Raw genomic sequence first — 55,950 nt, forward strand, 5'->3', positions numbered from 1 at the left:
ACGCGACGATGTACAGGATGGAGACGAGGTAGCCCATCAGGCGTCAGCCCCCTTCTTCTCGGCCGACGCATTCGCTGCGGCGTCTTTCGGTGACACAGCCTTCTTGGGCTTGAACATCGCGAGCATGCGGTCGGTGACGACGAAGCCACCGACGACGTTCAGGGTGCCGAACACCAGCGCGACGAACAGGATGATCTTGATGCTCCACGGCGCATCGCCCGGCAGGTGACCGAGCACGACCAGTGCGCCGAGCACGACGATGCCGTGGATGGCGTTGGTGCCCGACATCAGCGGCGTGTGCAGGGTGTTGGGCACCTTGGAGATGACGGCGAAGCCCACGAACCCGGCCAGGACCAGGATCGCGATGTTCGCGAGAAGTTCGTTGTACATCAGACAACCTCGGCAATAGTTAGATCGGATGCGTTGAGCTCCAACAACTCCGGAATCTCGGTTCCGAGAAACCTGTCGACGAGCAGCATTGCGAAGGTCAGCGCGTACGCGATGGGCGCGAGAACGAGACGCGACGTCACACCACCACCGCCTGCCGGGTGACGCAGGCCGCGGAGAGAATCTCATCGTCGAAATCCGGTGCGAGCACGCCGTTCTCGTCGAACATCAACTCGATCAGGGCCCCCACGTTCTTCGAGTACAGCTCCGATGCGTGCTCGGGCATCGTCGCCGGCAGATTGAGCGGCGAGCAGATCGTCACCCCGTGCCTGACCACGGTCCGGCCGGGTTCGGTCAGCTCACAGTTGCCGCCGGTCTCGCCGGCCAGGTCCACGATCACCGAGCCGGGCTTCATGCCCTCGACCGCGGCGGCGGTGACCAGACGCGGGGCCGGGCGACCCGGGACGAGTGCGGTCGTGATGACCACGTCGAAGCCCTTGATCGCGTCCTCGAGCGCCTGCTGCTGCTGGGCGCGCTCGTCCTCGGTCAGCTGACGGGCGTAGCCGCCCTCACCGGCGGCGTCGATACCCAGGTCCAGCCACTGCGCGCCGACCGACCGGACCTGGTCGGCGACCTCCGGCCGCACGTCGTAGCCGGTGACACGGCCGCCCAGACGCTTCGCCGTGGCCAAGGCCTGCAGGCCGGCGACACCGACACCGAGTACCAGCACGGTGGCCGGCTTGACGGTGCCCGCCGCGGTGGTGAGCATCGGGAAGTACCGGGTGGACTCCGACGCCGCCACGATGACGGCCTTATAGCCGGCGACGTTGGCCTGCGACGACAACGCGTCCATCACCTGCGCGCGGGAGATCCGCGGGATCGCCTCGACGGCGTACGCCTCCACTCCGGCGGCGGCGAGGGCGGCGATGCCGGTCTCGTTGGTGCGCGGGGCGAGGAACCCGATCAGCTTCTGCCCGGACCGCAACCGCGCGGTCTCCTCCGGGCTGGGGGCCGCGACTTTGAGGACCACGTCGGCGGACCACGCGTCACCGATCGCCGCGCCGGCCTCCTTGTACAGCTCGTCCGAGATCAGCGCGCCTTGACCGGCTCCGGGTTCGACGATCACGTCGAGACGCTTCCCGATCAGGGTCGTCACGACCTTCGGAACCAGCGCCACCCGCCGTTCGCCGTCGTTCGTCTCTCGAACGATGCCGACCGACGGATGTCTACTCACTGTCGGTGATCGCTCTTCTTCTATCGACTCTTTCAGTTCGCCAGTAGTCATCCAAGGTTCGCTTCTCGTCGGAATGATTCAGTCAGCAGGGGCAAGAGTTCGCTGTTCATTGTCAGTTTGAATCCATGTGGCAAGGGCCCGCGGTCCAGCCGCCGTCGACCGCGAGTTCCGCGCCGGTGATGTACGAGGCGGCATCGGAGAGCAAAAATACGACTGCGGTGGCTATCTCGTCGGGTTCGCCGACTCTTCCCATCGGTGCGGCGGGGAACTTGCCTTCGCCCAATTCCACTCCGCCGGATGCGGTCATTGCGGTGTAAGTCATCCCGGGATGAACCGAGTTGACTCGGATTCCCGAAGTACCTTCCTCGATTGCTGCGATCTTCGCCATCCCTCGAACACCCCACTTGGCGGCACCGTAGGCGGAGGTCAGGGACAGCCCCATCAGACCGCCGGCAGAGGAAATGTTCACGATGGATCCCTTACCGCCGGCTTTCATCTCGGCGATTGCGGCTTTCATGCCGAGGAATGTACCCACCAGGTTCACCTCGACGACGAGCCGGAAATGCTCGGCGGTTTCTTGTACAAGCGGCACCGGATTGGGAGGGATTCCTGCGTTGTTCACCAGTCCGTCAAGCCCACCGAACTCACCCTTGGTGAAGGCGATCGCCGCGTTCCATGACTCTTCCGACGTGACGTCCAGCGGGAAGAAGCGACACGTGGCGCCAAGTTCGGCTGCGGTGTCCGTGCCCTCATCGACGAGGACGTCAGTCACGACGACGTTGGCGCCGAGCTCCACGGCGCGGCGAGCGACCGCTGCTCCCAGACCCCGTGCGGCGCCGGTGATCAACACGGTCTTGTCTTGCAGGTCTGCATTTCTCATGATTCGTACCTTCGTAAACCTAGTTCTGGAGTGGAGTCGGCGCTTCTGGACGAAGCCCTCGTGTTCGAGAGGTTCCCAGGCCTATTCGACAGCCTTGTCGACTTCGATCAACCGGACGAACCGTACGCACGACTCGATGGAAACGATGGAGACGCTGTGATCGGGGTAGATCAGCGGCCACGTATGCCCTTGATCTGCAATCACTTCCAGCGCGCAGGTGACGTTCGCGGTCGCGAGTGCCCGAGTCAGGCCGAGAGCGTCGCCGACCAATGCCTCGTTGCCGCCGACCTGGATCAAGGTGGGCGGGAAGCCGGTGTGGTCGGCCAGCAACGGTGAGACCAACGGGTCGCCCGCGGGAGCGCCCTGCAGATAGTCGTCCCGTGCCGACTCCGCGTTCGCCAGCGGGAAGAAGGCGTCGGTCGCAGTCTCGTAGAACGGCGACGAGCAGTGCAGGTCGAGCCACGGCGACAGCAGCATCAGCCCGTCGGGAGTGCGAACGTCGCTGGTGTCCACGGCGACGACAACCGCGGCGGCGAGACCGGCGCCCGCCGAATCGCCGGCGACGACGATCGGCCCGTCCGTCGTGGACGCGAGTTCCTCGTAGACCGCTAGGGCATCGCGCAGTCCGGCCGGGAACGGGTTCTCCGGCGCCAGGCGATACCGCGGTACGACGATCGTCGCTTCGGTGCCCGCCGCCAGCGCCGCGGCGTAGGCGTGGTACGCCTCCGGGCTGCCCATCCGGTATCCGCCGCCGTGCAGGTAGAGCACGGTGGCCTGGTCTCCGCCGCGGATGGTCCGGCACGCAACGCCCCCGAAGTCCGAATCGCCCGCCGTTACCCCCAGCGCGGGGTCGATCTCCGTCGCGGCGAACATCGCCCGGCGTTCCAGCAGCTCCGGGCTCGCCGGTGCACCGGCCCGCTCGGCGGGCAGCGACGCGTGCAGTGTCGTCGGCATGTCGTCTCCCAACAATGGTGTTCTACGAGAGGTGTTCTACGAGAATGTGTTCTGCGACGTGAGGCTCAGGAGGGTGCGACCTCGACGAGCTTGTCCGGGTGGCGGAGTGCGACCGTCCGGCGGATGCCTTCGCGCCAGTCCACCGCGCACGGCCCGGTGATGGATGCGCGCCGACTCGTGTCCGCGATCGATCCGCGCAGCGTCCCCTCGATCGGGACCACGTCGACGGCCGCGTCGACACCCATCAGCTCGCCTGCGTATGCCACCCACTCCTGGACGCTGACCGCTTCGTCGCCGCCCCAGTTGACGATGGTCGCCGGCGTGGATGCTGCGTCGAGCAACGCGCCGACCTGCACGTTGATGTCGTCTTCATAGATCGGGCTGTACATACACGGGTCCCAGCGGGTGGTGACCGACCGACCTTCGGCGAGGGCGTCGATGTGCATGGCGGGCAGCCCGCCGCCCGGCCCGTACGAGGCGTTCATCCGCGCGATCGTGACCGGGACGCCGAAGGCGCGCGCGGCGAGCCGTGCGGTGGCCTCCTGGCTGATCTTCGACATCGAGTAGGTCGGTGTGTGGGTGCTGTTGCACTCCCCGAGCGGCGATTCCTCGGTGAACACGTACATCGGATCGTCCTGCGGCCGATAGACCGAATGGGTCGACATCACGAGGGCGCCCTTGGCCGACCGGCAGTGCTGGAGGAGCAGTCCGGTGCCCTCCGCGTTGGCGCGGATCGCAGCGTCGTAGTCCCATCCCGGCGCCAGACTCGCCGCCAGATGCACGACGTACGTGAAGTCGCTCGGGACACCGGCGAAGTCGCCGTCGCCGAGGTCGCATGCGACCGGGGTGATCCCCGCTTCGCCCACCCGCTGCCGGTCGTCGGGTCGGCTGAACCGCGCCAGCCCCCACACTTCGTTGTCGGCCGCGAGCATGCTCGCGATCGGGAAGGCGATCTGACCGGTGACCCCGGTCACCAGGATCTTCTCACCGTTCAGCATCGCGCGGTCACCACAACTCGTCGGTGTACTTGTCAGTTCCGACCACGGTCGGGATGAACGGCGACGCGAACGTCACGGTGCCCGCGCCCGACGCCGCGATGTCGGCCGCGTAGTCGATGATCTGCTGCCAGCTGTCGACCGGGCTCTCCTCGAGGAACAGCATCTGCAGGATGCGGTCCGCGGTTCCGCCGTCGTTGCCCATCTTCATCGGGACTTTGTGGTCGGAGGGCCAGGGCTTCATCCGCCAGCTGCTGATCAGGTCGACGGCGCCATTGCCGACCAGCTTCTTGGCCGGGCCATTGTCAATGGTCTCGAGGGCGGCTGCGCGATCGACGCCCTCGGCGGGCTCGATCATCACGGTGACCAGGCCGCCGTAGTGATGGTCGTGTGCCAGCTCCAGCGGCACGCCGTCCTCTTGGGCAGAGACCGTCGAGTCGGGCAGGTACTGCGCCGTGTGCACGTGCTCCCGCTCGGCGAAGCCGCGGCCGGCCGCGTACAGCTCGCCGACCTGCTTCTGGGCCCACGCGTCGGCGATCTCCGCGTCGGGCTCGTGCACCCAGTAAGTCGCCAGATACGAGCCGTCCTCGGTCTTGGTCGCGACCGGCCCGATCTCCGGGAAGCGCAGGTCCTTGAGCGCCTTCGTGGCGACCCAGCGACTACCGGTGAACCAGCCAGGGCCGACCATGCAGCCGGAGTACCGGTGGTCGCGCTCGTACCAGCGGTTGTAGTCCACCTCGTGACCGCGCGTCGGATCCACGAGGGTGAACAGCGAATACCCGAGCTTGACGGGAGTCAATGCCATCTCTATCTCCTTAGTCAATCTGTGCAGGGCCGGCGGACCACCACGAATGAGGCCGTCCGCCGGTCCATTGAAATCTTCTCGACCACTCAGTGAGTGACCGCGATGCCGTGGAACTGGTCGTCCTCACGCCACTTGCGGAGCAGATCGAAGTACTCGTACCCGGGTCCGTACAGCCCGCCGACCAGCGTGCTGCGCTTGTCGTCGATGCGGCCCTCGTTGTTGTACTGGCCCGGGGTGCAAGACGTGTTCCAGTCCCGGCGCATCTCCGCGTGCTCGAGAATGGTCTGGTTCCATCCGGCTTCGGCCTCGGGGGTCGGTTCGATGGTCCGGATGCCCTCGGCGATGCACTTGGCGACCATGTAGACCATGTGCCTGGCCTGGTGGTCGATGAGGTTCGCAATGTTCGAGACCTGCGTCGACTGGGTGAAGCCCAGGAAGAACAGATTCGGGAAGTTCTCGCTGAGGAAGCCGTGGTAGGTGCTGACGCCATCGGCGAACTTCTTCGACAGTCGGTTGCCGCTCCGACCGGCCACGTCGTAGCCCGCCTTGTCGGTCCAGGTTCGTCCCATCTGGAAGCCTGTCGCGTAGACGATGAGATCGACCTCGTACTCGCGGTCCCCGACGACGACGCCATTCTCGGTGATCCGCTCGATCGGCGTGGTCGCGGTGTCGACGATGTCGACGGACTCCTTGTTGAAGGCAGGTAGGAAGTCGTCGCTGAAGCCCGGGCGCTTGCACATGGTGCGGTAGTAGGTCTTCAACTTCTCGGCCTTGGCCGGGTCGGTCACGATGGAATCGACGCGGTCGCGCAGCATCTCGTTCCACTCGTAGTCCGAACGCTCCATCGCGTCCATGAACTGCTCGACGGTCGGCTCCACACCGCCGGCCTCGTAGATGGCACCGAGTTGGTACTTGGCGAACTTGATCCAACCGTCGTCGACGTCGCAGTCGGCGGTGGCACGGTCCATCGCACACTTGTCGAAGGACGCGCGGCGCACACCATGCCACCCTTCGGGGAGGGACGTGAACCACTCGATGTCGGTCGGTGCGTTCTCACGAGGCGCGATCTGAGTGGGCGTGCGCTGGAAGACGACCACCGATTTCGCGAACTCGGCCAGTTGCGGAATGGCCTGCACGCCCGTGGCGCCGGTTCCGATGACGGCCACACGCTTGTCGTGCAGCTTGTCCAGATTCCCGGCGCTGTCACCGCCGGTGTACTCGTAATCCCAGCGGCTCGTGTGGAAGCTGTGGCCGGTGAACTTCTCTACCCCGGGAAGGCCGGGCAGCTGGGGGCGGCTGAACTGGCCGCTCTGCGTCGAGACGAATCGTGCGCGGAACACGTCGCCGCCGTCGGTGCGAACCGTCCACCGCGCGGTGTCCTCGTCCCACTCCATGTCGGTGACCCGTGTCTGGAACAGGGCATGGTCGTACAGGCCGAACTGCTCACCGAGGGACTGGCAGTACGCGAAGATCTCGCTGCCGCGCGTGTACCGCTCCGTCGGTACGTAGCCGGTCTCCTCCAGAAACGGCAGGTAGACGTACGACTCGACGTCACAACGCACGCCCGGGTACCGGTTCCAGTACCAGGTGCCACCGAAATCGGCGGCGACGTCCAGGATCTTGAAGTCGGTGACACCGGCCTTCTTCAGCTCGACGCCCACGCTGATGCCCATGAACCCGGCACCGATGACGAGCATGTCGAGATCGGCGGTCATCGGCGGTGCGGTGCGCGGACCGGTCGCATGCGGATCGGCGTCGAATGATGCGAACTTGCCTTCGAAATCGATCGCCTGGAAGGTGTCGGCACCGGTGTTCGGCAGACGCTTGTCGCGCTCGGCCGCATACTTCTCCCGGAACCACTCGAGGTCTTCCACCTTGCGCTGCGGCACCCAAAGGTGCGGATCGCGTGCAGTCTTTTCTGGGGCGGTCATCTCTGTCCTTTGCTTGGTGCTGAGTCAGCACGGGCATTCCGGCTGCGGAGCGGAATCCGTTGCCGTGACGCGTTCAACGTTTGTCGAGTGGCGGCCTGAATCCGACCGCGGTAGGAGTCGGGCCCGATCACCACGGGGTGCCGGCGGGGATGTGCATGAGCTCGACGCGGTTGCCGTCGGGGTCTGCCACGAACACGAACTGCGGGGCGGTCGGGTCGTGCGCGCCCGCGCGGGTGTCCGGCACCAGCACTCCGCCGAACTCGCACAGCGCATTTGCCGCACCGTCGATGTCCTCGGCGAAGAACGACAGGTGAGTCATTCCCAGATGGTTGCGCCGGGTGGGCGGGGTGCCGATCACGCCGGGCTGCCGGTAGCTGAGCAGTTCGATGCGCAGACCGTCCTTCTCGAGGAAGGTCGAGGTGAGGCTGCACGGTGCATCGACCTCGGGGATCTGCTCGTCGAGGTCGTACTCCATGATCGTGACGAAACCCAGTCCGTCGCAATAGAAGCGAAGGCTCTTCGCGAGATCGGACACGCACAGTCCGACGTGGGAGGTGCGGTACGTGTGCGCGGTAGCCTCGGTGTTCTCGGTCATCGGGGAGTCCTTGTCGTGGAAGAGTGGGTGCGGTCAGCCGATGGCGACGGGAGTGACCGGGCTCGCTGTGGCGCCGGTGATCTTCAGTGCACCGATGGTCAGCAGGAACTCGTAGCACCTGTCGGCCGCCAGCTCTGCGAGGTTGACGTTCTCGAGCAGGTAGATGCCGTTCTCGACGAGCAGGACGATGTGTCCGCCGAGGTACACGTTCTGGTCGAACGGGATCGATTCGACGGCGGTGTTGTCCGAGCCGACCAGCGCGACGTCCTTCTCAGCGAGGAAGGTGGCCGCTTCGAGGCCGATGCCCGGCTGCGGCATCATCTCGCCCTGGTTGGCCAGGTAGTCCTCGAGCCATCCTGTGCGGATGAGCACCAGATCGCCCGTGCGCAGTTCGATGCCCTGGTCGTCCAGCGCCTTCTGCAGATCGGCCGCGGTGACGACGTAGCCCGGCTCCAGCTGGTCGACACCCTTCGACGCGGCGACGTCGATGAGGACGCCCCGGCCGACGACGCCGCCGACCTTGTCGATGCTGCACTTGGCCGCGCCCGAGTAGGGCGTGACCTCGTCGGCCGGGTACCCGTTGTAGATCTTGTTGTCGGAGTACACGTGGCACAGTGCGTCCATGTGCGTCGAGGTGTGCGACGGCATGATGAGCTGGTCCTCGTTGGCGCCGACGCCGGGAGCGCCGCCGTTGGCGCGGGCCATCGCCTCGTCCTCGTGATTGATCATCGTCAGCCGCTGCGGAGTACCGCGGTAGTCGAGGTTCGGCACGCCCGACCGCTGGATCGGGATGCCGAGGCTGTAGGTCTTTCCGGTCTTCGGCAGGCGCAGCGCGTCGAGCACCCGTTCCGGTGTGAGGTGATTGAGCGCGCCCAATTCATCCGACTCGCCCCAACGACCCCAGTTCGACTTACGCGTGCTCAACATTGACTCCTGAAAGTGATGTCCTCGGTAGCGAGGGTGGCTGCCAGTCGGCCCTGAAAGTGTCGGGTCACGGGTGCTCACGAACACTTCGTAAGCGATGACATAACCCATTCGCTGTGTGACTGGACTCACTGTAGCCACCGGCTACCGAAGCGTCAACACGCAATTTTCGGTTCGACGAGACCATCCGAGGAATGCCCTCGTTACCTGCACCGAGTGTCAGCGAAGTGGGCTGTCGGCGCGGGTGGCCCGACTCGGGCGCCACCCACGGGAGGTCCCGCGCTCGTCACGGGCCTGCAACCGTCACGGGCCTGCAACGAGGATGACCGCGGTAAGACCGGTGACGGTGACCGCCAGACCGAGCACGAGCAGGAAGGGGTGCGCCACGCGACCTGCGTCGAAGTGCTCACTCATGCGCTCGTGCGTGCGGCGTGCCGTCACCACCACCGCGGCTGCCGTCGCGATCGGCCAGACCCCCAGAACCGCGACCGCGGTCGACGCCCCGGGGACGTACCGCAGGCACAGGAAGGTCACTGCAGCCAGACTCGTCCGCATCGCGACCTCCACCCCCATCCAGCGGACGAATGCGAACACCACCAGCACCGCCGCACCGACGAGCAGTACGACGACGAGGATGATGTGGAGCGCGGCCCCAACCACGTTCGTCCCGAACGCCTCGAGTCCGACAGCGCCGCGATGAGTCCCAGACCGGTTCGCACCCACGCGAGGTAGGTCCGCTCGTTCGCGAGCGTGAACCTGGGGTCCGGATCGTCCCCGTCTCGAAATGCCTTCAGCCGCCACCCATGTCGTGGACATGGGAAGCCGGTGGCGCTGTGGTCGGATGTGCGAAGCGGGGCTCGAGGAACGGCACCGGCTGTCCGTGCAGGGCCGCGAAGATCGGCTCGACGTCCTCGCGGGTCGGGGCGTCGAGGTCAGGTCGCATCAGGGTGTACAACGCGTCGTTGTGCACCATGGGAATCGAGACATTGCCCGGTACAACAGCATTGACGGTGATGCCGGCGCCGGCGAGTCAAGCGCGGCGCTGTACGCGGCCAGGCCGGGCGGAAGGTCACCGGGGCCGGAGTTGGAGGTCGAAAAGTGCCATCAGTTGGGGTGGGATCGATGTGACCCCACCCCAACAGGGTCGCTCCGCAGAATCAGCCGAGCAGCTTGCCCTTGAGTGCGTGGATGGTCTCCGCGTTCAACCCGAGTCCTACGGCGATGTACTGCTCGACAGACCCATATGTGGCCTGAATCTGGTCCAATCCGGCCTGGAGGTAGTCTGCTTCCACCCCTAGTAGTGGATCGAACAGTTGTGCAACCTGTTCTCCCTGAGTGGCAACGATGTAGGCGCGATTCTTGGCCGCCCACTCCGTGTTGTACTCGTTGGTGAGCAGATAGTCGTTCATGATCGTCGCGTCGTCGACGCCGGCAATGCTCTGCAGAAGCATCGATGTCCAGCCCGTACGATCCTTCCCGGCAGTGCAGTGGAAGAGTTGGCTGCCATCCGCGGCTGCCAAATCGGTGAGCAGTGTCGTGAAGGCAGCTCTGTCGGACTCTCCGGTGACGAACGAACGGTTCATCTCTCGCATCAAGTTCCGGGCGTCCTCGGGCGACTTTATCTTCTCGACAAGCTCGTTGACATTGCCCGCGGCCATCGGGACCCGAACGTACGCGGTACCTGCCGGCAGCCTGTCCGGCTTGTCGTGGACCTCCTCGTCGGTGCGAAGGTCATACACCACGGAAATACTCAGGCCCTGCATAACATTCAGATCGTCGTCGTCGGGAACGATCGCATTGGCCCGGTAGAAGATGCCCTTGTTCAGGTGTGCACCCCCGGCGCCGACATAGCCGTCCCCGGTCCCGGCGACATCCCGGAAATTCGGCACACTCGACAGGCGCGGAGCATCCGCAGTCCGGTTGCCGAGGCTGCCGAAACCGCCGAAGCCACCGAGTGATCCAGCACCGAAGAGCGAGGCGAGATCGGCCGAGACGACGGGCTGTGAGTGTGCGGTCCCGGCAGCGCCGAGACTTGCTGCGACAAGACTTCCCGCCATCACAGAACCTATGAGAGCGCGGCGAATTCGCGTCATGGTTTGATCCTTCCGGTTTGTTGAAGAGCTCAGGCAGTGGCTTTGGCTGCGGCTCCAGAAACGGAACCGGCTTTCGAACTCGTGAAAGACATTGATGCCGTCCTCATCGAGTTCGACGTGGACGTAGGTGATCTCGCCGGTGAGTGCGACCGAGCCGTCCGGATGCCTAGGCGTGAGCGGCGACCACAGTCCCATCGTCCGCGACGGTAGGCGCGGACGGAACCTGCAGCTGCTCGATCTTGCGGGGAATCATCAGCGCGACGAGTGCGCCCAGGACCGCGGCAGCTGCAGCGATCATAAAGGCGACCTGGAAACCCTGGTCGGTGTAGAAGACCGCGCCCTGCGTCATCTCCGGCGGGATCGGTGCGATGTACGAGTTGTTCATCACGGTGAACGCGATGACCGGCAGCGCGGCCGGGAACACGCTCTGGAAGGCACCGACGATGCTGGCGGTGGATGCCTGCAGCTGCGGCGGGACCGCCTCGATCAGCAGGTTGGGGATCGCCGCGTAGCCCATGCCCGCGCCGAGGCCGACCAGGCCGGCGGTTACGATCAGCGTGATCTTGGAGTCGTGCGAGTAGGCGGTCACGGCGCAGCCGATGGCGGCGGAGATGGCTCCGATCGCCAGCAGCGGACGCGGCCGGATATTGCGCCCGACGAGCGTGCCGACGATCAGGCCGCCGACCACGGTCATGGCACCGAACGGAGCCTGAAAGATCGCGAATCCCTTTGCATCGACACCGAATCCGTAGCCGAGACCCATGATCGCCGGCGTCATGGCCAGCATCGGCAGCAGCATGGTGAACAGGGCGCTGACGCCGTACATGAAGCCGGCCGCGGTGGCGGTGAAGGCAACGGAGCGGCGACGCAGCACCTTCAGGTCGATCAGCGGCTCCTTGACGGTGCCTGCGGTGACCAGCCAGGCCACGACCAGCGCGGCACCACCCAGCAGGTAGGTCAGGATCGAGCCCGACTTCCATCCCCAGGTCGGACCGAAGCTGATGCCGACCAGGATGCCGGCGATGCCGGAGCCCAGCAGGACCGCGCCGAGGATGTCCAGGCGCGAACGCAGCCGGACCTTGGACTCGTCGGTGGTGAACAGGATCATCACGCCCATGGCGACCAGGCCTACGACGGAGAACCAGAAGATGCTGCGGAAGCCGTGGTTGTCGATCAGCCAGCCGGTGATGAACGGCGCGGGGATCGCGATCAGGCCCATGCCGCTGGTCGCGATGCTCACCGCGATTGCGACCGTCTTCGCCGGGAACACGTCACGGATGAGTGAGTAGCTCAGGAACAGGCAGGGGATGAGCAGACCGGTCAGGCAGCGGCCGACGATCAGCACCGCGTAGCTCGGGGCCACCGCGGAGATGAACGACCCCAGTGCGGCGACCGCGACGCACGCCAGCAGCAACTTGCGCTTGCCGTACATGTCGGCGAGCTTGCCGATCAGCGGCGCGGCCATCGCACCGACGAGCAGGAACGACGTCAGCAGCCAGGCGCCCTGCGTGGTCTGGAAATGTCCGGCGATCGACGGCATCGCCATCGTGATCATCCAGTAGCTGATTGAAAGCAGCTCGAGCAGTAGCACGATTGACGCCAGAGAGAGGATCAGGCGAGGTGTCCACCGCTGCTGCTCGGTGGTGTCCTGACCCACAGAGTCGGCCGAAATGCCGACCTGCGCGGGAGCGGCCATGTTGAGGTCCCTTCGGAAACCCGACGAACGGGTGTGATGGTTGGCGGTATGTCACGAAACGCATCGTGTAACCGCCATCACAGTGCGTGGCGCGTGTGTTGCACAACGCACGCTTCCGATGAGCGGACTTTCGTGCCGAATTCCTGCAGTCAAGCACCCGCGAAAGGCGTTCAGCCCCAAGAGGATATGACCGGGACACGGCGGAGATGAGCCGTAGACTTCAGTGCCGCGGCTCGGGTTCGGTCCGGTGACGCGGCATTTCACCGGTTATGCCCGGGTGCGGGTCAGTCTGTGGCGGTGACGAGTTCGCAATCTCGATGAGGTGGCTGCCGAGCTCCGGACGGACGTCGACCCCGGGTTCTACGCGATGATCGATGGCCGGATCGGCGAGGCAAGCGGGGCCGGGCTGCTGGAGTGCTGCGGACGAACCCGGTGACCAAGCGCAGCGGTTCACGAGGTGAAGACGATTGTGGGAGCGGCGAAGTCGACGATCGTCAAGGCGCACCCGTCGCCGGCGGGTGGACACGCTCGGTGCCCTGGCGGCACGGGTCGCGGAGTTCCGCCGGCGACGGTGGCACATCCGCGGACACTGGTCATCGTTGGTTTCCGATTGCGTCAGATCGTCCTGATGACAGTCGGTGGACGATTTCCCGGCGGCCGGAGACCCGTCGTCCACAGGGGACGCATTTCCAGCGCGCCAGTGGAATTGAACGGTATCGAGGTTGACCGGCTCTTCTGACCTGATGGGCCAGGCTCAGCCAAGCCGGAAGGGCCGGTCGACCCCGATGTCCTACGAGGCGGTGGCCGCGAAAAGGCCGAGGCCGATGACTGCACCGACTCCGCCGAGGAGCCCTGCGCCGATGCCTGCCAGGTTGGCAACGGTACCAAGGGTGGCCATGTCAGCTTCGGAAGATCCCATTATGCGCGCTCCTTCATTCGGGGGTTGTGATGCACCTCGTGGTGCGCCTTCATGGTGGCATCAATTGCGTTGCAGCACAAGCTATTTCGTCGAGATCTCGTTGGGGGACTGCACTATTGGAGATTGTCGAATCCGACGGATCGAGAATGACAGTGTTCGTGCTGCGGACCACCGTCCTCGTCAGCGCACCCAACATTTCCGGTGATCGGACTAGTCCAAGGTCAGCGGGGAGTCGTGCCACAGGGGGTTGCCCGTCACGCCCGCCGCGCAGGTTGACGTGCGTTCGGCCTCCTGGTCACCTGTGGCGAACTGAGGTACTGCGCGATCGCGGAGGCCGCCATCAGGACGGGCGCGGCATGCAGCTGGTCGAATCGCACCCGGTCCGCCGGCCCACTCACAGACAAGCCCACATCGACGCCACTGAGTGCCCCGACGTGTACACCGATCCAGCGGAACCCGGTCACGCAGCTCGCGAAGGCCACTTCCGACTCGGGTCCTCCGCGGTGATCGGCGCCGCCCGCGACGGCCGACCGTTGAGCGGCAGCAAGCAGGACCTTTCCGATCGCGGACGACTGTGCCGGTACCCGTGCTCCCACCCAGGGCGGGAAGTCCGGCGACCCGACCTTCTCGAGGTAGCGGACCTCGTTGCCCTCGAGCGCGCCGAGGTGCACGACGCACCCGGTGACGCGATGCAGTTCGCGCAGCAGGGGTGCCACCACCAGTTCAAACTTGTTGCGGTACAGGGCGAGCGCCCCAAACTCGGCGAGGGTTACACCCAGCTCGTACTCGGTGCCCCGGCGCAGGAGCCAGCCGATCCGAACCAGATGATCGAGCATGCGAAGCGTGCTCGTGCGCGGGATGCCCGTTCCACGGGAGACGTCGGTCAGGGTCAACCGTGGGCTGTCACGAAAGAGATCCATCACGAGGGAGACACGGTCGAGAGTCGACGGGGGAGCGGCACCGTGCGAGCTCTGGCTGGGTGACACGAAGTGGTGTGGACTGATCATGGTGTTCCATTCGTGCGATGCGGGATGAAATCGGGAGTCAGGCGTATGCGGCTCGGCTGCCGGACATCAGGCATGTCGAACAGTTCTCACCCTGCGTCACCGAGGGACCAGCCGTACGGCAGCGACCGAAGGTCGCGCCATACTCCTCGGCTTCCCGGCGAAAAGGTCACCCAGTCGCTGTCGCGATTGGCGTGGACAAGCACGACCGAGAATTCGACGCCGGCACGACCACCGGTTCACGACGGTCGTGCTGGCGTATGCGAATCACGCGGCGTGAGTGGAGCGACCCGCACCGCTGGATCGACGGTGCTGATCCCAGAATCAGGCCGTGACCTTCGCCGCGGCGCCCGCGTCGACCGGCATGACGGTGCCGGTGATGTGGGCGCTCGCCTCGGCCACGAGAAACAGCACCGCGCGCGTCACCTCGAACGGTTCCAGGAACGGAACCGGCTGCCCGTGCAGGCTCGCAAACACCGGCGCGACATCTGCCCGGGTCGGGTTCTCGAGGTCGGGGCGCACCATCCGATAGAGGGCGTCGTTGTGCACCATCGGCGTCGAGATGTTGCCGGGAGCAACGGCGTTGACGGTGATTCCGTGCCCGGCCAGGTCGAGCGCCGCGCTCTTCGTCATGCCGATCACGCCCCATTTGGAGGCGCAGTAGGCGGCCTGGCCCGGCGCCGCACTGCGGCCGAGCATGGAGGCGATCGTGACGATACGACCGTAGCCGCGGGCAACCATTCCAGGTGAGACTGCGGCGATCGTGTGGAAAACGCCGGTCAGGTTGGTTCCGATGACTTCGGCCCACTGACTGCTCGGGAGGTCCTGGATCGGGGCTCCGGCGGAGACGCCGGCATTGGCTATCGCGATGTCGATCCTGCCGAGCTCCGCCTCGGCCCGTGCGACGAGTGCCTCGATCGCGCTGCGGTCCACGGTGTCGACCTGAACCGCGATGCACCGCTGACCGGCGGCCTCGACCAAGCGCGCGGTCTCGGCGAGGTCCTCCTTCGTTGCCAGCGGGTACGCCACAGCCGCGTTGTCCTCGCAACGGTCGCAGATCACCACGTCGGCGCCACGCTCGGCGAGGGCTACCGCGTGTGACCGGCCCTGGCCCCTCGCCGCGCCGGTCACGAGCGCGACCCGGTTCGTGAATTCATCCATCCGATCCTCCTAAGTGTCGAAAACGACCACGGCACGACCACGCAGGACGCCGGCCTCGAGATCCTGGTATGCCTCCGCCACTCGGTCGAAGGTGTACTTCTGTACGTCATTGCGGATCGACCCGGACTCGGCCAGCCCGATCACGTCGCGCACGTCCGCAATGGTCGAGCCCTGGAACGTGAAGATGTCGGCATCCTTGGGCAGCCCCCCGAACCACGGCCCGTCCAGCTTTCCGCCCGCGGCACCGATCAGTCCGAACGCGCCACCAGCGCGGGTGGCGGCCGTGCCCGCCCCGATCGTGGCGTCGATGCCGACGAAGTCGAGGACCGCGTCCGCTCCGTGGCCGCCGTCGGTCAGGGCCCGGATCTCGTCCGCGGTCGCCGCATCGGCCCGCCCGATCGTGCTGTGGGCACCAAGCTCCTCGGCGAGAGACCGCCGTGCATCGTTGGTGTCGATGACGACGATCCGCGCGGCCGTGAGCAGCCTCAGGTACTGAACCGCAAACGACCCGAGCCCACCTGCGCCGATCACCACCACGACACCGCCGGGCGTGACGCGCGGCAGCACCCGGCGTACCGCATGGAATGCGGTTGCGCCAGCGTCGGTCAGCGGGCCCGCGGTACTCGGATCGAGACGACCGAGCGGGATCAGACCGCGCGTGCTCGTCACCCGCACGAACTCGGCGAGCCCGCCGTCGCGCCCGTAGCCGCGACCGGACATGCCTTCCGCGCACAAATTGTCCTGCCCCCGAGTGCAATACCAGCACTCGCCACAGGACGACGGCGACACGAGCGCAACCGGATCACCCTCGGCGTACCCCGTCACATCCGCGCCGACCGCCGCAACCCACCCCGCGGTCTCGTGGCCGAGAGTGAAGGGCACCTGCCACCCGAAGGATTCGCCAACCTCTCTCGGCATCTGCATCATGCCGAGGTCGGAATGACACAGCCCGCAGCCGGCCACCCGCACCACGACCTCGCCGCGGCTCGGTCGTGGAACGGGAACCTCAACGACCTCGGGCGCACTCCCCCACTGGACGATCCGATATGCCCGCATGGTTTCAGGCATGCCAACTCCCTTCGAAACTCTTTCCGCTCCCACCGCTCGTCGGAGAGGGCGTATTACCGCGCTGTGTACTCGAAGTGTGACTCGTCGGGGCTCGCGCACAGTTCGTAGAACTTCTCGCCGCTCCACGGTGCGTTCATCTGCAGCCGACCGAACTCGTTGACGTAGTAGTTCTTCTCCATCACGGTGCTCGGCGACAGGTAGATGAGCTTCTTGGCCTCTTCGTGCAGCTGGTCGTTGTAGTCGTCGAACGCGTCCTGGCGAATGACCATCGACGAACGACCGTTTTCGAGCATGCCGGCGATACCTTCGGCGATGTAGCGGGTCCAGATCTCGAACCACGTGGGCAGTCCGGATCCGCTCGCCACCGGCTGCGAGTTGGGTCCGTAGAGCATGAACATGTTCGGGAACCCGGGAACGGTCATGCCGAGGTGCGCCTGCGCCCCCTGGGCAGTCCAGACATCCTCCAGAGTCACACCGCCGACGCCGTAGTACTGCGTCGGCCAGATGTACTTCTCCGCCTGGAAGCCGACCGCCGCGATGACCAGGTCCGCGTCGCGGGCCGCGCCGTCGGCGGTGACGATCGCGGTGTCGGTCATCCGATCGATCGGTGTCGTGACAAGCTCGACGTTGTTCCTGGTCAACGACGCATACCAATTGTTGTCAACCACCGGACGCCGAGTCATCGGCGGGTAGTCCGGGACGAGCTGATCGATGAGGTCCTGCCGACCGTCGACCTGGCTCGAGATGTAGCCGACCAGGATCTCCCGCAGCATGTCGTTGCGCTCGCTGACATCGCCGCCGTTCGCGATCCACTCCTCGTCCGGCATGAGCACGTTCCGCAGATCGATCGTGCTCAGTCCGGCGACGTACTTGTTCCAGTTCCAGTAGAAGGGCATCTCCTGGATCAGCCACTGGAGCTCGTCGGCGATCGGCACGCCGTAGTTGGTGCGCGGCGAGATCCACTGCGGCGTCCGCTGGTACACCGCCACCGACTCCGCCTTCTCGGCCACCTTCGACAGGAGCTGGACTCCGGTCGATCCGTTACCGATGATGGCGACCTTCTTCCCGGCGTACTCGACGTCGTCGCTCCACTCGGTGGTGTGCACGATCTGCCCGGTGAATCCGGAAGCGCCCTCCACCGGCAGGTCCCGCGGAGTCGCGAACACACCGCTGGCGGCGACCACCACGTTCGCCTCGACATCGGCGACGGAGTCCTCGCCGCGCACGGTCAGAGTCCAGCGCTGCGTCGTTTCGTCGAAGCGGGCCTGCTGAACATCGGAGCCGAACTGAATGTGCTCGTAGACGCCGTACTTGTGCGCCACGTGATCGATGTACGCACGGACATCCGACTGCCGCGCGAAGTACTCGGTCCACGGGTACTTCTTCTCGAACGCGTACTCGTAGGTGAAGCTCAGCGTGTCGACGCGGACGTCGGGGTAGGTGTTGATACTCCACACCCCACCGACCTCGGCACGACGCTCATAGACCGTGAACGGGATGCCGAGCTGGGCCAGCTGCACACCCATGGCGACACCGGCGAAGCCTGCACCGACGATCGCGACGTGGAAACCCTCCGGGATCACCTTCTCTCCGGTCCACTGCGCCTGGAAGGGCATGTCGGCGAAGGCCGGGATGTGGTGGCGCATGATCAGGTCGTCGGGCCCCAGCTCGCGGGCTTCGGCCATCTCGAGCAGTTCGACGATCTCGTCACGCGACGGGATCGGCAGCGCGGCCTCGTCGGGCTCGGTGAGCAGGTATTCGACGGCTTTCGCCCGGATGAGCGCGATGTCGTCGGCAGAGAACTCGACGGTGTCCGCGACCGGGCCGAAGACGCGTTCGGGGGTGATCGCGGCGATGTCCGCATCACGGGTCGCCTGGTACAGCGCCATCCGCAACGCGTTCGGGTCGGCGCACTCGACGGCGCGCTCTATATAGCTACGTCCTGGCATGGGAACTTCCAATTCTCAAGTCTGATGGCGGACACGGGGCGCGTGTCACCGAGCGGCTGCGCCGACCCCGGCCCGCTGGTCGATGACGGACTGCCGAAGGTTCTGCTTGCGGATCTTCATCGTCGGCGTCTTCGGCATCTCCGAGACGATCACGACTTCTTCGGGGAACTTCGCCGGCGAGATACCGGCATTGCGGCAGTAGTCCCGGATCTCGTCGACTTCGACGTCGGCCGCGCCGTCGCGCAGCTGAAGCACTGCACAGATGCGCTCACCCCACCGGTCGTCGGGCAAACCGATGACGGCGACGTCGGCGACCGCGGAGTGCTTCGCCAGCACCTCTTCGATCTCGGTGGGACTGATCGACTCGCCCTTGCGGATGATCAGGTCCTTCTCCCGGCCGACCAGGACCAGGTGCCCGTCCGCCTCGAGTTTTCCGGTGTCACCGGTGAACATCCAGCCGTCGGCGTCGAAGGGGCGCACGATCTCGCCATCGGCGCGGTACTGCTTGAACAGCATCGGGCCGCGCAGCCACACCCGGCCAACCTCGCCGGACGACAGCACTTCGTCTTCCTCGGAGCGGATCTGCACCTCGCATCCCAGGACGGGACGTCCCGAGGTGGTGGCCAGCTGTTCGACGCTGTCGCTCATCCGCGCCGAGGTGATCATCGGGCACTCGGTCATGCCGTAGGCGTGCAGAACCGGAATGCCGATCTCGGCGAGCACGTCCCGAAACAGCTTCTCCGGCATCGGCGCTCCGCCGCCGGTCACCATGCGCAGTGTCGGAACCACGGGGGTACCCGGATTCTTCCGCTGCTCCTCGAGCAGAAGAGTGTAGTGCGGAGTCGATCCGCCGGTGATGGTCGCACCCGTCCGGCGCATCAGCTCGACCGCGGCGACCGGCTCGTAGACCTCCATGACCACCAGCGACATGCCGCTGGTCAGCGATGCGATCAGCAGGTCGGGACCACCGATGTGGGCGTACGGGAACAGGACGGTTCCGACGTCGTCGGGGCCGGCGTCGATCGCATCTGCGAGCGCGACCCCGCCGGCGATGAGCGTGCCGTCGGTGTGGCAGACGCCCTTGGGTGCAGAGGTGGTGCCGGAGGTGGTGTAGATCCAGCGCACCTCGTCGCGGCCGAGCGGCGCGGCGGGGAGCGTGGCCGGGTCGCCGTCGGGCAGCTCATCGGAAACGATCAGCAGTTCGAGGCGGTCACCGCTCGCCGCACGCAGATCATTGGCCATCGCCTCATGGTCGAAACCGCGGAACTCAGGCAGGGTGATCAGCCACTCCGACGAGCACTGCTCGATCATGACCTTGACCTCGCGCGCTCGGTAGAGCGGAATGATCGGGTTCTGGGTCACACCGAGACGAGACAGCGCCAGGCTGAGAACCATGGTTTCGATGCGGGTGGGCAGCTGCCAGCTCACCGTGGAACCGGGCTCGATGCCGCGCGCCAGCAGCCCCGCGGCGACGCGCTCGGCAGCGGAGGCAACCTCAGCGAAGGTCAGACGCCGATCGAACTCGTCGATCACGGCGACGGCATCGCCCGTGGCCTCGGCCCGCAACGCCAGCAGATCCCACAGGGAGGTCGCCTCGTTCGGCGCGATATCCGAAGTCACGCGTCCTCCTTGGTCTTACGTGCCGCCGACGGCAGCGGGTCCGGTGTCAAGAGCGGGTAACCGGTGCGAAGCAGCGCGTTCGCGTGTCCGTGCCAGTGGATATCGAATGCCGACTGCATCGCAGCATGCTGGCCCATGACGTCGAGGGTCTGGTTGACGGCGCGCTTGGCGGTGGCCAGTCCCCACGCGTCCATCTCCGAAATCTCGTGCGCCAGTGCCATCGCCCGCTCGTCGAGCTCGTCGAGAGGGACCACACGGTTCACCATGCCGGCGTCGAATGCCTCGGCCGCGGTGAACTTGCGGGCCGTGAACAACATCTCCTTGGCACGTCGGGCACCGAGCTCCCACGTATGCGCGTGGTACTCGACGCCGCCGACGCCGAACTTCACGACCGGGTCGCTGAAATAGGCGTTGTCGGCCGCGATGATCAGATCGCACGGCCAGATCACGTTGAGCGCACCGGCGACGCAGGCGCCCTGGACCACGGCGATCGACGGCTTCGGCACGTCGCGCCACTTGCGGGAGAAGCCGAGGTAGTGCTCAGTCTCCCAGCCGTAGGCGCTCTCCAGGGTTGTCTTGCCCTCCCTGAAGTAGCCCGGTGCCGGGGTCTTGAGGTCGTGGCCCGACGAGAAGTGGTCGCCGTTGGCGCGCACGACGATCACCTTGACCGCGTCGTCGGCGGCGGCCTGCTGCCAGCGGGCGTCGAGGTCGCGCAGCAGGGACTCGTCCTGAGCGTTGTGCTTGTCCGGACGGTTCAGGGTGATCACGGCGACGGCGCCGTCCACCTCATAGTCGATGTAGCTCATTGTCATGCTCCCGTGTAGATCCGGTCGAGGGCCGACACGATCTCGGCGTCGTTGCGCGCCGCCGAGCCGAAGTCGTACTGCCAGCGCTTGGCGGCGCCGGTGAACAGGTGCACGTTCGACTCGACCATGTACCCGATGCCCGCATGGACCTCGTGTGCCGAGTGGACGATCTGCAGCGCGGCCTTCGCGGCCTGCCTGCGCATCAGGCCGAGGTACGGCTGCGGATCGATGCCGGCGTCGATCGCGCCGGCCGCGGACCGCGCGTGTGCCGAGGTCAGATGCGCGGCGATCGCGATGTCGGTGCACAGGTACTGCACCGCCTGGAAGCGGCCGATCGCTCCGCCGAACTGATGCCGCTGCTGCGCGTACAGGACCGTGATGTCGAGCAGCCGCAGGCCCGCGCCGTAGACCTGCGCCGCGCGCAGCACGTCAGCCCGCTGCTCGGCGACCAGGGCGGCACGATCGGCGTCGGCGCCGCGTGCCAGCACGGCGTCGTCGGCCACCGGTACGTCGTCGAAGGTCACCGCGAACATCGGGCACTCCCCCATGTTCGGCATCGCTTCTATCCTCGCGGCCGCCGAATTGACCACTGCCACAACACTTTCGGTGCCGGTCGCGTGAACGAGGAAGCTGTCGGCGCGATCGGCGTATCCGACGGCGAGTGCGGTTCCGCGCAGGACGCCGTTCTCGTACGACACCACCGATCCCCAATCGGCAGACGGGAACGCCGGAATCACCACGGCCTCGCCGCCACCGATACGCTCGGCGATCGCGGCGGCCTTCTCGGTGCCGATCAGCAGCGCCGCATCGCGCGCCGTCGTCAGGTCGAGCAGCGGTGTGCCCGCCAGCGCACGGCCCATTTCGACGAAGACGCCTGCGATCGTCCCGAGCGACGGACTGTCGGCGTCGGCGCCGGTCGGGTCACCGAGTTGCAGCCAGCCGAGCTCGGCGAACTGCGCAATCTGATCCGCGAACGGAACATTGTTCGACCGGTCTTCGAGCGGCGAGTAGCGCGTGAAGACCGACTTGCTCACATCTGCGAGGGCGGCGAAGTCCTCGCCCCATGCCAATTCCATCATCTGCTCCTATCGCGGCAGGCCGAGGCCCCGCGTCGCGAGCACCATCCGCTTGAGTTGGGACGTTCCTCCGGCGTGGTTGGCGAACGACTGCCGGTACCAGGCCTCGGGCTTTCCATTGAGGGGCGCGAACGACGACTCCGACCGCAGCTGGCTGGTCGGGCCGAGCACCCGGTCGTAGATCTGCGCGAACAACGGCTCGTACTCCTTGGCCGCGACCTGCTGGACGCCGCCGCCCCACGGGGTCTGCCCGCCGTTCGCGTTGTCGCCGATGATCTCGTACGCCAGCAGCCGCTGCGTCTGGATGATCTCGGCGAGCTCGGCCAGGTCGGCCTGCACGTGCGGGTCGTCGAGCTTGCCCGGGATCGCCTTGCAATGCGCGATCAGATCGCGCAGCCGCGACTCCTGCATTGCGTAGATCGGCTCGACGGTGCCCGATGCGTAGAAGGCCTTCATGATGTACGACCAGCCCTTGCCCTCTTCGCCGATGAGGTTCTTCTCCGGGACGCGGACATGGTCGAGGAAGGTGGTCGACTGGACGCCGCCGCCGTAATTGCGCATCGGATGCAGGGTGACGCCGGGGCTCTTCAGATCGACAATGAAGATGCTGATGGCGTCGCGAGCGGTGTCGTCGGCGGCCGTGCGTGCGGCGACGTACAGGACGTCGGACATCGGGCCCCACGAGGTGAACGCCTTCTCGCCGGTGATGACCCACTCATTGCCCTCGCGGACCGCCTTGGTCCGCAGGGAGCCGAGGTCCGAACCGGCACTCGGTTCGGTGAGGCCCTCGGCCCACAGCACCTCCATGTTGGAGATCTCGGGCAGCAGACGCTTCTTCTGCTCTTCAGTGCCGCCGACCAGGATGGTGCCCGCAGCGAGGAAGATGCCGACCGAGTTGATCATCGGTGCGTCGGCGGCGTACAGCTCCTCGAGGAAGATCTGGTTGTGGATCGGCGTCAGTCCCTTGCCGCCGTACTCCTTCGGCCAGGTGAGGCCGATCCAGCCCTTGGCCGCGACCTTCTTGCTGAACTCGACGGCGATCGCCCACTGGTCGGGGGCGTCGTCGAACTCGGGATTGAAGGCGTTCTCCTCGGGCAGCTCGGCGTCGAGAAACTCCCGGATCTCAGCGCGCCACGCCTCGTGCTCTTGTGTCAGTGCAAGTCTCATTACGCGAATTCCGCCTGTAGTTCATCGGTGCCTGCGGTCTGCTCGGCGGCGCCGTGGCCGAGATGACCCTCGGGGTAGAAGCGACGAGCCCACTTGCGGATGTCGCGGAAGCCTGCGGCTTCGGCGGTCGCCAGGCCGGGCGGCTCGGTATAGCGCTGATGCTCCCAGATTGCGACGTCAGCCTTGACTTGTCCGATTGCACTGCGCTGCCGCTTGGCCACGCGAGAGTCGTCCTCGCCGTCTTCCTTGCTCGCCCACGCGGAGAACCGCAGGATCGAGTGCTCGTCATCAACGGGCGTCACCGCGGTGAGCGCACAGATGCCGCCGACACCGTCGGCGAACGAGAAGCCCAGACCGAGGCCCAGGAGCGAGGCAAAGGTGCGTCCTTCGACGGTCTCGAGCTCGCCGTCGGCGCCGCGCCGCTTGAAGTTCAGCGACAGCTGCGTCCGGAAGTCGTACTCGCCGAACTCCCGGGCGACGACGGTCGGAATCTCGTCGGCGCGGTGCACGTACTTGAAGTGCGCGAAGTCGACACCGTTCTCGGCCGCGTACTGCGGGTGGATCGCCAGCTCGGCGGTCTCGAAGCGCCCGGCCTCACTGAGGTCGTGGTAATCGCTCGCAGGGCCCGAGTCGGGGAAAAGCTCGAAGATGCTGGGTACGTCGTACTGCGGCTCGCCGCCTTCGACGTCATGCCAGATGTACATGATTCCGTCACGCTCGGCGGTGGTCCAGGTACCGATCCTGCGTACCCGGTTGGTGGCCTTCTGGTACGGAATGCAGGTGTTGCGACCTTCCGGACTCCACTGCCAGCCGTGGAACGGGCACTGGATGTCGTCGCCGCACACCGAGCCCCCATGCCCCAGGTGAGCACCGAGGTGCTCGCAGTATGCATCCAGAACCACGAGGCGGCCACTCTGGGTGCGGTAGGCGACCAGGTCATGCCCGAAGTAGCGCAGTGGCATGACGTCTCCGGCTTGGAGGTCGGCAGACCAGCCGATCTGGAACCATCCCGTCGGCCTCATCGATAACGCCATTGGTGACACTTCATCCTCCTGAACTGTTGCAACAGCAGCACTTTCGGCAACTGCGCAGAAGTTGCTCTACGACAAGGGCTTTCACGGAACACAACCGACAGATGTGCGCCGACGCGGCGCTAGCTCGAGCTCGACAAAGGACCCTCGATCACGTCCGAAGATCACTGCAACTTCGCCGCACCGTGACTGCCATCACTGTAGCCAGCGGCTACGCATGCGTCAACAAGAATACGCGCGGCCGGTCATCGCCGCAGGTCAGAATGCCTTTGGCGGAGCCGCCGCCACTTTCTCGATACGCCCACCCCGCTGCGACAACGTGCACAGCATGCAACGCCAACCGACCTCCGGGGAGCTTGACGGTTGAACTGTCCGCCCATAGCATCACCAGCGTTGAGACGGAGGCCACAGCGCTGGCTCGGTTTTTCCTCATCACACCTTCATTCCCACCGCAACTCGCTGCGCTTCGCGCATTGTGCGGGCGGATCCTCAGAGAACAGCGAGGTCAAACGTTGAAAGCAATTGTCTTCGACGGCACCGAAAACAGGCTGGTTGACGGCGTCACCGTCCGCGACCCCGGCCCCGGTGAAGTCCAAGTCCGCATCGTCGCGAGCGGCTTGTGCCAGAGCGACTTGAGCGTGGTCAACGGAAAGATCCCGTTCCCGTCCCCGGTGATCCTCGGGCACGAGGGCGCGGGCATCGTCGAAGCCGTCGGGCCGGGCGTCACCATGCCCGCGGTCGGCGACCACGTGGTGCTGTCAACACTGGCGACGTGCGGTCAGTGCGCCGCATGCACCTCCGGACATCCCACGATGTGCCGCGAGTCGTTCGGGAAGACGGCGACGCCGTTCGAGTGGGGCGGCACCCCGATTCACAACTATGCGACGCTCTCGACCTTCGCCGAGCGAATCGTCGTCCAGGCCGGGCAGGCGGTGTCGATCCCGAAGGACATTCCGCTCTCGACCGCGTGCCTGATCGGCTGCGCGGTACTCACCGGTGCCGGGGCGGTGCTGAACCGAGCTCATGTCCGCCCCGGCGATTCGGTGGTCGTCATCGGCGCCGGCGGCATCGGCCTCAACGTCATTCAGGCCGCTCGCGTCGCGGGCGCGGCGACGATCGTCGCCATCGACACGAACCCCGACAAGGAGTCTCAGACAAGACTTTTCGGTGCCACCCACTTCATCGATGCGACCGCGGGCGATACCGTCGCCACCGTCCGGGAACTCACCGACGGCGGGGCCCATCACGTCTTCGACTGCGTCGGCGGCGAGGCGATCACCAGCCAGGCGATGGAGATGCTCGACTGGGGAGGGCAGTTGATCATGCTCGGTGTCGCGGGTCCGGAGGCCAAGCTGTCGGTCCCCGCCAGCACCTTCTACATGGATCGTTCGGTGCTGGGCTGCCGCTACGGCTCGTCGCGACCGGGTGCAGACATCCCCAAGTACCTCGACCTGTATCGATCCGGCCGGCTCCTCCTCGACGAGCTCGTCACCAAGACCTATCAGCTGGAAGACTTCCAGTCCCTCATGGACGACGCACGGAACGGAAAGCTCGACCGCGGAGTCCTGCTGATGCCGTCCTGACGGCGACTTTCCCGTTCACCGGAACAGGCGGACAGCCCCTCGGGCCTTCCGCCTGTTCCGGATTTCCGATGCTCCGAGCGCCCTATCTGTTCGGCCGGGCCGCGTAGACGAGGAGCTTGAGCAGGTCGGTGACCTCCTGCCGGACGTCTTCTCGATCACGATCCGGATTGTCGGCGAGCGCGGTGAGATACGGCTCGTACAGATCCCACACCGAGGCGACGAGACCGATCAGCGACGCCAGCACCCCCGAATCGAACTCGGCCCGCACCTTCGGCTCGACCGGGTTCTCCCACAATGCGTCAATCTGCGACAGATAACCGCCCGAACGGGCGCCGCCGAGCAGGCGATCCGGTGAAGTTCCCTCGAAGACCGCCCACATCAGCATCCGCCCGAACTGACCCGAGTCGATGTCGGCGCCGAACGAGTTGTCGATCGCGGCGTAGGCGTCCTCCTCGCCGGAGAGACGCTCGCCGCCATAGCTGACCAGCAACTCCATCACCGCGACGAGCAGGTTCTCCTTCGTGCGGTAGAACCGGTAGATGAGGCCATAGGACACATCCGCCGCGGCGGCGACCTCCCGTAGCGTCACTTTCGCGGGACCCTTGCGCGAGAAGAGATCTGCGGCCGCGAGAAGGATGGCTTGTTGCGCGCCGGTCGATCCCGGTCGGGTCGGCGTCCACTCGGCGACCTTCTTGTCCGCGCGGTTCACGCTCGATTCGGCGGCCGGTGCGGAATGTTCTTCGACCGGGCCGGCCGCATAACCGGCGGCCAATTGAAGCGCATCCCCCATGGTGTCCGCACGCAGCAACAGTTCGGCCGGCGTCCGATCCGATCCGGCGATTCTCGTGATCGACCACTCGGCGATGGCGCGCGGTTCGACATCCTCGTCGAACGCCGCAAGAAACTCAGGGACCTCCGGGCGGATTCCGGGATTCTCCAGATCGAACTGCCATGCCGGAAACAACGTCACTCCATCGCCCGGGTAACCGAGCATCTTCCGGTTCCGGATGCGCTTGTTGATCGCCTGACGGCTGATCTCGAGGAATTCGGCCGCCTGCGGGGTGGTCCAGACGTCGTCAAGGGGTTCGCTGAGGTCGCGGAGGGCTTCCATATCGCGCGAACCTTATCACGATCGCCGGCGCCGGAATCGACGGAGTAGCGGCCGAGACTGCGTCGATTCGCACCCAGTCCGCCCGCGGTGACGAGGCGAACTCACCCGCACCTATTGACGCAATCGTAGCCAATGGCTACTGTGACGGTGGTCACTGAGTGCTGCGGTGATCCATGGACGCGACTGCGGGTCGCTTCGCTCGACTTCGGCGGACCTCCGTGCCGACGCGCATCTGCCAGGCCTGTCGGTCGTGTGCCGTGAAAATCCTTGTCGTAGAGCAGCTTCTGTGCAGCCGTCGAGAATCGCTGACCGCGCGACCACCGCATGCATGTCGGAATCCCGGATAGTCCTCGGATACGTGTCAGGAAGCGGCTTGGACTCGTGAGCGGGAACCACGTGCTCGAACTCAGAATCGAACTTCCTCGGCCATCACATCGAACGTCACACCGAACAGGATCACTATGAGCTCACCCGAGATCGCGCCATCGCACAGCCTGGTTCGCAGGGCGTCGCTGGCAGGCTTCTTCGGAACTGCCGTCGAGGCCTACGACTTCATGGTTTTCACTTTTCTCATCGCCTATCTGTCTCCCCAGTTCTTTCCCAGCGACGACCCCGCGGCCGGCATTCTGAGCTCGCTCGTGGTCCTCGGCACCGGCTTCCTCGCACGTCCGGTCGGAGGTATCGTCTTCGGTCGAATCGGTGACCGTTTCGGTCGCCGATTCGCACTGATCTCCACCATCTCCGGCATGGGTGGCGCCACCGTACTGATGGGACTGTTGCCCACGCATTCTGCCGTCGGAATCCTGGCCCCCGTGCTGCTCGTTCTCACACGCCTGCTGCAGGGCTTCTTCGCCGGCGGGGAGCAGATGGGTTCTGCCACGTTCGTCACCGAGCACGCATCTGTCAAGAATTACGGCATCCTGAGCGCGATGACCCCGGTGGGATTCGCATTCGGTGGCACCCTTGCTCCGCTGTTCGTCGCCGTCACCACCTCCCTGTCCTCGGAGGAAGTGATGGCCAGCTGGGGTTGGCGCATTCCCCTCCTCATGTCGCTCCCGCTCATGCTGTACGTGCTGTTCCTGCGCACCCGACTCGAGGAATCGCCCGACTTCAAGGAACTCGCCGACAAGCACGAGGTCCAGTCCTCCCCGGTGCGTTCCGTCGTGACGCGGTACCCCGTGACCCTGCTGCGTGTGATCGCGCTCAGCGCATCGGTTCTCGCGATCGGCTACGTGGTTCCGGCGTACATGCCGCTGTTCCTGCAGCGCGAAGTCGGTATGGCCCCCGGTACCACCGCCTGGCTGGCCACCGCCGGATCCGCCTTCGCCATCGCCGTCGGATTCGCCGCCGGATTCATGATCGACAGGAGTGGCCGGAGGAACACCATGATCCTGGGGCTGGGCATCATCCTGGTGGCGATGTTCCCGATCATGTACCTCATCAAGGCGACCGGCGGGAATCTGATCGTCACCGCGCTTGGTCACATGCTCCTCGTCGGTCTGGCCGGCGCCTCCGCGGTCCCGGTCTACGCGACACTCACCTCGGCATTCCCGGCCGCGGTCCGCTACACCGGCGCTGCGATCGGATTCGGCCTCGGTTCGGCGATCGGCGGCGGGGCCGGCCCCTACCTCGCAGGAAAGCTCACCGCCGCGACAGGGAACCCCTACGCTGCTTCAGTCGTCGTCGGCGCCGCAGCCCTCTTGGGCGTCGTGGTGATCGCCACCATGCCGAACAGCAACAGCAGCGCTGCCCCCGAAGCAACGCTCATGACAGGCGACATCGACGCCGTCGACGCGGATCCGGTCGGAGACCCTTCGCTGACTCCGAAGATGGTGTGACATCCAATGTTCTTGGACCCGTGGCCCTTTACGCGTCGAGGCCGCGAACATCGGCGCCGTACGCAGTTCCTCGATCGGAGTACGTATGACTCACAACCCTGCGCAGTCCGTCGACCGCGCCGAAGGTGACCGGATCGTCGATTACCGCAGTCGGTTCGACCTGTCGCGACGCCGATACCTCGTGCTCGGTGGCGGACAGGGAATGGGGCGCCAGGTCTCCCATGCACTCACTCAGCTCGGTGCCACCGTGATCGTCGTCGACATCGACCTCAATCGTGCCGCCAACGTATGCGAGGAGATCGGCCCGGCGGCCACCGCCGAGCGGGTTGACGCCACCGACGACGCGGACATGGCCGCGTTGGCACGGCGTGCGGGTGAGATCGACGGCGTCGTCGACGTCATCGGCATGGCGCGGTACGGACCCCTGCTCGACGTCACCGACGACGACTGGAGTTGGGCGGAGTCCATCGTTCTCCGCCACGCGGTCCTCACGATCAGGCATTTCGGCGCCCGGCTGCGCGACCGCGGCGACGGCTCCATCACCTTCGTTTCGTCGGTCTCCGGAATCGGCAGCTCCCCGGTGCACGCCGCCTACGGCGTGTACAAGGCCGCACTCGGATCACTGGTCCGCTCTGCGGGTATCGAGCTGGGGCCTTCAGGTGTTCGCGTCAACGCGGTGGCCCCTGGTTTCGTCCTCACGCCCCGGATCGCGGCGATCCTCGACGTCGATGCGTTCGAGAACACTCGCACCCAGATACCGCTACAGCGGGTGACGATGCCTGCCGACGTCGCGAGCGCCCTGGTCTTCCTGGTGAGCGACCTCGCCCGGACCATCACCGGACAGGTGATGGTCGTCGACGGCGGGGCCACCAACAAGTACCCGTACGACATGTCGGGTTTCTGAGTCCACCGACCACTTTCCCGTTGACGAAGAAGTAGCCAATGGCTACAGTTCACTCAGTCACAGTGACCGCGGTCACGCCACGCTGTATCGGTCAGGTTCGACCGTTGGCGTTCACCCCCTAGCGCACAAGGAGGAATCGATGTCATACGCCGTCGATCCCGAGTACCTGCCGACGATGGGATTCCTCCCGCGCCTCGACCTCTCCGACGCCGAAGCGGCCCGAGCGCTCGTTCGCTCGATGAGCGCGGAAGATCCGATGGCGGCCGTGCCTGCCGGCGTCGTGGTGGAACGTCGGACAGCGCCGGCAGCCGACGGATCGGACATCGAACTCGTCGTGTTCCGGCCGGAACACCGCATCGAGCTGCCACTCCCCGGCATCGCCTACTTCCACGGCGGAGGGTTCGTCTTCGGCGACGCCAGCACCGATGTACGGGTTCCATCGGCACTCGCTGCAGACCTCGGCGCGGTGGTGGTATCGGTCAACTATCGCCTCGCTCCCGAGTGCCCGTTCCCGACACCCTTCAACGACTGCTACGACGCCCTGACCTGGATCGCCGGTGACAACGACCTCGGGATCGACCCGGCCAGAATCGTCGTCGCCGGGATCAGCGCCGGCGCCGGACTCGCTGCGGCAGTCGCGCTCAAGGCACGCGAAATCGGCGGTCCCACAATCTGTTTCCAGGCACTGGACTCGCCCGTCCTCGACGACCGCCTGCTCACCGCATCGGCGACCGAGTACACCGATTCCCCGCTGTGGAACCGCCAGAATTCGATCGACAGTTGGTGCCACTACCTCGGGGTCGACGCCGAACGACATCGGACGTCGGAATACGCCGCCCCCGCGCGCGCACGCGACCTCACAGGACTGCCGCCGGCCTACATCGCGGTGTCCTCGTTCGACCCCCTCCGCGACGAGGGGATCGACTACGCACAACGACTGACGTGCGCCGGTGTGCCCACCGAACTGCAGTTGCATCCCGGGACCTTCCATGGATCGTCGGGAGTGTTCCCACAGGCGGCGATCTCCCAGCGGATCAACGCCGACTACACAGCCGCCATCCGGCGAGCGCTGAACAGCTGGGCCACCAGCACACCACTGAAATCGGAGAATCATGCCGAATCGCTTTGAAGCAAAGGTCGCGATCGTCACCGGTGGCGCACGCGGGCAGGGTGAACAGATCGTTCGGACGCTCGCACGCGAGGGCTGCTCGGTCGTGATCGGCGACGTCCTCGACGATCAGGGAAAGGCCGTCGCCGACGACCTCGGCGCGTCCGTCGTCTACACCCGTCTCGACGTCACGGACCCGACCGACTGGGCACAGGCCGTCGCCGTGGCGACGTCGACGTTCGGTGGGCTCGACGTCCTCGTCAACAATGCGGCGATCTACCGCAGGCAGCTGCTGGAGGACGAGACCGTCGCCGACCTCGACAAGATCCTTGCCGTCAACCTGCACGGACCGTTCCTCGGCATCCAGGCCGTCATCCCTGCCATGCGCGCCCGGTGCGGCGGAGCGATCGTGAACGTGTCGTCGCTTGCCGGAACCACGTCGTACCCGGCGCACGGGTCGTACAGCATGTCCAAGTGGGCCCTGCGGGGACTGACGAGGACGGCGGCGATCGAGCTCGCGCCGTCGAACATTCGGGTGAATGCCGTTCTCCCCGGCAACATCCGGACCGACATGTCACCGACGACCGGCTCCGCCGATACCCCGACCGGTTTGAAGCGTCAGGCGGACCCGCAGGAGACCGCGAACACCGTGGTGTTCCTCGCGTCGGACGATGCATCGTTCGTCAACGGCACCGACGTCATCGCGGACGGCGGTTCCCTCCTCGGGTAGCAGCGCCGCCTCCCCCAACCCGACCCCGTCAGCCGACCACATCACGTCCCGCTGATGCAGATCCCGATCTCTGGAGAAACATGTCCACCTCAAATCCGGCAGCCGACCCCACCGCCCAGCACTTCGACGTCGTCGTCATCGGCGCGGGATTCAGCGGAATGTATGCGCTGCACCGTCTCCGCCAACAGGGTCGACGGGTCGTCTGCCTGGAAGCCGGTGACGGCGTCGGCGGAACCTGGTTCTGGAACCGCTACCCGGGCGCCCGCGTCGACATCGAAAGCATGCAGTACTCCTACTCCTTCGACAACGACCTCCAGCAGGAGTGGTCGTGGTCGGAGCACTTCTCGCCGCAGCCAGACCTGGAGACATACGCCAACCACGTGGCCGACAGATTCGAGCTGCGCGAGGACATCCGGTTCGAGACTCGAGTCAACGAGCTGACCTTCGACGAGGCAGCGGACGAATGGCGCGTTGGCACCGCACAGGGCGAACGATTCGTCGCCAAGTACGTGATCGCGGCCACCGGCAGCCTGGACGTCTCGAACGTCCCCGAATGGCCCGGTCTGGACAGTTTCCACGGCGAGGCCTACCACACGTCGCGGTGGCCCAAGGGGGGCGTCGAGCTCGCCGGCAAGCGCGTGGGCCTGATCGGCACCGGTTCCACCGGCATCCAGCTCATCCCGGAGGTGGCCGCCGTCGCCGACCACCTCACCGTCTTCCAGCGGACCCCGAACTTCAGTCTCCCCTCGTTCAACCGGGAGCTCGATCCCGAGTACGAGCGGGAGTGGAAGGCCGACTACTCCCTGCGGCGCCAGGAAGTGCTGAACACCCACGGCGCCGTGCTGATGAGCAATGTCGCCGAGCAGCGCTCGATCTTCGACTACACCGACGACGAGCGCGAAGAGGTGATGGAGCGCGCGTGGAACGCCCGGAACGGACTCGAGTTCATCCGTACCTTCACCGACACCTCCACCGACCCGGAGGCGAACGAGATTCTGGCCGAGTTCGTGCGGAACAAGATTCGTGCCGTCGTCGATGACCCGGAGACCGCCGAACTTCTGTGCCCCAAGACCTATCCGATCGGCGGCAAGCGGATCTGCGTGGACTCCGGCTACTACCAGACGTTCAATCGGGACAACGTGAAGCTGGTCGACGTACGGGCGCATCCCATCGAGGAGGTCACCGAATCAGGGATTCGCACAGACGACGCGGACTACGAGCTCGACGTGATCATCTTTGCCACCGGCTTCGACGCGATGACCGGTTCGATGCTGAAGCTGAATGCGACCGGGCTCGACGGGGTACGACTCGCCGACAGGTGGGCCGACGGCCCGAAGACGGTCTTCGGTCTGATGACCGCCGACCTCCCGAATCTGTTCATGGTGCACGGGCCCGGTAGCCCGTCGGTCCTGGCGCAGATGATCACCACGGGCGAGTGGCAGGTCGACTGGATCCTGCGAACCATCGATTACCTCGAGGACCATCAGATCTCTCGTTTCGGTGCCACCTCCGCGCAGGAGGACGAGTGGGCCACCGAGTTGGACACTGTCGCCTCACGCACAATGCACTCGAAGACGGACTCGTGGTACACGGGCGCGAACATACCCGGCAAGCCGCGAGTGCTGCTGATGTACGTCGGCGGATTCGAGCGGTACTCCAACTGGTGCACCCGAGCCACGGAGCAGGAGTACGCAGAATTCGAGAAGAAGCAGCGGGTACCTCTCGCATAGGGCGTGACCGATTCAACGACGAGCCACCGAGAGGGTAGGCGACTGAAAATGAGTACATCGCGAACCGCCGTCATCGGGCACGAGCTGATCGTTACCGATGTCATCGAGGAAACCTCGGATTCGAAGTCGATCGTGCTGCGGATGCCCGAGGAGTGTCGTGAACTCTTCACGTACCGGCCCGGGCAGTTCTTGACCATCCGCATTCCGAGTGACCGTACGGGAAACGTCGCCCGATCGTATTCATTGTCGAGCGCCCCCGACGTCGACGACGATCTGAAGGTGACGGTCAAGCGCACGGCCGGCGGGTACGGTTCGAACTGGTTGTGCGACAACGTCACACCCGGGAGCGTGATGACCGTCCTGCCCCCGTCGGGCCGGTTCACCCCCGCGAGCTTCAATGACGACCTGCTTCTGTTCGCGGCAGGTAGTGGCATCACGCCGATCATCTCCATCCTGAAGACCGCCTTGCTCCGATCCGACAGTTCGGTGGTGCTGTTCTATGCAAATCGCGACAGCGACTCGGTGATCTTCCACCGGGAACTCGATGAGTACTCCGACAAGTTCGGTGACCGACTGACGGTGCACTACTGGCTCGACACCATCCACGGCGTTCCGTCGCAGGAGGGAATTGCCGAGTTGGTGGCGGAGGATTCGTCATGCGAAGTCTTCGTATGTGGCCCTGCGCCATTCATGGCTACGGTGAGTGCGGGTCTCCACTCAGCGGGTGTGTCACAGGAACGTCATCACCAGGAAGCGTTCGTGTCGATCTCGGGCGATCCCTTCGAGGCGCCCCGGCCAATCTCGGGCGATCAGTCGGACTCGGTGGTCGACACGATCGTCCACCTGGCCGGTGAATCTCATCAGTTCGGCTGGCCGGTCGGCCGAACTCTCGTCGATGTGCTCTTGGATCGCGGGGTCGACGTCCCGTTCTCCTGCAGGTCGGGCGAGTGCGGTTCCTGTGCGTGCACTCTCGTGTCCGGCAAGGTCGTGATGGAGAATGCGGACATCCTGGATCCTGCGGACATCGCCGAAGGCTTTGTGCTCGGGTGCCAATCGCGTCCCGATTCGGGGCCGATCGAAATCGAGTTCTGATATCCGAATGGTCTCTGAAACCACCCTTTGAGAAAGTGACATCGAATGACTCGGTTGTTCGACAGTTTCCAACTTGGTGACATCGTTCTCCGAAACCGCGTGGTGATGGCCCCCATGACCCGGGCCCGAAGCGCCGACACCATCGCGGGTGCAGTGACGGCGGAGTATTACCGCCAGCGCGCGACCGCAGGACTGATCGTCACCGAGGGAACGCCGATCTCCCCGGAAGGTCAAGGGTATGCGTACGTTCCCGGTATCTGGTCCAGGGAACAGGTCGCCGGATGGCACAGGGTCACTGATGCCGTCCACAATGAGGAGGGCCGCATCTTCGCCCAGCTCTGGCACGTCGGCCGACTGTCGCACACGTCGCTCCAGCCTGGACGGCGCCAACCTGTCGGTGCCGGCGCAGCACCGGCCCGTGAGGGCAAGACCTTCGCGTTCACCGACGACGACACCGTCGGCTTCGTCGACGTGAGCACACCCCGGCCGTTGTCCACGCAGGAAGTGGGTCGGGTCGCTCGTGACTTCGCGTGCGGTGCAACCAATGCGTGGGACGCCGGCTTCGACGGTGTCGAGCTGCACGGAGCCAACGGCTACCTGTTCGAACAGTTCCTCAACCCCTCTACCAACACGAGAACCGATCTCTACGGTGGGTCGATTCGACATCGTGCCCGGTTCCTCCTCGAGACCGTCGATCGGGTGAGTGAGGCGATCGGCTCCACCCGTGTCGGAATTCGGCTGTCGCCCTTCGGTGAGCTGTTCGACATGCCTGCCTACGCCGAAACCGCCGACACCTACCTGTATCTGGCATCCGAGCTGTCCCGCCGGGACCTTGCCTACGTGCATCTCGTCGATCAGCTTCCGTCCGGAGAACGCCTCATCGACGTCGACTTTCTCGCCGCTGTCCGAGCCGAGTACCGAGGAACGATCATCTTTGCGGGAGGCATGACCCGAGAACTGGCGGAGGAGCTGACGGCGAAGAATGTGATCGATCTCGCCGCGTTCGGACAGCCATTCATCGCCAACCCCGACCTCGTCGAGCGCTTGCAGAACGGGTGGCCTCTCACGACAGCCGATCGGGACTCGTACTACGGCGGTGGTGCGGAGGGTTACCTCGACTACCCGAGGTTCGACCCGGCGACCGTGTGACCCGCGATTCCCACCCGCGGCCGCGTCGGCATCAGCCTGCACAGACTTCACCACATTTTCCGAGGGCGTCGTCCAACGACGCAGAGCGAGAAGGATTCTCACCAATGATCGAGACGGCGCCGTCTCCCGCCCAGTGGCAGGGCCGGGACCTGGGTACTCGTGTGGTCGGTTACCACGAGCGAGACCCCATCTTGTATGCACTTGCGGTCGGTGCTCGAGCCACCGACCTCGACCTGGTGTTCGAGGATCGACTCCGCGTGCTGCCGACGTTTGCGCTGACGTTGGCCCAGTGGGCGCCGGATGCCCTGGGTGCACTCGGGGCCTTCGACATCAGGACCACCCTCCACGGATCCCAGAACCTCGACGTTGTCTCTCCGTTGCCTCGGTCCGGCGAGATCACGATGTCGGCACGTGTCGGCGAGGTCTGGGACAAGGGCCGTGCGGCGGTGTTCGAAGTCGTCGTCGAGAGCAACTGTTTCGTGGCGACCTGGTCGTTGTATGCACCCGGTGCCGGCGGCTTCGGTGGCGACCGCGGGCCGTCGGCACCGTCCGCGCCGGAACAGGAACCCGCCGTGGTCGGCACACTCACAACCGGTGCCGATCAAGCGGCGCTCTATCGGCTCACCGGTGACCGGCACCATATCCACATCGATCCCGATGCCGCAGAACGGATCGGGCAGCCACGCCCCATCCTGCACGGGATGTGCACACTTGCCGCCGCGACATTGCCTGTCGCGGACATGCTCGGTGCCCATCCGGCCGACTTGACGGCGCTGTCCGGTCGATTTGCAGCTCCTGTGTTCCCGGGCGACTCGGCGCAGATCCGAGCCTGGGGTGACGCAGCGAACTGCACCTTCGACGTCACCGCCCCGAGCGGTGTCGTCCTGTCCGGCGGCCGAGCCGTTTTCGCTTGATTCCCAACACCGTCGACGTCTGCGAACGAGTCCCTGGACTTGGTCGTCCACGCCGGGCGGTGCCGAGTTCGTTCCGCTTCTCACTGGAGGTTCAATGTCCGAATTGCACATCCCGAGTTACGATCCGGCCACTCTTGTGCGATCCATTGCGATCGAGATCGAGGCGCCTGCGAGTGTCGTGTGGGAGGTTCTCACCGACCTCGACAGTTATCCGCACTGGAACCCCTTCTGCGTGTCGGTGAGATCGACACTGGAAATGGGTGCGCCCGTTGAGATGACGCTGGCGGACTACTCCGGTGGCACGGGAACGTTCCCGCACACCGAGTACGTCTGCGCCGTCGTGCCGCAGCGCCTGCTGTCGTGGGAACTGCTACCCACCGAGGCCTCCCCGGACGCAGCCCGACGTGATCAGGTCATCGAGCACATTGCCGAGAATCGTTGTCTCTACTATTCCACGGACGCGTTCCTCGGTGAGGCGGCGCAAGAGATCATGGACGAGAGCGGCGCATGGGTGAAGCATGCATTCGATGACACCGCCGTGGCGCTGAAGGAGCGAAGCGAGGCCCTCTACGCCGATCGCAGTCGCGGAAACCCGTTGTCCGGCACAATGACTCGGAAAGGCTGAGAGATGGCACACCGCATGCAGGACAAGGTCGTCATCGTCACCGGCGGATCGTCGGGGCTGGGGCGAGCGACAGCCGAATTGATGATCGCCGAAGGTGCTCGCGTCGTCATTGCGGACATCAACGGGGAGGCAGGAGAGGCCGTGGCGAACGCGATCGGTGCCGAATTCGTCCGTACCGATGTCGGCGACCCGATGGAGGTCGAGGCTCTGGTCTCAGGCACCGTCGCCCGGTTCGGGCAACTCGACGTGATGTGCAACAACGCCGGCGTCATCGCCATCGCGCCGGTCCTCGAGACGACGAACGAAGCTTTCGATCACATGGTGACCGTCAACTTCGGAGGGGTTTTCTACGGCACGAGGGCGGCAGGTCGGGTGATGGCGGAGCAGGGGTTCGGCGCCATCGTAAACACCGCCTCGAATGGCGGGTGTTCCCCTTCGGAAGACATGGCTGTCTACAGCGGCACGAAGGCGGCGGTGGTGGCACTGTCGAAGGCATGCGCCATCGAGCTGGCGCCCAAGGGTGTCCGCGTGAACACCATCTCGCCGGGAACGATGCTCACCGGCATGGTGCCCGACGTGGAAGGCATTGTCGAGGTTCTCGACAAGCTCCAGCCCATTGGATACGCCGCGAATCCGTCTCAGATGGCGGCCGGGGTCCTGTTCCTTGCCTCGGACGAAGGTAACTACGTCACCGGTCACGATCTGGTCATCGATGGCGGGGCGACCGCAGGTCGACGCGCGGTAGGAGTCTGAATCGCGCCGGGAGCGACCTCAGTGAGAAGAGGAATGGTGGTCCCAGCGCCCTAGCAAGCGACACCGCCACCTACGGGGGCGGTGATCACGGCGCTGGAGTTCCTCTGTATTCGCCTTTGTTGGAGGCGTCCTGTTTGACGATCGCCAGTCGGACCGCCTTCGGACTTCTCGCAGCAGAATCCGACCTCGACCAGCGGCCGGCGCAGGCGTCCTGGTGACCCGTCCTGCATCTCATTCCGGGACAGCTGGCCTATACCGGAGTCGAGTGCACCCGGGCTGACAAACACTGGAACTCTTCCAGATTTGTGTGATCTGGAGCCGTCCTTAAGTGTGATTGCCGACTGGTCAACCTATCCAATCCGCATGGAACCCAGTGGAGCCCGCCATTGGTGAACACCCCCTTCCACGTGCCCTCCTACTCGAGGTGGCTCGCCGACCAGGACTGGACCGATGCCTACGCCCGGCACAAGAAGAACCTGCAACTGATCGGACTCAACGACGCCGGAAAGCGGTGGGTACTCAAGAATCCCAGCCACATCGTCGCGGTGGACGAGATCATGAGCGTGTGCGCACGGTGCTGGCGTCGGTGTGCAGCGTCAACGAGCAGGCCAGCCGCGGCTGGTCCGAGGCCTTCGACAACGAGACCATCGGCCGCACCCAGCTCGACCTCTGGGCCCGCGGGCTCGACCACTTCGAGAAGGCCCGCACGCGCTACAACCCGGAGCAGTTCGTCGACGTCGACTACCAGGACTTCGTCGCCGATCCGCTGCGCACGGTGGAGGGGATCTACTCCCACTTCTCGCTCCCGTTCACCGACGAGGCGCGCCTGGCGATGCAGGATGCACACCGCCAGAGCCTCCCTCGGGGGCGGCCTCGACTGCGCCGGGTGCTACCGCCGGGTCACGTCGATGACGCATTGGTCGAGCGCCTCGACGCGGTCATCGCCGGGGCTGATGTCGATCTCGCGGCTGGCGCGCGGCCAGCTCGTCTCGTTACGTGCACCGCCCGTCGAGGAGTACACCTGGCCGCCCTGGACCACCCATACATCGGAGCGGTTCTCCATCTTCCCGTCAGGCCGCAGAGTCGTGGCCCCGACGAACGTGGTCGGCCCGTCGACGATCACCAGTCCGTTGGCCAGCGTCAGGGAGGAGTCGGTCAGGCCTGACGCGATCTGCTCGATCAGATCGGGGGCGGCGGTCGCGCATCGTGGATCCGACAGAATCAACGCGTCCGCGACGGCAGGAGCTGCAGTAGCAGCGGGCGTGCTGGTCGTTGTCGGTGCGGCCGAGGTGGTCGTCGTCGCGGCCGTGGTCGTTGTCGCCGGAGCCGAGGCCCTGGTTGCGGCGGGCGCAGGGCCGGCGGTCGTCGGCGCGGCGGGGATGGCGCTACCGGAGTCGCCGTTGCCGAGCACCCCGCCGAGGATCGCGAGGGCGACGAACGCGGCTGCGACACCACCGACGATCTTCAGCGGTCGGCGGGTCGTCGGCTCGGCCGGACCGCTGGGATCAGCGATCGTGGGATCGGCCGGCGAGATCGGCGCGGCCGCAGACCAGGCGAGATTATTGCTTGCATCCACCATGGCCCCATCGCCTTCGACAGAAGGGATCGCGACCGTCGGAGCGCTGGCTGCGGTGGCGCCGGCGACCGGGTGGGTAGCACCGGTCCACTGCGTTCCGTCCCACCAACGAAGGATGTCCGGCGTGCCCTCGGGGTCGGGGTACCAGCCAGGAGCTGCAGTGGAATTCATGGCCTGGTTATATCAGCTGCAGATCGCGCGAGGAGAGCGCGATCTCGCCCTCCCACCGATGACACCGCACCCAGCGCGGGTGAATTCTGCGCGCCGAACGCCGGCCGGTGCGATTGCCGACGGCCGGGCCGCACATCCCGCGACTCATCGTTAACAAAATGGCCCACTCCTGGACGACACCCCGCCGCATTCGACAAGTTGAACTGGCCAAATGTGGCACTGATTCAGTTCGGGGTGGGGCATTGACGGCTCGTCTTTGCGCGAGTACAAACTGACTACGCATGTTGTCAGATGCGCGCCCTGCTCCAAACAGCTGATGGTCTGTTCGTACCGGGATGCGAAAGGTCAGTGATGGCGATGCTCGGCTTTTCCGATGGACTCTGGCGCAACGGTTTTCGAACCGTTCTGTGCCTGATGGCCTGTGCGGCCTGCGTGCTCGCGGCGCCTACGGCGGCGACCGCCGATCCGGACCTGCGCGGATATCTGGACGTGCCGGAGTCGAATCGCGACGGGACGGCCGCGGGCGGCGTCGACCCGGCGCTGCCCCTCGACCGCGCGAGCCTCGAATCGGCGCTCGTCGCCGCCCGGTCCTCGGGTGTCGATCCGCGCCGCTACGCGAGCCTGCTCCGGCAGTACTGGCTGGTGGTGGGTGCGGAGAACGCGCAGATCGACCTCGACGCATGGGACCCGCGGCGGGGGCTGGCCGCCAACCTCGAGACGGTCAACGATGTGTACGTCAACTACCTGCGCCTGACCAACGCGCACCCGGAGCTCTACTGGTCCGGCATGGCCGGCCTCGCGGGGGTGTCCTTCGCCGCCGGCTTCTACGACCTCGGCGATGCCAGTGCGGTTTTCAGCGTTCCCGGCGTACACCAGGTGGGCGCCGCGGCCGCCGAGCTGATCCGCGCTGCCCCTCCGGAGTTGGCCGGCCGGCTACCCGGCGACGTGCGACTGTTGGCGACCGAGGGCGGCCGGCTCACCTCCGACGACCTCGACTGGTACATCGGGCGGCTGCTGACCATGCAGAAGCACATCTTCATGGACATGGTGCCCATGCACGAGGCATACAGTGCGCGGGGCCGGGAGGGCATCGAGGAGTTCGCGCGCGCGGGACTGTTGGACGACAACATCGCCCAGGCCTGGCGGTCGATCTTCGACCGGACACCCCAAGGGTACGCAGATGCGTTGGTGCGGATGGCTTCTCGTGAGCAGAACCAGATCATCGCCGACCAGTGGGACGCGACAGCGAGCAGTCGTGGCCCGATGGGTCGAGCCCTGACCTACCTGACCACGGTCGCGGGCAAGCCCGCCGTGCCCGGAACCCGGGCACCCGGCATCTACGCGCCCCTCGACGTACAGGTCGACATCTCGGATCGGGCGCTGCGGCTGCGTGCGCCGCTACCCGACTTCAACTGGGCCGATCGAGAGCCGCGCTGGGCATACATCGCCCACGACCTCGCACCCAGCTACGTCCGGATGATCGAGCAGAGCCCCGCCGCGGCGGCCACCCTGCTGCGCACTCCGTTCGCCGATCAGATGACCCGCGGCCGGTTGGGGCCGAGGCTGCCCGACCTGCTCCGCGACCTCACGAGCACCTGGGAGCTGACTCCGGGGCCCGCGCGCTGAGATGAGTGTGGTGGGTGGGGGCGGGACAGGGCTCGGTCAGTGGGAGTTCGGTCCGGGGATGTCGACGCCGGCGGAGCGGAGCTTGGTCGCGAACAGGGCGGACAGCCGGGCGGAGGCCGATGCCTGCTCTTCGCCGTGGTGGGCGATCAGCTTGTATCGGGTCGCGGCCTCGGTGCGGGCTTGCAGGCCGGTCACGATCTTCAGCAGTGCGGGGTTCGCGAGGTAGTGGTCGGCCATGTCGGTGGCGAGTTCGGCGATGCGGGGATCGTCCGGTTCCCAGTCCGCGGCTTCCAGGGCGCGCTTGTTCAAGTCGACGAACCGGGCGTCCTCGACGGCGTGCTCGACATGGGTGAGGTAGTCGTCAAAGCCTTCTGGGACCAGCGCTTTCGCCAGGACCAAACCCTCCCGGGAGGTCGCCACCTCATCCGGGCTGAAGCCGAGACCGGGCATCCGGTCCAGCAGCCCCACAGCGCGGTCGGGCAGCAGGGCCCGGTCACCGTCGGCGATCCGGTGCAGCGTGTCGCGTCGGGCGATCAACTCCTCGATCCGTTCGGTGAGGTTCCGTTCGACGTCGGCGAGTGCGGCGGCGAACAGCGCGGCATCGGCGTCGAGTAGGGGCCCGATGTCGGCCAGCGGCACGCCGGCTCCGGCCAGGGTCCGGACCTGCACCAGCCGCAGCAGCTCGGCCGATCCGTACCGCCGGTAGCCGGAGGTGTCGCGTTCCGGCTCCTCCACCAGCCCGTGCTTGTGGTAGTGCCGCACGGTCTTGATCGTGACGCCGGCGAATGCCGCCGCCTGCCCGATCGTGACTCCGTTCATCATCTGCTCAGCTTGCCTGGTGATCGTGGAGGGCCGCGACCTCGCGAACCGCATCGGCGACGGCCCGGAAGTCCTTGCGCAGGATGTGGGAGTGGTTGCTCGCGACCTTCGCGCTCACCTTCAGGTTCGGGTTTCCGGCGAGCACCGGATCGAGCGAGGCTCGCACCGCTTCCATCTCCTCCTGGCTCCCGCCGAGGTTGGCACCGGTGGCCAGGACGTAGCGCACCGGGCAGGTCACCCGGTCCAGGACCGGTGCGAGGGCGGCGTGCAGCTCATTGGCCTCGATGTTGATCTCGGCGTGCTGGTCGGCGCTCATCCGCGCCGCCAGGCCCAGCGGGCGGGCCACCGGCATCAGAAATCGCATGCGGCGGAACAGCTTCCGAATGCGCTCCCGAGCCTCCTCGCCGGTGATGCCGTATGGCATCGCGCCGTCCACCGACACCACCCCCAGGGTGCGGCCGGGATTGCGCTCGGCCCAGTGCACCGCGAGCAGGGCGCCGTAGGACCAGCCCACCACGATCGGCTGCTGCGCCCCGGTGGCCTCGAGGACGGCGTCGATGTCGCGCAGGCAGGCCTCGAAGGAGTAGTCCGCGGATCGCTTCGACTTGCCGCGGGCCCGCTCGTCGAAGGTGATGTGCCGGAATTCGCCACCGAGTTCGGCGATCACCGATCGCCAGTGCTTGGTGTCGGCATAGGAGCCGTTCAGGTAGATGACGGGACGGCCGGTGCCGCCGGTGTCGGTCACGGCCAACGCCGTGTCGTCGACCGGCACCATGCCGGTCCAGGTCGAAGTGGCCGAGTTGCTCGCGTTCGAAGACGTTGTCATGCGATGAGCGTGCACCTTGACCTTGGGTCAAGGTCAAGCCACGAAACTGGCGGCCCCATCAAAGCTCGGTCGGCAAGCCGCTGTCATAGATCGCCAGCACGTCGGTCACGTCGCGCAGCGTATCGATGACGCACTGAGTCGGCGAGATGAAGAGCTGCGGGTAGTCGACCTCGCCGAGGGAGCGGTCGACCCGCCAGGCGAGTTGTTCCGAGTCGAGTGAGAACTGCGCGTCGACGCCTTCCTTGTTGCCACGTGGATCCTGGCGGTGCCAGGCGTTTTCGAGGTAGATCGCGACGAGTCCGTGGAGAACGTGTCCGTCTCCGTGCGCGAGCCGTTGGTAGCACAGTCCGGTCGGGATGCCTTCGGATCGCAGCAGCGCCGCGAGCAGATGCGACTTGGCGTAGCAGAGCCCCACGCGCTGTTCGAGAACCTCGCCGGCGGTCAACGTCACCCGTGGGTCTTGAGCGTCGTAAGAGTGCGCGACCTGGTCGCGTACCCACTCGAAGGCGGCCTTGGCGAACGGCACGTCGTCGCTGTCCTGCCGCCGCAGCTCTCGCGCGAGGGCCCGCACGGCTCCGTCTCCGACCTCGATGAAGGCATCGCCGCCCAGATAATCTCTCGGAGTTGCTGTTTCGAGTACCGAGTGGGGTGTCGCCATGTCGAGAAATACTCGAGGACCCGACGAGACGTAGTCAAATCCATGCGCCAACCCCTTTCGTTTAGTCGAGGGTTAACGATCGTTGCGCACATTGCCGTTGTTGACGGCCCTCCCCTGGCCGATCGTAGAGGGCACAACACCATTCGATCACCAAGGAGCACACCATGAGCGTTCACACCCCGCGGCCCACCACCCTCGTCCTGGGCGGCACCGGCAAGACCGGCCGCCGCGTCGCGCAGCGACTAACCGCCCTGGACCTGCCGGTGCGCATCGGCACCCGCGCCGGCGGGGTCCCGTTCGACTGGGAAAACCCCGAAACCTGGGAGCCCGCCCTCGACGGCATGACCGCGGCGTACATCTCCTACCAGCCCGACCTCGCGGCCCCCGGCGCGGTGGAGGCCATCGCCTCGTTCTCCGAACTGGCCGTCGACCGCGGCGTGCACCGGCTGGTGCTGCTCTCCGGCCGCGGCGAGGTCGAGGCGCAGGCCTGCGAGAAGGCCCTCACCGATTCCGGCGCGGACACCACCATCCTGCGGGCGAGCTGGTTCGGCCAGAACTTCAGCGAGGGCTACCTGCTCGACCCGATCCTCGCCGGCCAGGTGTTCCTGCCCGCCGGCGACATCCCCGAACCGTTCGTCGACGTCGACGACATCGCCGACGTCGCCCTCGCCGCCCTCACCCAGCCCGGCCACACCGGCGAGATCTACGAGCTCACCGGCCCCCGCGCGCTCACCTTCGCCGAGGCCGTCTCCACCATCGGCGCGGCCGCCGGCCGGACCATCGACTACGTGCAGGTCCCCACCGACGACTTCGCCGCCGGCCTCGCCGCCGAGCAGGTCCCCACCGACGTCATCGACCTGCTGACCTACCTGTTCACCACCGTCCTCGACGGCCGCAACGTCACCCCCGGCGACGGGGTCACCCGGGCGCTGGGCCGCGCACCCCGCGACTTCGCCGACTACGCCTCCGCCGCCGCCGCCACCGGCATCTGGACCGTGGGGTGAGCGCGATGACCACCAAACTCCTCCAGACGATCACCCTGCTCGGCGCCGGCGTCACCGCCGGACTCATGGCCGGCCTGTTCGCCGCGTTCGCCTACGCCGTCATGCCGGGCCTCGGCCGCACCGACGACCGCACCTTCATCGCGGCGATGCAGAAGATCAACGTCGCGATCATCAACGGCTGGTTCATGATCTGCTTCCTCGGCGCACTGGCCCTGACCGTCACGACCCTGCTGCTGCACCTGGGGTCCGCGCGCGCCACACTGCCCTGGATCATCGCCGCGCTGGTGCTCTACATCGCGGTGCTCGTCATCACCGCCACCGTCAACGTGCCCCTCAACAACGAGCTCGCCGCCGCGGGCGAGCACATCACCAACCCCGACCTGGTACGCCAACAGTTCGAATCGCGCTGGGTCACATGGAACATCGTGCGCGCGGTCCTCAGCACCGCCGCCTTCGCGGCACTCGCCTACGCCCTCGTGGTGCACGGACACGCCACCGCCCCGGACACCGGGCCCACCGCCGCACCCGCCGCCCACAGCACACAGGTCGCGCCGCAACACAACCCCACCGATCCGATCGCGAGCCGGCGATACTGACCACACGACAAGGGCGCCGAACCCACTGCGGGTTCGGCGCCCTTCGTTAATTGCGTTGCTGCACGACCACCCACTCCGTACGCTCCGTCGCATGCATTGCCTCTGCTTCATCCGCATCCGCCACGACCGGGCTCTGGCCCGCTAGCGGACCCCCGGTCGCGCTGGCGCGCCCAGGGCCCTTCGAGACCTTCTTTCATCTCGAGGACCCGAAAGGGCAACAGTGGCGCAGTCATTCGCACACGGAAACTACTCACACACGCAGAAGAAGGTTCGGGCCAAGGGCGGTCGCACGCCCAGAGACCGAGCCAGGCGGGAGCTCTCGCAGAACTTCCTGACCGACGGGCACGCCGTCGACCGAGTGGTCGAGGCGGCCCGACCGGCCGGCCTCGTCCTGGAGCCCGGATCCGGCAAGGGCGCGCTCACCGTCGCCCTGGCCAGAACCGGTGCCGAGGTCGTCGGCTACGAGATCGATCCGCTGCTGGCCGTCACGCTCAAGGCCAGAACCGGGCTCAGGATCGTCAAGGGCGACTTCACGGCCGCACGGCCGCCGCGCGAGCCGTTCGCGGTGGTCGGCAACGTCCCCTTCTCGATCACGTCGAAGATAGTCGACTGGTGCCTGCGCGCCCCGTCGCTGACGTCGGCGACGCTGGTCACGCAATGGGAATACGCACGCAAACGGTCCGGCGACTTCGGCCGCTGGAGCCTGGTCACGGTGGAGAGCTGGCCGTGGTTCTCCTGGGAGCTCATCGGTCGGATCGGCAGGGAGAGCTTCAGGCCGGTGCCCTCGGTCGACTCGGCGATCCTGCGGATCGAGCGGCGGCCCGAGCCGCTGGTGGCCGAAGGGCCCGCTTACCAGGACATGGTGGAGCTGGGCTTCTCGGGCGTCGGCGGGTCGTTGCACGCGTCGCTGTCCACGCGGTACGGCGGGGTGGACGCCGCCTTCGCGGACGCGGGGATCGCCCGCGACACCGTGGTGGCGTTCGTCCACCCAGATCAGTGGGTCACGTTGGCTGGACGGTTGCTCCGCTGAGCGGGCGCACCCGGGTGTCGAGCCCCATGATGCCCGGGTGCTCCCCGCGCGTGGCTCGCCGCCGACCGCGGATAGTGAATGTCCGAGGCCGCCAATCCATCTCGGCGCTGCGGCCGACCGAGTGGCGGGCGGCGCCCGGTATCCGGGCGAAGTCCCAAGTATGGTCCCACCCATGGACGAGGACGATGCCTACGTTGAGCTGGCCACGCCGGCGGAGAGGCAGAGCTGGGACAAGCAGAACAGCCTGATGTACGGCGGCCTGATCGCGATCGGTGTGGTCATCCTGCAGGGCTTCCTCACCGCCGACCCGCTCGGCACGTCCGGGAAGATCTCGGTCGTCGCCTTCGCCGTCGCGTTGCCCCTGCTCGCGGTGCTGATCATGCTGGGTGAGCTCCAGGCCAGCGCGACCAAGGTCAGCATGACCGACGAGATCGCCAAGGGGATCGCGCTGTCGAGTTCGCTTGTCGGCGTGGTCGCGGCCTTCTGGCACATCGACTGGCTCGCGGGTGCCGCCGTGATCGCCTCGGGAGCCGCCGGGCTCACCGTCTACGGTGCGCACTTCAGCCGTTCGCGCTTCAGCCGGGCCGTCACAGTGCGGAGCAGGGCGGAGGGCCGCGGCACCACCCCGGATCCCGATCCCGCCGCGCCGTAGCTCGCGTCAGTCGCGCCACGCCCCGGCGGCCGCGGCGCCCCTCACGAACTGGGCGAAGGAGCGGGGCGGCCGACCGAGCGCGGTCTGCACTCCGTCGGACAGCTGGCTGTCCATGTCCCGACGGATCGGGCCGACCGAGTCGGCGTAGTCCTCGGCGTCGGCCCTGGGCCAGCCCGCGCCGACCAGCTCGGCCACGAAGTCCTCGGGCGACAGCGGCACGTAGCGCACCGTGCGGCCGGTGGCATCCGAGATGACGGTCACCACTTCGTCGAGGGTGAGCGCACTCGGTCCGGACAGCTCGTAGGTCCTGCCCACGTGCTCGTCCCCGGTGAGCGCCGCGACCACGACCGCGGCGATGTCCTCGGCGTCCACGAAGCTCGCCGCGCCGTCACCCGCGGGCAGCCGCAGCTCCCCGCCGAGCACCGCGTCGCGGAAGAACCCCTCGCTGAAGTTCTGCGCGAACCATGCGGGCCGCACGACCGTCCACTGCAGACCGCTGTGGCGCACGGCGTCCTCGCCGTCGATGTGCGTCCTGCCCGCGGTGCTGCCTTCGCCGGCGTATCCGGGGACGTCGACGCCACGGCCCGACAGCAGCACGACCCGCTCGACCCCCAACTCCTTCGCGCGCCGGACGAACGGCCGCGTCAGCAATTCGCCGTCGTGCGGCACGATGAGAACCCTCTTCGCGCCGTCCAGGGCGGCGTCCCACGTGCTCCGGTCCGTCCAGTCGAAACGCGGCTCGCCGGAACGCGATCCGACGCGCACGGGGACACCCAGCGCGCCGAGTTGGGCCACGGCGCGTCCGCCGACCTTGCCGGTACCGCCAGTGATCAGAATCGGGTGCTCAGTCATGGGACAACTCAATCCTTCGGCGCGGGCGGAGGCCATGGCTGCGACACCCAGGTCGATGTTCGTGCGTCTACATTCGAGGGGTGGACACGTTGGCGAATCTGCTGGACGGGGTGCGGGCACGCGGAGCCGTGTTCACCCGGACGGTCATGAACCCACAGTGGTCGCTGCGCTTCGCGAGCGGCGCCCACCTGACCCTGGTCGCCGCGCGCAGCGGCCGGGTCTGGATCACGCCCGCCGACGGCGAACCGATCGAAGTCGGCTCCGGTGACATTGCCGTCTTACGCGGCCCCGCCCCGTACACCGTCGCCGAGGACCCCGCCTCGCCGCCCCGGCGCGTCATCACCAGCAAGGACTACTGCGCGCGCACCGCGCGTGCGGTCGTGGATGGCGGGCCGGCCCTCGACCCGCGTACCTGCGGCGTGGACGAGGCGGGTTCGGCCCTTCTGATCAGTGGCGCCTACGAGGGCCCGGCGGGCATCAGCGACCGCCTCCTGGATGCCCTGCCGGGCATCCTCGTCGTCCCGGAGGCCGAGGGCGACCGCACCCTCCTCGCGTTGATCGCGGAGGAGGTGCGCCGCGACAAGCCTGGCCAACAGGCGGTCCTGGACCGACTGCTCGACCTCCTGCTGGTCTCCACCCTGCGTGCCTGGTTCGACCGCCCGCAGGTCCATGCCCCGCGTGGTACCGCACCACGGACGACTCCGTCGTCGCGAGCGCGCTCCGGCTGATGCACGACTCCCCCGCGCACCCGTGGACCGTGGCGACCCTCGCCGCCGAGGTGGGTGTCTCGAGGTCCGGTCTGGCCCGCCGTTTCGCCCGCCACGTCGGGGAGCCGCCCATGACCTACCTGGCCACGTGGCGCGTGGCCACGGCCGCCGACCTGCTCCGCGACACCGATGCCACGGTGAGTTCCATCGCCCACCAGGTGGGGTACTCCAACACCTTCGCCCTCAGCGTCGCCTTCAAGCGCTGCCGCGGCATCACCCCCACCCAACACCGCGCGGCCGCTCTCCACGCCCGGGGACTGAGCGCCTGACCGCGCACGACTCTCTCGTCCCGGCCCGGGCTCTAGGTGCTTGCCCGGCACCCGATCTCGCCGCCCGCCTGGGCGATCGCGAACGCCTCCTCGCGGCGGGAATCGGACCACCGCTCATCGCCGAGCAGACCGTAGACCAACGCCGATCCCAGCAGGGTCGAGATCGGGGGCGCGGCCCCGTCGGCACGGAACGAGTCGAGTGAGTCCTCGAAGCAGTACACGGCGCCGCGCAGGTCGCTGCCGAACACGGCGAGGTACCCGGCGGCCTCCGAGACGAGGGCCTCCAGCGTGACCTCATCGAGGTCCGCCACCGCGTGACCGGCCTCGTCCACCAGTGCCGCCGCGTCGTCGAGGTCGCCCTCGGACCCGGCCAGCACGCTGTCGGCGCAGAGCGCGATCACCCGGTCGACGGTCGCCTGCCCGCCCCGGCGATCGAGGGCACCACCCCGTCCCTCCCACGGCAGCCGCGCGATCCGGTCCAGGAACAGCGCGGTCGTCATCCGCAGCGCCGTCTCGGCCTCACCCGGTTCCGTCAGGCAGTACTCCATCGCCTCGCGAATAGGCGGCTGCTCCCGCACGAGCCGCTCCTCCCACTCGAGCCGGCGTGCACCGGACCACCCGGCCGAGCCCTTGCGATCGGTCACCGCCGCAGTGCTGTCGGCGGCGGAGTACTCGGTCACGGATTCGCACATCGGTCACCTCGGGGTCGCGGGTCCAGCGGGTCGCATACCAGCGTGAACCTCACACGCGACCACGACCACGGGAGAATGGCCCGTTTCGGTGCCTACGCCGACGCCGTTCCGGCCGGTAGGTCCGTTCCCTCTCCGGTTGCCCCCGCCGCGACCCAGGCCGCGATCTGCGCGCGGGCGGTGAAGCCCAGCTTGGCGAGGACGTGCTCGACGTGTCCCTCCGCCGTGCGGGGCGCGATGCCCAGTTGCTGCGCGATCGCCCGGTTGGTCAGCCCCTGCGCCACCAGGTCGGCGACCTCGCGTTCGCGTTTCGTCAGAACGGACGTCGGCGGCGTTGTCTCGGCGGGGGCGTACTCGTCGAGCGCGTAGGCGACGGCCTCGCCGACGCCGAGATCGCGGCCGCGCGACATCGCGGCCGCGAAGCCCCGTGCGCCGAGCGCCGCCCGGACCTGCTTACGCCGCTGCTTCTGCTGCGAGACGAGGCCAGGGATGACCACCATCTTGATCCCGGACACCTCCCCCACCGAGTCGGCGGCACCCATCAGCACGGCGGCCCGCTCGCAGTCGTGTCGGGCCGCGGCCACCCAGGCCAGGGCCTCGAGGCAGGTCGAGCAGGTGAGCGGGTCGTCCACCAGGCGCGCCAGCCGCAGTCCCTCGTCGAGGAGCTGCGTGGCCCGGCCCGGATCGCCCTGCTGCCAGACGGCGAGCCCGAGCGCGCACAGCGAGTACGCCCGGAACACCGACTCCCGGTGGGTCTCGGTGATCGCGAGGATCTCGCGGTGGCGGTCCAGCGCCCGGCGGCCGTCGCCGCGCAGCCAGCTCGCCAGCGCCAGCCCGAGCAGGCTCGTGACGCGGCGCAACGGGTTGCCGGTGGTCTCGAACGTGCGGACCGCCGACTCGAGGTCCAGCACCGCGCGGGCCAGATCACCGGCAAAGATCGCGACGTACCCGTCGGCCGACCGGGCCAGCGCGGTCCATTCCTCGCCGCCGACCACCGCCGCCGCCGCGCGGGCCTCCGCGGTCAGCGCGGCACCCGCAGCGACATCGCCCTGCATCACCGCGAGCACGCTGTTGACGCAGAGGGCGGCGATCCGCGCCTCGGTCGGCTCGCCGCCCTGCGCGGCCAGTGCCCGATCCAGCCAGAGCCTGCCCTCGCCGAGCAGGCCACGCGCGAGCCAGAGCAGGTACATCGCCTCCGCGATCCGCAGCGCGGACTCGGCCTCGCCCGGTTCGGACAGGCAGTGGTCCAGCGCCTCGCGGACATTCGCCTGTTCCCGGTCGAGCCGCCGGATCCACTGCACCTGCCGCGGCCCGATCCACTCCCGCTCCGCCCGCACCACCAGCAGCTCGTACCAGTCCCGGTGCCGGCGGCGCAGCGCGCCGAGCTCACCGCTGCCCTCGAGTTTCTCCAGGCCGTACTCGCGCAGCGTCTCGAGCAGCCGGTACCGCACCACGTCGCCGTGGTCCTCGCGGATCAGGATCGACTTGTCCACCAGCGCGGCGACCACGTCCAGCACGTCCTCGGGCCCCAGCTCCCCGGCGCACACGCCTTCCGCCGCGTCGAGCTCGAAGCCGCCGGCGAACACCGACAGCCGGGCCCACAGATCCCGCTCCCGCTGGGTGCACAGCTCGTGGCTCCAGTCGATGCACATCCGCAGCGTCTGCTGCCGCGGGGGCGCACCCCGGTGGCCGACGGTCAACAGGCGATACCGGTCGGTGAGCCGCTGCAGGATCTGCTGCGCCGACATGGCACGCAGTCGCGCCGCGGCCAGCTCGATCGGCAGCGGCAGGCCGTCCAGCCGGTGACAGATCCGGGCGACGGCCAGCGTGTTCTCCTCCGTGAGGCCGAATCCGGGCAGTGCAGCGCACGCGCGCTCGGCGAACAGGGTCATCGCCGTGTAGCGGGGCAGCCGGCCCAGCGAGGGCAGATGGTCGGGATCGGGCACCTCGAGCGGCGGAACCCGCACGGTCACCTCCCCGGCGATGCCGAGCTGTTCTCGGCTGGTGGCCAGAATCCGCAGGCCCGGACTCGCCCGGAGCAACGCCTCCGTCAGTTCCGCGACCGCCTCGACCAGGTGCTCGCAGCTGTCCAGCACGAGGAGCAGATTCCGTCTGGCGCAGTAGTCCACGAGCATGTCGAGCGGCGGGCGGCTCGACACCTCGCGCAGCCCCAGCGCGGCCGAAACCGTGTCCGCCACCAGCACCGGATCCCCGAGCTCCCCGAGCTCGATCAGCCAGACACCGTCGTCGAACACCCGTCGGCTCTCCTGGGCAATCCGGAGCGCGAGCCGAGTCTTGCCGACTCCCCCGATGCCCGTGAGCGTCACCAGCCTGGACTCGGACAGCAGCCGCCGTCCGGCGGCCACCTCACTCTGGCGACCGACGAAACTGGTCATGTCCTGGGGTAGGTTCCCGGTCCTACCGCGCGCGCCCCGCGACATCGAATCGACACTCCCGCCGACGAATCCTGCCAATCCGACGGTACCCCCGCCCGTCCCGGACGAGAGTGCCCGCGCCCGTTGAGCCAACGCGGGAGGCCGCCCTGAGCGATACTCCAGTCGTGCAGCCGACAAGCGATGTCATCGAGCAGATCCTGCGTCAGGCGATCGAGGGTGGCGGAGTCGTCGGCCGGGCAACGATCGACGAATGGGATGGCGTCTCGAAGGCGCGCATCACCGAGCGGGGCGGCACCGTCCACGTACTCGACGAGGCCGTCGCCCAGCGCGGCATCGCGGAGTTCCTGGCGGACGACGCCAACGACGACCCGGACGGACTCGACGCGCTCACCGCGCACGACGGTGACCGCGTCGACGGAGACCTGGCCGATTCGGTGGTGCAACTCGGTCTGTTCGGTCGGATCGTCTACCTGTGACCTCCGCGGCGCGCGCGCCGCGAACCGTCATCGGCGCGGCCGACGATCATCCGTGCGCGAGGTGATGACCCAGCAGGATGCGGAGCTGGCCGTGTGCGTCGACGAACGGTTGGCTCGACTCGAGCGCGCGGCTCTGCACGATGGCGCCCTCGATCACCGACAACAGCAGCCCCGCCAGCGGGCGCGCGGTCGTTGCCTCGATTCCGGCCGCGACCAAGCCGTCGGCGAGCCGGGCGGTCCAGTCGGTGAACGCCTGACCGGCGGCGGCCTGCACCGCCGGGTCCAGCTCGTCCAGCGCGGCCGCCATCATGAACGAGCCCAGCCGGTACTCGCTGGACTCGAGCGGTTCACGCCAGAACGCGAAGAGCTCGTCCAACCACTGGTCCACCGACGGCGTGCTCGCCAGCCGCTCCGCCATCACGCTCAGGTGGGAGTGCACCACTCTCGACACGATTCGTGTCGCCGTCTCCACGAGCTGGCCCTTGCCGGACGGGAAGTGCTGATACAGCGAATTGCGCGACGCATTGCTGCGTTTGAGCAGCTCGGTCAGCCCGGCCGCATTCACACCGAGCTCCTGCACCGTGGCGATGGTGCTCGCGAGGAGTCGAGCTCGCGGTCGTGCCGTGGTCATCCGAATCCTCCCGCGCTTGTGTGAACCGATCGGTTCATGTTAGATGAACCTTACTGATGGACCGATCGGTTCACATGGAGAGGATGCCGTGCCCGCCCCCATCGCCACCGCCAATCCCGTCACGCACACGGCCCTGCTGGGCCTCGGCGCGTACCGGCCCCGACGTGTCGTCCCCAACGCCGAGATCGTGGACGCCATCAACTCCAGCGACGAATGGATCCAGACCCGATCCGGCATCAAGGCCCGAGGCTGGGCCGACGGCGACGAGACCATCGTCTCGATGAGCGTCGCGGCGTCCCGCGACGCACTCGCCGCCGCGGGCCTCGAGGCCGCGCAGATCGACGCCGTGGTGCTGGCGACGTCCTCGCAAATGGTGCTGGGACCGTCGGCGGGCGCTGTGGTCGCCACGGAACTCGGCATGCACGACACCGCGGCCTACGACATCTCCGCCGGTTGCGCGGGCTTCTGCTATGCGCTCGGCAACGCCGCGAGTCTCGTCCGCGCCGGGCAGGCCCGCCACGTCCTGGTGATCGGCGTGGAACGGCTGTCCGACCTTCTCGATCCGACCGACCGGACCTGCGCGTTCATCTTCGCCGACGGTGCCGGCGCGGTTGTCGTCGGTCCCGCCGACGCGGAGGGAATCGGTCCGGTCGCATGGGGTTCGGACGGAACCCAGACCGAAGCGATCAAGCAGGACAAGGACTTCAAGCAGTACTTCGCCGAGGTCGCGGCCGCAGAAGCCAGCGGCGGCAGCACGGAGCGGCCCTACATCCGGATGAACGGTGCGGCGGTGTTCCGGTGGGCGGTGACCTTCCTGGAGAAGGCCTGCCGCGACGCCCTCGAGAAGTCCGGCATCACGGCCGAGGACCTGGACGCCTTCGTGCCGCACCAGGCCAACAGCCGCATCACCGACGCGCTGATCCGGACGCTGGGACTGCCCGACACCGTCGCGGTCGCCCGCGACATCGTCGAGACCGGCAACACCAGCGCGGCATCGATCCCGATGGCCATGGAACAGCTCCTCCGGTCCGGCGGCGCCAAGCCCGGCGACACCGCGTTGCTGCTCGGCTTCGGCGCCGGCCTGGCCTACGCCGGACAGGTGGTCCGGCTCCCCGCGATCGCGTAGGCCGTCGGGCCCGGCGGGGCCCCGCCGGGCAGTACCTACTCGGCCGGAACGCGGGACACCTGGAAGCGTTCTGCGTGGTCGGCCGCCCACGGCGCGAACGTGCGTGCCGGGCGGCCGGTCACCTGCTCGACGGTGTCGACGACGGTCGTGGAGTCGTCGGTGGGAACGGCGTACCAGCCGATGACGTAGTCCGCGTCCGCCCGGGACACGCCGGTGGCCATCAGCCTCTCGATCGCCTGCTCGTGCGTGATCGGGACGAAGGCGATGTCGCGACCGATCGCCCGGGACAGGATCGCGATCCGTTCACTCGGGGTCAGCGACTCGGGACCGGTGAGGTTGTAGGCACAGCACGGTGATGCGCCGCACCCCCGCCTCCACCGCGCGCCGCACCAACTCGGGCCCGACCTCGGCGAGACCCGTCGACACCGTGATGTGCAATCGACTGACGCCGTCGAGCGCGGCGTCCAACCCGTCCGGCGCTGTGTGCGTGCCTGCCACCAATTCCACCCCGGCCGGGAGCTTTCCCACGGCCGCAGCGGGATTACGCGTCAGCGCCCGAACGCGCTCGCCTCGGCGGACCAGCTCTGCCACGACGTGCCGGCCGGTGTTCCCCGTCGCACCCGTCACCAAAGTCGTCATCATCGAACTCCTTTCGTCGCCGACGACGCTAGAAGCTCAACTTCACTTGAGGTCAAGGGTCCGCCCCCGATCGCCGGGCACACCGCCTTCCGCCCTGGTGGCCCGGCTCGGGGGTGGGGGCCCGGAGCGATCAGCCCTTGGCGGCGATCCGGCCCGCCCTCCTGCCGAAGAAGCTGCCGTCACCGAGCGAGGCCCCGCTCGCGTAGCCACCCGCGGACACACCCGCGGTGCATCGTCCGGCGGCGAACAGGCCGGGAATCGGCTCACCGGAGACATGCAGCACCTCCGAGTCCACGCTGGTACGCAGGCCGCCCAGGGTGAAGCCCCCGGTGAACCCGCGCAGGTCGATCGCCGCGACGGGCGACCCGATCGGCTTGACCCACTCCGGCTTCTTGCCCAGCACGGGGTCCTCGCCGTTCGCGGCGTGCCGGTTGTACACCTCGACGGTGGCCTGCAGTGCGCCCTCGGCCAGCCCCATCTCCGCCTCGAGCTCCTCGACCGTCTCGCACACCCACGTCGGCTGATGCCGCAGGAACGGGGTCGCCGTCGGGGTGGTCAACGCCTCCTCATACGCGGCCTCGTCGATCACCAGGAACGCCTGGTTCTGGTTCTCGATCAAGGTGGCCTGCCCGACCCGGCCGGGATAGGTGTCCTCGTTGATGAAGCGCTGTCCGCGGCCGTTGACCAGGATGCCGCGGACGAAGAGCTGGGGATCACAGAAGAACGCGACCTCGGTGGCGTCCATGTGCGCCAGGTCCGCGCCGAGCGCCTGCGCCATCTGGATCGCGCGGCCGTCGTGCTCCTCGATCGACGCCGCGGGCCGGCCCACCAGCCGCGGCGCGTACGCCTCGACCATCCGGTCGTTGTAGGCGAAGCTGCCGGTCGCGAGCACCACGCCGCGGCGGGCGCGGATGGTGACCTCCTTCCCGTACTGCGTCGCGACGACGCCGACCACCCGGCCGGACTCGTCCGTCACGAGGGTCTGCGCGCGGGTGTCGTACACGGACCGGACGCCGAGCCCCGTCGCGGTGTCGGTGAGCGGCTTCATCAGCATGTAGCCGCCGCCCCGCTCACCGCCGGACTGCTTGTCCGCCATCTGCGGAATGTGACCGCGCGGGGCGGGCGGGATGGTCGCGGCGAACGGCGCGGCGTTCTCGCCGCCGGAGTACTGCAGTCCGTCGTCGCCCGGCGGCTCCCAGCCCGGCTCGCCCCAGAAGCTCTCCTTGAACGGGACGCCGCACTCGACCAGCCAGCTGTAGTGATCGACACTGCCCTCGCAGTAGGCGTCGATCTTCTCGGCATCCACACCCGGGCC

General features: G+C 66.9%; 55 protein-coding genes and 2 pseudogenes (1 of these 57 only partly in view). 21 read left to right on the top strand and 36 right to left on the bottom strand.

From position 1 onward, the window contains the following. Window positions 1-36: 36 nt before the first annotated feature. From ACFQS9_RS01330 to ACFQS9_RS01445, 24 genes and pseudogenes are all read right to left on the bottom strand, one after another. The gene (locus ACFQS9_RS01330) at window positions 37-390 is read right to left on the bottom strand and encodes an NAD(P) transhydrogenase subunit alpha part 2 (RefSeq protein WP_378400794.1); all 354 of its coding nucleotides are present in this window, start codon (window positions 388-390) and stop codon (window positions 37-39) included. A gap of 136 nt (window positions 391-526) precedes the next feature. Then, a complete protein-coding gene (locus ACFQS9_RS01335; RefSeq protein WP_378400796.1) occupies window positions 527-1,672 on the bottom strand; it encodes a Re/Si-specific NAD(P)(+) transhydrogenase subunit alpha in 1,146 nt (381 codons plus the stop codon). A 61-nt stretch (window positions 1,673-1,733) separates the two neighbouring features. Continuing rightward, on the bottom strand, window positions 1,734-2,501 hold the full coding sequence (locus tag ACFQS9_RS01340; protein ID WP_378400798.1) for a glucose 1-dehydrogenase: 768 nt from the start codon (window positions 2,499-2,501) through the stop codon (window positions 1,734-1,736). Window positions 2,502-2,582: 81 nt separating this feature from the next. After that, a complete protein-coding gene (locus ACFQS9_RS01345) occupies window positions 2,583-3,455 on the bottom strand; it encodes an alpha/beta hydrolase fold domain-containing protein (RefSeq protein WP_378400799.1) in 873 nt (290 codons plus the stop codon). Window positions 3,456-3,520: 65 nt separating this feature from the next. Beyond that, the gene (locus ACFQS9_RS01350; protein ID WP_378400801.1) at window positions 3,521-4,453 is read right to left on the bottom strand and encodes an NAD-dependent epimerase/dehydratase family protein; all 933 of its coding nucleotides are present in this window, start codon (window positions 4,451-4,453) and stop codon (window positions 3,521-3,523) included. Between the two features lie 7 nt (window positions 4,454-4,460). Then, window positions 4,461-5,255 carry a hypothetical protein gene (locus ACFQS9_RS01355; protein ID WP_378400803.1) on the bottom strand — a complete coding sequence of 265 codons (795 nt, stop codon included), beginning with the start codon at window positions 5,253-5,255 and terminating at the stop codon, window positions 4,461-4,463. Between the two features lie 86 nt (window positions 5,256-5,341). Next, the gene (locus tag ACFQS9_RS01360; RefSeq protein ID WP_378400805.1) at window positions 5,342-7,186 is read right to left on the bottom strand and encodes a flavin-containing monooxygenase; all 1,845 of its coding nucleotides are present in this window, start codon (window positions 7,184-7,186) and stop codon (window positions 5,342-5,344) included. Between the two features lie 127 nt (window positions 7,187-7,313). After that, window positions 7,314-7,781 carry a VOC family protein gene (locus ACFQS9_RS01365; protein WP_378400807.1) on the bottom strand — a complete coding sequence of 156 codons (468 nt, stop codon included), beginning with the start codon at window positions 7,779-7,781 and terminating at the stop codon, window positions 7,314-7,316. Window positions 7,782-7,814: 33 nt separating this feature from the next. Continuing rightward, window positions 7,815-8,708 (bottom strand): cyclase family protein, encoded by an 894-nt coding sequence (locus ACFQS9_RS01370; protein WP_378400809.1) that lies wholly within the window; start codon window positions 8,706-8,708, stop codon window positions 7,815-7,817. 300 nt (window positions 8,709-9,008) lie between these two features. Next, window positions 9,009-9,278: a DUF202 domain-containing protein gene (locus ACFQS9_RS01375; protein ID WP_378401579.1), complete on the bottom strand. Its 270-nt coding sequence runs from the start codon at window positions 9,276-9,278 to the stop codon at window positions 9,009-9,011. Then, entirely contained in the window at window positions 9,236-9,499 is a 264-nt protein-coding gene (locus tag ACFQS9_RS01380) for a YidH family protein (RefSeq protein ID WP_378401581.1), read from the bottom strand. The genes ACFQS9_RS01375 and ACFQS9_RS01380 overlap by 43 nt, the downstream gene beginning before the upstream one ends. Window positions 9,500-9,558: 59 nt before the next feature. Continuing rightward, window positions 9,559-9,735, bottom strand: a pseudogene (locus tag ACFQS9_RS01385) (SDR family mycofactocin-dependent oxidoreductase); the annotation flags it as partial. Between the two features lie 127 nt (window positions 9,736-9,862). Then, window positions 9,863-10,993 (bottom strand): tyrosine-protein phosphatase, encoded by a 1,131-nt coding sequence (locus ACFQS9_RS01390; protein ID WP_378400811.1) that lies wholly within the window; start codon window positions 10,991-10,993, stop codon window positions 9,863-9,865. Then, a complete protein-coding gene (locus ACFQS9_RS01395) occupies window positions 10,965-12,494 on the bottom strand; it encodes an MFS transporter (protein WP_378400812.1) in 1,530 nt (509 codons plus the stop codon). The genes ACFQS9_RS01390 and ACFQS9_RS01395 overlap by 29 nt, the downstream gene beginning before the upstream one ends. 790 nt (window positions 12,495-13,284) lie before the next feature. Next, window positions 13,285-13,413, bottom strand: coding sequence for a hypothetical protein (locus ACFQS9_RS01400; protein ID WP_378400814.1), 129 nt, complete (start codon window positions 13,411-13,413; stop codon window positions 13,285-13,287). Between the two features lie 254 nt (window positions 13,414-13,667). Then, a complete protein-coding gene (locus ACFQS9_RS01405; protein ID WP_378400816.1) occupies window positions 13,668-14,420 on the bottom strand; it encodes an IclR family transcriptional regulator in 753 nt (250 codons plus the stop codon). 321 nt (window positions 14,421-14,741) lie between these two features. After that, entirely contained in the window at window positions 14,742-15,578 is an 837-nt protein-coding gene (locus ACFQS9_RS01410) for a mycofactocin-coupled SDR family oxidoreductase (RefSeq protein WP_378400818.1), read from the bottom strand. Between the two features lie 9 nt (window positions 15,579-15,587). After that, on the bottom strand, window positions 15,588-16,646 hold the full coding sequence (locus ACFQS9_RS01415) for an alcohol dehydrogenase catalytic domain-containing protein (RefSeq protein ID WP_378400820.1): 1,059 nt from the start codon (window positions 16,644-16,646) through the stop codon (window positions 15,588-15,590). Between the two features lie 53 nt (window positions 16,647-16,699). Then, window positions 16,700-18,595, bottom strand: a complete 1,896-nt coding sequence (locus tag ACFQS9_RS01420) for a flavin-containing monooxygenase (RefSeq protein ID WP_378400821.1) — start codon at window positions 18,593-18,595, stop codon at window positions 16,700-16,702. 45 nt (window positions 18,596-18,640) lie between these two features. After that, a complete protein-coding gene (locus ACFQS9_RS01425; RefSeq protein WP_378400823.1) occupies window positions 18,641-20,215 on the bottom strand; it encodes a class I adenylate-forming enzyme family protein in 1,575 nt (524 codons plus the stop codon). Beyond that, window positions 20,212-21,021: an enoyl-CoA hydratase gene (locus ACFQS9_RS01430; RefSeq protein WP_378400825.1), complete on the bottom strand. Its 810-nt coding sequence runs from the start codon at window positions 21,019-21,021 to the stop codon at window positions 20,212-20,214. Before ACFQS9_RS01430 ends, ACFQS9_RS01425 begins: the two co-directional genes overlap by 4 nt. 2 nt (window positions 21,022-21,023) lie before the next feature. Next, a complete protein-coding gene (locus ACFQS9_RS01435) occupies window positions 21,024-22,097 on the bottom strand; it encodes an acyl-CoA dehydrogenase family protein (RefSeq protein WP_378400827.1) in 1,074 nt (357 codons plus the stop codon). A 9-nt stretch (window positions 22,098-22,106) separates the two neighbouring features. Beyond that, entirely contained in the window at window positions 22,107-23,264 is a 1,158-nt protein-coding gene (locus ACFQS9_RS01440) for an acyl-CoA dehydrogenase family protein (RefSeq protein WP_378400829.1), read from the bottom strand. After that, window positions 23,264-24,298, bottom strand: coding sequence for a Rieske 2Fe-2S domain-containing protein (locus ACFQS9_RS01445; RefSeq protein ID WP_378400831.1), 1,035 nt, complete (start codon window positions 24,296-24,298; stop codon window positions 23,264-23,266). Before ACFQS9_RS01445 ends, ACFQS9_RS01440 begins: the two co-directional genes overlap by 1 nt. 509 nt (window positions 24,299-24,807) lie before the next feature. Here ACFQS9_RS01445 and ACFQS9_RS01450 point away from each other — a divergent pair. After that, window positions 24,808-25,878 (top strand): Zn-dependent alcohol dehydrogenase, encoded by a 1,071-nt coding sequence (locus tag ACFQS9_RS01450; protein WP_378400833.1) that lies wholly within the window; start codon window positions 24,808-24,810, stop codon window positions 25,876-25,878. An 82-nt stretch (window positions 25,879-25,960) separates the two neighbouring features. On the opposite strand, the gene ACFQS9_RS01455 is transcribed toward ACFQS9_RS01450, so the two are convergent. Continuing rightward, the gene (locus ACFQS9_RS01455) at window positions 25,961-26,989 is read right to left on the bottom strand and encodes a TetR/AcrR family transcriptional regulator (protein ID WP_378400835.1); all 1,029 of its coding nucleotides are present in this window, start codon (window positions 26,987-26,989) and stop codon (window positions 25,961-25,963) included. A gap of 461 nt (window positions 26,990-27,450) precedes the next feature. Here ACFQS9_RS01455 and ACFQS9_RS01460 point away from each other — a divergent pair, with 461 nt between their 5' ends. From ACFQS9_RS01460 to ACFQS9_RS01510, 11 genes and pseudogenes are all read left to right on the top strand, one after another. Then, window positions 27,451-28,827 carry an MFS transporter gene (locus ACFQS9_RS01460; protein WP_378400837.1) on the top strand — a complete coding sequence of 459 codons (1,377 nt, stop codon included), beginning with the start codon at window positions 27,451-27,453 and terminating at the stop codon, window positions 28,825-28,827. Between the two features lie 85 nt (window positions 28,828-28,912). After that, window positions 28,913-29,731 (top strand): SDR family NAD(P)-dependent oxidoreductase, encoded by an 819-nt coding sequence (locus ACFQS9_RS01465; protein WP_378400839.1) that lies wholly within the window; start codon window positions 28,913-28,915, stop codon window positions 29,729-29,731. Window positions 29,732-29,870: 139 nt separating this feature from the next. Beyond that, window positions 29,871-30,860: an alpha/beta hydrolase gene (locus tag ACFQS9_RS01470; RefSeq protein WP_378400841.1), complete on the top strand. Its 990-nt coding sequence runs from the start codon at window positions 29,871-29,873 to the stop codon at window positions 30,858-30,860. Beyond that, window positions 30,844-31,569, top strand: a complete 726-nt coding sequence (locus ACFQS9_RS01475) for an SDR family NAD(P)-dependent oxidoreductase (RefSeq protein WP_378400843.1) — start codon at window positions 30,844-30,846, stop codon at window positions 31,567-31,569. Before ACFQS9_RS01470 ends, ACFQS9_RS01475 begins: the two co-directional genes overlap by 17 nt. 80 nt (window positions 31,570-31,649) lie before the next feature. Continuing rightward, a complete protein-coding gene (locus ACFQS9_RS01480) occupies window positions 31,650-33,299 on the top strand; it encodes a flavin-containing monooxygenase (RefSeq protein ID WP_378400845.1) in 1,650 nt (549 codons plus the stop codon). Window positions 33,300-33,347: 48 nt separating this feature from the next. Next, entirely contained in the window at window positions 33,348-34,391 is a 1,044-nt protein-coding gene (locus ACFQS9_RS01485) for a 2Fe-2S iron-sulfur cluster-binding protein (protein WP_378401583.1), read from the top strand. Between the two features lie 45 nt (window positions 34,392-34,436). Beyond that, entirely contained in the window at window positions 34,437-35,540 is a 1,104-nt protein-coding gene (locus ACFQS9_RS01490; RefSeq protein ID WP_378400847.1) for an alkene reductase, read from the top strand. Window positions 35,541-35,644: 104 nt separating this feature from the next. Next, window positions 35,645-36,454 (top strand): MaoC/PaaZ C-terminal domain-containing protein, encoded by an 810-nt coding sequence (locus ACFQS9_RS01495; RefSeq protein WP_378400849.1) that lies wholly within the window; start codon window positions 35,645-35,647, stop codon window positions 36,452-36,454. Between the two features lie 94 nt (window positions 36,455-36,548). Beyond that, the gene (locus tag ACFQS9_RS01500) at window positions 36,549-37,079 is read left to right on the top strand and encodes an SRPBCC domain-containing protein (protein WP_378400851.1); all 531 of its coding nucleotides are present in this window, start codon (window positions 36,549-36,551) and stop codon (window positions 37,077-37,079) included. A 15-nt stretch (window positions 37,080-37,094) separates the two neighbouring features. Continuing rightward, a complete protein-coding gene (locus ACFQS9_RS01505) occupies window positions 37,095-37,832 on the top strand; it encodes an SDR family NAD(P)-dependent oxidoreductase (RefSeq protein WP_378400853.1) in 738 nt (245 codons plus the stop codon). A gap of 404 nt (window positions 37,833-38,236) precedes the next feature. Continuing rightward, window positions 38,237-38,688 (top strand): annotated as a pseudogene (locus ACFQS9_RS01510) (sulfotransferase family protein); the annotation flags it as partial. A gap of 33 nt (window positions 38,689-38,721) precedes the next feature. Here the strand turns inward: ACFQS9_RS01510 and ACFQS9_RS01515 are convergent. Further along, a complete protein-coding gene (locus ACFQS9_RS01515; protein ID WP_378400855.1) occupies window positions 38,722-39,579 on the bottom strand; it encodes a DUF2510 domain-containing protein in 858 nt (285 codons plus the stop codon). Between the two features lie 414 nt (window positions 39,580-39,993). On the opposite strand from ACFQS9_RS01515, the gene ACFQS9_RS01520 reads away from it, so the two are divergent. After that, window positions 39,994-41,205, top strand: coding sequence for a hypothetical protein (locus ACFQS9_RS01520; protein WP_378400857.1), 1,212 nt, complete (start codon window positions 39,994-39,996; stop codon window positions 41,203-41,205). Between the two features lie 36 nt (window positions 41,206-41,241). On the opposite strand, the gene ACFQS9_RS01525 is transcribed toward ACFQS9_RS01520, so the two are convergent. From ACFQS9_RS01525 to ACFQS9_RS01535, 3 genes are read right to left on the bottom strand one after another with little or no spacing between them, the layout of a single operon-like run. Further along, entirely contained in the window at window positions 41,242-42,027 is a 786-nt protein-coding gene (locus ACFQS9_RS01525) for a MerR family transcriptional regulator (RefSeq protein ID WP_378400859.1), read from the bottom strand. Window positions 42,028-42,031: 4 nt separating this feature from the next. Beyond that, the gene (locus ACFQS9_RS01530; protein ID WP_378400861.1) at window positions 42,032-42,850 is read right to left on the bottom strand and encodes an alpha/beta fold hydrolase; all 819 of its coding nucleotides are present in this window, start codon (window positions 42,848-42,850) and stop codon (window positions 42,032-42,034) included. Window positions 42,851-42,908: 58 nt separating this feature from the next. Beyond that, a complete protein-coding gene (locus ACFQS9_RS01535; RefSeq protein WP_378400863.1) occupies window positions 42,909-43,508 on the bottom strand; it encodes a transglutaminase-like domain-containing protein in 600 nt (199 codons plus the stop codon). A 164-nt stretch (window positions 43,509-43,672) separates the two neighbouring features. Between ACFQS9_RS01535 and ACFQS9_RS01540 the strand changes: the two genes are divergently transcribed. The 4 genes from ACFQS9_RS01540 (at window position 43,673) to ACFQS9_RS01555 (ending at window position 46,790) form a co-directional block, all read left to right on the top strand. After that, on the top strand, window positions 43,673-44,512 hold the full coding sequence (locus tag ACFQS9_RS01540; RefSeq protein ID WP_378400865.1) for a Rossmann-fold NAD(P)-binding domain-containing protein: 840 nt from the start codon (window positions 43,673-43,675) through the stop codon (window positions 44,510-44,512). Between the two features lie 5 nt (window positions 44,513-44,517). Next, window positions 44,518-45,108: an anthrone oxygenase family protein gene (locus ACFQS9_RS01545; RefSeq protein ID WP_378400867.1), complete on the top strand. Its 591-nt coding sequence runs from the start codon at window positions 44,518-44,520 to the stop codon at window positions 45,106-45,108. A 220-nt stretch (window positions 45,109-45,328) separates the two neighbouring features. Further along, window positions 45,329-46,138 carry an ErmE/ErmH/ErmO/ErmR family 23S rRNA (adenine(2058)-N(6))-methyltransferase gene (erm, locus tag ACFQS9_RS01550; protein ID WP_378400869.1) on the top strand — a complete coding sequence of 270 codons (810 nt, stop codon included), beginning with the start codon at window positions 45,329-45,331 and terminating at the stop codon, window positions 46,136-46,138. A gap of 172 nt (window positions 46,139-46,310) precedes the next feature. Further along, the gene (locus ACFQS9_RS01555; protein WP_378400871.1) at window positions 46,311-46,790 is read left to right on the top strand and encodes a hypothetical protein; all 480 of its coding nucleotides are present in this window, start codon (window positions 46,311-46,313) and stop codon (window positions 46,788-46,790) included. Window positions 46,791-46,796: 6 nt separating this feature from the next. Here the strand turns inward: ACFQS9_RS01555 and ACFQS9_RS01560 are convergent, their stop codons facing one another. Beyond that, window positions 46,797-47,642: an NmrA family NAD(P)-binding protein gene (locus tag ACFQS9_RS01560; protein ID WP_378400873.1), complete on the bottom strand. Its 846-nt coding sequence runs from the start codon at window positions 47,640-47,642 to the stop codon at window positions 46,797-46,799. Window positions 47,643-47,722: 80 nt separating this feature from the next. On the opposite strand from ACFQS9_RS01560, the gene ACFQS9_RS01565 reads away from it, so the two are divergent. Both ACFQS9_RS01565 and ACFQS9_RS01570 read left to right on the top strand, forming a co-directional pair. Beyond that, window positions 47,723-48,370: a cupin domain-containing protein gene (locus ACFQS9_RS01565; RefSeq protein WP_378400875.1), complete on the top strand. Its 648-nt coding sequence runs from the start codon at window positions 47,723-47,725 to the stop codon at window positions 48,368-48,370. Next, window positions 48,370-48,678 (top strand): helix-turn-helix transcriptional regulator, encoded by a 309-nt coding sequence (locus ACFQS9_RS01570; protein ID WP_378400877.1) that lies wholly within the window; start codon window positions 48,370-48,372, stop codon window positions 48,676-48,678. The genes ACFQS9_RS01565 and ACFQS9_RS01570 overlap by 1 nt, the downstream gene beginning before the upstream one ends. A 32-nt stretch (window positions 48,679-48,710) precedes the next feature. On the opposite strand, the gene ACFQS9_RS01575 is transcribed toward ACFQS9_RS01570, so the two are convergent. Both ACFQS9_RS01575 and ACFQS9_RS01580 read right to left on the bottom strand, forming a co-directional pair. Continuing rightward, window positions 48,711-49,370, bottom strand: a complete 660-nt coding sequence (locus tag ACFQS9_RS01575; RefSeq protein WP_378400879.1) for a hypothetical protein — start codon at window positions 49,368-49,370, stop codon at window positions 48,711-48,713. Window positions 49,371-49,462: 92 nt separating this feature from the next. After that, window positions 49,463-51,763 carry an ATP-binding protein gene (locus tag ACFQS9_RS01580; RefSeq protein WP_378400881.1) on the bottom strand — a complete coding sequence of 767 codons (2,301 nt, stop codon included), beginning with the start codon at window positions 51,761-51,763 and terminating at the stop codon, window positions 49,463-49,465. Between the two features lie 164 nt (window positions 51,764-51,927). Between ACFQS9_RS01580 and ACFQS9_RS01585 the strand changes: the two genes are divergently transcribed. Continuing rightward, a complete protein-coding gene (locus ACFQS9_RS01585; RefSeq protein WP_378400883.1) occupies window positions 51,928-52,239 on the top strand; it encodes a hypothetical protein in 312 nt (103 codons plus the stop codon). Window positions 52,240-52,285: 46 nt separating this feature from the next. Here the strand turns inward: ACFQS9_RS01585 and ACFQS9_RS01590 are convergent, their stop codons facing one another. Further along, on the bottom strand, window positions 52,286-52,870 hold the full coding sequence (locus ACFQS9_RS01590; protein WP_378400885.1) for a TetR/AcrR family transcriptional regulator: 585 nt from the start codon (window positions 52,868-52,870) through the stop codon (window positions 52,286-52,288). Between the two features lie 88 nt (window positions 52,871-52,958). Here ACFQS9_RS01590 and ACFQS9_RS01595 point away from each other — a divergent pair, with 88 nt between their 5' ends. Next, window positions 52,959-53,996: a beta-ketoacyl-ACP synthase III gene (locus tag ACFQS9_RS01595; RefSeq protein ID WP_378400886.1), complete on the top strand. Its 1,038-nt coding sequence runs from the start codon at window positions 52,959-52,961 to the stop codon at window positions 53,994-53,996. 35 nt (window positions 53,997-54,031) lie between these two features. On the opposite strand, the gene ACFQS9_RS01600 is transcribed toward ACFQS9_RS01595, so the two are convergent. From ACFQS9_RS01600 to ACFQS9_RS01610, 3 genes are all read right to left on the bottom strand, one after another. Further along, window positions 54,032-54,217 carry a hypothetical protein gene (locus tag ACFQS9_RS01600; RefSeq protein WP_378400888.1) on the bottom strand — a complete coding sequence of 62 codons (186 nt, stop codon included), beginning with the start codon at window positions 54,215-54,217 and terminating at the stop codon, window positions 54,032-54,034. 82 nt (window positions 54,218-54,299) lie between these two features. Continuing rightward, window positions 54,300-54,635: an SDR family oxidoreductase gene (locus ACFQS9_RS01605; RefSeq protein WP_378400890.1), complete on the bottom strand. Its 336-nt coding sequence runs from the start codon at window positions 54,633-54,635 to the stop codon at window positions 54,300-54,302. 130 nt (window positions 54,636-54,765) lie between these two features. After that, window positions 54,766-55,950, bottom strand: partial view of an FAD-dependent oxidoreductase gene (locus tag ACFQS9_RS01610; RefSeq protein WP_378400892.1) — the 3' portion only. The gene runs 291 nt beyond the window's last position; 1,185 of the gene's 1,476 nt are visible here — the last part of the coding sequence; the start codon falls outside the window, past its right edge; it ends in the stop codon at window positions 54,766-54,768.

Origin of the sequence: Rhodococcus daqingensis (assembly GCF_042665615.1) — a bacterium.
Lineage (GTDB): Bacteria > Actinomycetota > Actinomycetes > Mycobacteriales > Mycobacteriaceae > Rhodococcus_G > Rhodococcus_G daqingensis.

Excerpts from the sequence above, each read along its gene's own strand:
- ACFQS9_RS01575 (WP_378400879.1), bottom strand. The coding sequence starts at position 49,370 with ATGTGCGAATCCGTGACCGAGTACTCCGCCGCCGACAGCACTGCGGCG.
- ACFQS9_RS01560 (WP_378400873.1), bottom strand. The coding sequence starts at position 47,642 with ATGACTGAGCACCCGATTCTGATCACTGGCGGTACCGGCAAGGTCGGC.
- ACFQS9_RS01475 (WP_378400843.1), top strand. The coding sequence starts at position 30,844 with ATGCCGAATCGCTTTGAAGCAAAGGTCGCGATCGTCACCGGTGGCGCA.
- ACFQS9_RS01600 (WP_378400888.1), bottom strand. The coding sequence starts at position 54,217 with ATGGCCACCGGCGTGTCCCGGGCGGACGCGGACTACGTCATCGGCTGG.
- ACFQS9_RS01410 (WP_378400818.1), bottom strand. The coding sequence starts at position 15,578 with ATGGATGAATTCACGAACCGGGTCGCGCTCGTGACCGGCGCGGCGAGG.
- ACFQS9_RS01530 (WP_378400861.1), bottom strand. The coding sequence starts at position 42,850 with ATGACAACGTCTTCGAACGCGAGCAACTCGGCCACTTCGACCTGGACC.
- ACFQS9_RS01400 (WP_378400814.1), bottom strand. The coding sequence starts at position 13,413 with ATGGGATCTTCCGAAGCTGACATGGCCACCCTTGGTACCGTTGCCAAC.
- ACFQS9_RS01330 (WP_378400794.1), bottom strand. The coding sequence starts at position 390 with ATGTACAACGAACTTCTCGCGAACATCGCGATCCTGGTCCTGGCCGGG.
- ACFQS9_RS01375 (WP_378401579.1), bottom strand. The coding sequence starts at position 9,278 with ATGGGGGTGGAGGTCGCGATGCGGACGAGTCTGGCTGCAGTGACCTTC.
- ACFQS9_RS01360 (WP_378400805.1), bottom strand. The coding sequence starts at position 7,186 with ATGACCGCCCCAGAAAAGACTGCACGCGATCCGCACCTTTGGGTGCCG.
- ACFQS9_RS01520 (WP_378400857.1), top strand. The coding sequence starts at position 39,994 with ATGGCCTGTGCGGCCTGCGTGCTCGCGGCGCCTACGGCGGCGACCGCC.
- ACFQS9_RS01445 (WP_378400831.1), bottom strand. The coding sequence starts at position 24,298 with ATGGCGTTATCGATGAGGCCGACGGGATGGTTCCAGATCGGCTGGTCT.
- ACFQS9_RS01590 (WP_378400885.1), bottom strand. The coding sequence starts at position 52,870 with ATGACCACGGCACGACCGCGAGCTCGACTCCTCGCGAGCACCATCGCC.
- ACFQS9_RS01555 (WP_378400871.1), top strand. The coding sequence starts at position 46,311 with ATGGACGAGGACGATGCCTACGTTGAGCTGGCCACGCCGGCGGAGAGG.
- ACFQS9_RS01605 (WP_378400890.1), bottom strand. The coding sequence starts at position 54,635 with ATGACGACTTTGGTGACGGGTGCGACGGGGAACACCGGCCGGCACGTC.
- ACFQS9_RS01525 (WP_378400859.1), bottom strand. The coding sequence starts at position 42,027 with ATGATGAACGGAGTCACGATCGGGCAGGCGGCGGCATTCGCCGGCGTC.
- ACFQS9_RS01415 (WP_378400820.1), bottom strand. The coding sequence starts at position 16,646 with ATGCCTGAAACCATGCGGGCATATCGGATCGTCCAGTGGGGGAGTGCG.
- ACFQS9_RS01490 (WP_378400847.1), top strand. The coding sequence starts at position 34,437 with ATGACTCGGTTGTTCGACAGTTTCCAACTTGGTGACATCGTTCTCCGA.
- ACFQS9_RS01515 (WP_378400855.1), bottom strand. The coding sequence starts at position 39,579 with ATGAATTCCACTGCAGCTCCTGGCTGGTACCCCGACCCCGAGGGCACG.
- ACFQS9_RS01340 (WP_378400798.1), bottom strand. The coding sequence starts at position 2,501 with ATGAGAAATGCAGACCTGCAAGACAAGACCGTGTTGATCACCGGCGCC.
- ACFQS9_RS01335 (WP_378400796.1), bottom strand. The coding sequence starts at position 1,672 with ATGACTACTGGCGAACTGAAAGAGTCGATAGAAGAAGAGCGATCACCG.
- ACFQS9_RS01430 (WP_378400825.1), bottom strand. The coding sequence starts at position 21,021 with ATGAGCTACATCGACTATGAGGTGGACGGCGCCGTCGCCGTGATCACC.
- ACFQS9_RS01505 (WP_378400853.1), top strand. The coding sequence starts at position 37,095 with ATGCAGGACAAGGTCGTCATCGTCACCGGCGGATCGTCGGGGCTGGGG.
- ACFQS9_RS01405 (WP_378400816.1), bottom strand. The coding sequence starts at position 14,420 with ATGATCAGTCCACACCACTTCGTGTCACCCAGCCAGAGCTCGCACGGT.
- ACFQS9_RS01470 (WP_378400841.1), top strand. The coding sequence starts at position 29,871 with ATGTCATACGCCGTCGATCCCGAGTACCTGCCGACGATGGGATTCCTC.
- ACFQS9_RS01390 (WP_378400811.1), bottom strand. The coding sequence starts at position 10,993 with ATGGGACTGTGGTCGCCGCTCACGCCTAGGCATCCGGACGGCTCGGTC.
- ACFQS9_RS01460 (WP_378400837.1), top strand. The coding sequence starts at position 27,451 with ATGAGCTCACCCGAGATCGCGCCATCGCACAGCCTGGTTCGCAGGGCG.
- ACFQS9_RS01370 (WP_378400809.1), bottom strand. The coding sequence starts at position 8,708 with ATGTTGAGCACGCGTAAGTCGAACTGGGGTCGTTGGGGCGAGTCGGAT.
- ACFQS9_RS01455 (WP_378400835.1), bottom strand. The coding sequence starts at position 26,989 with ATGGAAGCCCTCCGCGACCTCAGCGAACCCCTTGACGACGTCTGGACC.
- ACFQS9_RS01485 (WP_378401583.1), top strand. The coding sequence starts at position 33,348 with ATGAGTACATCGCGAACCGCCGTCATCGGGCACGAGCTGATCGTTACC.
- ACFQS9_RS01500 (WP_378400851.1), top strand. The coding sequence starts at position 36,549 with ATGTCCGAATTGCACATCCCGAGTTACGATCCGGCCACTCTTGTGCGA.
- ACFQS9_RS01570 (WP_378400877.1), top strand. The coding sequence starts at position 48,370 with ATGCACGACTCCCCCGCGCACCCGTGGACCGTGGCGACCCTCGCCGCC.
- ACFQS9_RS01540 (WP_378400865.1), top strand. The coding sequence starts at position 43,673 with ATGAGCGTTCACACCCCGCGGCCCACCACCCTCGTCCTGGGCGGCACC.
- ACFQS9_RS01545 (WP_378400867.1), top strand. The coding sequence starts at position 44,518 with ATGACCACCAAACTCCTCCAGACGATCACCCTGCTCGGCGCCGGCGTC.
- ACFQS9_RS01420 (WP_378400821.1), bottom strand. The coding sequence starts at position 18,595 with ATGCCAGGACGTAGCTATATAGAGCGCGCCGTCGAGTGCGCCGACCCG.
- ACFQS9_RS01395 (WP_378400812.1), bottom strand. The coding sequence starts at position 12,494 with ATGGCCGCTCCCGCGCAGGTCGGCATTTCGGCCGACTCTGTGGGTCAG.
- ACFQS9_RS01350 (WP_378400801.1), bottom strand. The coding sequence starts at position 4,453 with ATGCTGAACGGTGAGAAGATCCTGGTGACCGGGGTCACCGGTCAGATC.
- ACFQS9_RS01365 (WP_378400807.1), bottom strand. The coding sequence starts at position 7,781 with ATGACCGAGAACACCGAGGCTACCGCGCACACGTACCGCACCTCCCAC.
- ACFQS9_RS01440 (WP_378400829.1), bottom strand. The coding sequence starts at position 23,264 with ATGAGACTTGCACTGACACAAGAGCACGAGGCGTGGCGCGCTGAGATC.
- ACFQS9_RS01345 (WP_378400799.1), bottom strand. The coding sequence starts at position 3,455 with ATGCCGACGACACTGCACGCGTCGCTGCCCGCCGAGCGGGCCGGTGCA.
- ACFQS9_RS01465 (WP_378400839.1), top strand. The coding sequence starts at position 28,913 with ATGACTCACAACCCTGCGCAGTCCGTCGACCGCGCCGAAGGTGACCGG.
- ACFQS9_RS01580 (WP_378400881.1), bottom strand. The coding sequence starts at position 51,763 with ATGACCAGTTTCGTCGGTCGCCAGAGTGAGGTGGCCGCCGGACGGCGG.
- ACFQS9_RS01495 (WP_378400849.1), top strand. The coding sequence starts at position 35,645 with ATGATCGAGACGGCGCCGTCTCCCGCCCAGTGGCAGGGCCGGGACCTG.
- ACFQS9_RS01480 (WP_378400845.1), top strand. The coding sequence starts at position 31,650 with ATGTCCACCTCAAATCCGGCAGCCGACCCCACCGCCCAGCACTTCGAC.
- ACFQS9_RS01435 (WP_378400827.1), bottom strand. The coding sequence starts at position 22,097 with ATGGAATTGGCATGGGGCGAGGACTTCGCCGCCCTCGCAGATGTGAGC.
- ACFQS9_RS01355 (WP_378400803.1), bottom strand. The coding sequence starts at position 5,255 with ATGGCATTGACTCCCGTCAAGCTCGGGTATTCGCTGTTCACCCTCGTG.
- ACFQS9_RS01535 (WP_378400863.1), bottom strand. The coding sequence starts at position 43,508 with ATGGCGACACCCCACTCGGTACTCGAAACAGCAACTCCGAGAGATTAT.